The organism is Cytophagaceae bacterium ABcell3 (assembly GCA_030913385.1).
Classification (GTDB): domain Bacteria; phylum Bacteroidota; class Bacteroidia; order Cytophagales; family Cytophagaceae; genus ABcell3.
The window spans coordinates 4,944,730-5,002,400 of the sequence record CP133159.1 but is presented as its reverse complement, the minus strand read 5'-3'; the positions used below and the strand labels follow the sequence as shown (position 1 = coordinate 5,002,400).

50 protein-coding genes (2 of these 50 only partly in view) are annotated in these 57,671 nt (G+C 42.7%); 37 read left to right on the top strand and 13 right to left on the bottom strand.

What is annotated here, in order from left to right; translation table 11 throughout:
* The 3 genes from RCC89_20565 to RCC89_20555 form a co-directional block, all read left to right on the top strand.
* Positions 1-247: the 3' portion of a hypothetical protein gene (locus RCC89_20565; protein WMJ75532.1), read on the top strand. It extends 149 nt beyond the left edge of the window; only the last 247 of its 396 coding nucleotides appear in the window; the start codon falls outside the window, past its left edge; it ends in the stop codon at positions 245-247.
* A gap of 75 nt (positions 248-322) precedes the next feature.
* The gene (locus RCC89_20560; GenBank protein ID WMJ75531.1) at positions 323-1,852 is read left to right on the top strand and encodes a YARHG domain-containing protein; all 1,530 of its coding nucleotides are present in this window, start codon (positions 323-325) and stop codon (positions 1,850-1,852) included.
* Positions 1,836-2,090: a hypothetical protein gene (locus tag RCC89_20555; protein ID WMJ75530.1), complete on the top strand. Its 255-nt coding sequence runs from the start codon at positions 1,836-1,838 to the stop codon at positions 2,088-2,090. Before RCC89_20560 ends, RCC89_20555 begins: the two co-directional genes overlap by 17 nt.
* 324 nt (positions 2,091-2,414) lie before the next feature.
* Here the strand turns inward: RCC89_20555 and RCC89_20550 are convergent, their stop codons facing one another.
* Entirely contained in the window at positions 2,415-2,708 is a 294-nt protein-coding gene (locus RCC89_20550) for a type IX secretion system membrane protein PorP/SprF (protein WMJ75681.1), read from the bottom strand.
* A 595-nt stretch (positions 2,709-3,303) separates the two neighbouring features.
* Here RCC89_20550 and RCC89_20545 point away from each other — a divergent pair.
* Positions 3,304-14,625 carry a carboxypeptidase regulatory-like domain-containing protein gene (locus RCC89_20545; GenBank protein WMJ75529.1) on the top strand — a complete coding sequence of 3,774 codons (11,322 nt, stop codon included), beginning with the start codon at positions 3,304-3,306 and terminating at the stop codon, positions 14,623-14,625.
* Between the two features lie 388 nt (positions 14,626-15,013).
* On the opposite strand, the gene RCC89_20540 is transcribed toward RCC89_20545, so the two are convergent.
* On the bottom strand, positions 15,014-16,087 hold the full coding sequence (locus tag RCC89_20540; protein ID WMJ75528.1) for an ISAs1 family transposase: 1,074 nt from the start codon (positions 16,085-16,087) through the stop codon (positions 15,014-15,016).
* Between the two features lie 332 nt (positions 16,088-16,419).
* On the opposite strand from RCC89_20540, the gene RCC89_20535 reads away from it, so the two are divergent.
* The 4 genes from RCC89_20535 to RCC89_20520 all read left to right on the top strand — a co-directional run bounded on the left by RCC89_20535 (position 16,420) and on the right by RCC89_20520 (position 18,157).
* Positions 16,420-16,911 (top strand): cation transporter, encoded by a 492-nt coding sequence (locus tag RCC89_20535; protein WMJ75527.1) that lies wholly within the window; start codon positions 16,420-16,422, stop codon positions 16,909-16,911.
* Positions 16,912-17,075: 164 nt separating this feature from the next.
* A complete protein-coding gene (locus tag RCC89_20530) occupies positions 17,076-17,447 on the top strand; it encodes a hypothetical protein (protein WMJ75526.1) in 372 nt (123 codons plus the stop codon).
* Positions 17,425-17,700 carry a hypothetical protein gene (locus tag RCC89_20525; protein WMJ75525.1) on the top strand — a complete coding sequence of 92 codons (276 nt, stop codon included), beginning with the start codon at positions 17,425-17,427 and terminating at the stop codon, positions 17,698-17,700. Before RCC89_20530 ends, RCC89_20525 begins: the two co-directional genes overlap by 23 nt.
* A gap of 112 nt (positions 17,701-17,812) precedes the next feature.
* A complete protein-coding gene (locus RCC89_20520) occupies positions 17,813-18,157 on the top strand; it encodes a hypothetical protein (protein WMJ75524.1) in 345 nt (114 codons plus the stop codon).
* A gap of 8 nt (positions 18,158-18,165) precedes the next feature.
* On the opposite strand, the gene RCC89_20515 is transcribed toward RCC89_20520, so the two are convergent.
* Positions 18,166-18,462 (bottom strand): type II toxin-antitoxin system RelE/ParE family toxin, encoded by a 297-nt coding sequence (locus tag RCC89_20515; protein WMJ75523.1) that lies wholly within the window; start codon positions 18,460-18,462, stop codon positions 18,166-18,168.
* Positions 18,459-18,698, bottom strand: a complete 240-nt coding sequence (locus tag RCC89_20510) for an addiction module protein (protein ID WMJ75522.1) — start codon at positions 18,696-18,698, stop codon at positions 18,459-18,461. The genes RCC89_20515 and RCC89_20510 overlap by 4 nt, the downstream gene beginning before the upstream one ends.
* Before the next feature lie 236 nt (positions 18,699-18,934).
* Here RCC89_20510 and RCC89_20505 point away from each other — a divergent pair, with 236 nt between their 5' ends.
* The 3 genes from RCC89_20505 to RCC89_20495 are packed head-to-tail and all read left to right on the top strand — an operon-like array spanning position 18,935 to position 21,027.
* Positions 18,935-19,303 carry a hypothetical protein gene (locus RCC89_20505; protein ID WMJ75521.1) on the top strand — a complete coding sequence of 123 codons (369 nt, stop codon included), beginning with the start codon at positions 18,935-18,937 and terminating at the stop codon, positions 19,301-19,303.
* Positions 19,304-19,326: 23 nt separating this feature from the next.
* Complete coding sequence (locus tag RCC89_20500) at positions 19,327-20,220, top strand: alpha/beta fold hydrolase (GenBank protein WMJ75520.1); 894 nt, start codon at positions 19,327-19,329, stop codon at positions 20,218-20,220.
* A 24-nt stretch (positions 20,221-20,244) separates the two neighbouring features.
* Positions 20,245-21,027 carry an alpha/beta hydrolase gene (locus RCC89_20495; protein WMJ75519.1) on the top strand — a complete coding sequence of 261 codons (783 nt, stop codon included), beginning with the start codon at positions 20,245-20,247 and terminating at the stop codon, positions 21,025-21,027.
* A 108-nt stretch (positions 21,028-21,135) separates the two neighbouring features.
* Here RCC89_20495 and RCC89_20490 read toward each other — a convergent pair whose 3' ends face one another.
* The gene (locus RCC89_20490; GenBank protein ID WMJ75518.1) at positions 21,136-21,936 is read right to left on the bottom strand and encodes an alpha/beta hydrolase; all 801 of its coding nucleotides are present in this window, start codon (positions 21,934-21,936) and stop codon (positions 21,136-21,138) included.
* 385 nt (positions 21,937-22,321) lie between these two features.
* On the opposite strand from RCC89_20490, the gene RCC89_20485 reads away from it, so the two are divergent.
* Complete coding sequence (locus RCC89_20485) at positions 22,322-22,645, top strand: hypothetical protein (GenBank protein WMJ75517.1); 324 nt, start codon at positions 22,322-22,324, stop codon at positions 22,643-22,645.
* A gap of 216 nt (positions 22,646-22,861) precedes the next feature.
* Complete coding sequence (locus RCC89_20480; protein ID WMJ75516.1) at positions 22,862-23,854, top strand: 2-hydroxyacid dehydrogenase; 993 nt, start codon at positions 22,862-22,864, stop codon at positions 23,852-23,854.
* 638 nt (positions 23,855-24,492) lie between these two features.
* On the opposite strand, the gene RCC89_20475 is transcribed toward RCC89_20480, so the two are convergent.
* A complete protein-coding gene (locus tag RCC89_20475; protein ID WMJ75515.1) occupies positions 24,493-25,134 on the bottom strand; it encodes a hypothetical protein in 642 nt (213 codons plus the stop codon).
* A 262-nt stretch (positions 25,135-25,396) separates the two neighbouring features.
* Between RCC89_20475 and RCC89_20470 the strand changes: the two genes are divergently transcribed.
* The 5 genes from RCC89_20470 to RCC89_20450 all read left to right on the top strand — a co-directional run bounded on the left by RCC89_20470 (position 25,397) and on the right by RCC89_20450 (position 30,757).
* Positions 25,397-26,551 (top strand): zinc-dependent alcohol dehydrogenase, encoded by a 1,155-nt coding sequence (locus RCC89_20470; protein ID WMJ75680.1) that lies wholly within the window; start codon positions 25,397-25,399, stop codon positions 26,549-26,551.
* 10 nt (positions 26,552-26,561) lie between these two features.
* Positions 26,562-27,038, top strand: coding sequence for a hypothetical protein (locus tag RCC89_20465; protein ID WMJ75514.1), 477 nt, complete (start codon positions 26,562-26,564; stop codon positions 27,036-27,038).
* A gap of 555 nt (positions 27,039-27,593) precedes the next feature.
* Positions 27,594-28,262, top strand: coding sequence for a MarC family NAAT transporter (locus tag RCC89_20460; GenBank protein ID WMJ75513.1), 669 nt, complete (start codon positions 27,594-27,596; stop codon positions 28,260-28,262).
* Positions 28,263-28,566: 304 nt separating this feature from the next.
* Positions 28,567-29,169 (top strand): hypothetical protein, encoded by a 603-nt coding sequence (locus tag RCC89_20455; GenBank protein ID WMJ75512.1) that lies wholly within the window; start codon positions 28,567-28,569, stop codon positions 29,167-29,169.
* Between the two features lie 19 nt (positions 29,170-29,188).
* Positions 29,189-30,757 carry a hypothetical protein gene (locus tag RCC89_20450; protein WMJ75511.1) on the top strand — a complete coding sequence of 523 codons (1,569 nt, stop codon included), beginning with the start codon at positions 29,189-29,191 and terminating at the stop codon, positions 30,755-30,757.
* 228 nt (positions 30,758-30,985) lie between these two features.
* Here RCC89_20450 and RCC89_20445 read toward each other — a convergent pair whose 3' ends face one another.
* A complete protein-coding gene (locus RCC89_20445) occupies positions 30,986-31,831 on the bottom strand; it encodes a class I SAM-dependent methyltransferase (protein WMJ75510.1) in 846 nt (281 codons plus the stop codon).
* Positions 31,832-31,968: 137 nt separating this feature from the next.
* Between RCC89_20445 and RCC89_20440 the strand changes: the two genes are divergently transcribed.
* From RCC89_20440 to ftsZ, 15 genes are all read left to right on the top strand, one after another.
* Positions 31,969-32,976, top strand: a complete 1,008-nt coding sequence (locus tag RCC89_20440) for a glycosyltransferase (GenBank protein ID WMJ75509.1) — start codon at positions 31,969-31,971, stop codon at positions 32,974-32,976.
* A 382-nt stretch (positions 32,977-33,358) separates the two neighbouring features.
* Complete coding sequence (gene mraZ / locus RCC89_20435; protein WMJ75508.1) at positions 33,359-33,820, top strand: division/cell wall cluster transcriptional repressor MraZ; 462 nt, start codon at positions 33,359-33,361, stop codon at positions 33,818-33,820.
* Complete coding sequence (rsmH, locus tag RCC89_20430) at positions 33,817-34,719, top strand: 16S rRNA (cytosine(1402)-N(4))-methyltransferase RsmH (GenBank protein ID WMJ75507.1); 903 nt, start codon at positions 33,817-33,819, stop codon at positions 34,717-34,719. The genes mraZ and rsmH overlap by 4 nt, the downstream gene beginning before the upstream one ends.
* Before the next feature lie 38 nt (positions 34,720-34,757).
* Positions 34,758-35,123, top strand: coding sequence for an FtsL-like putative cell division protein (locus RCC89_20425; protein ID WMJ75506.1), 366 nt, complete (start codon positions 34,758-34,760; stop codon positions 35,121-35,123).
* Positions 35,113-37,209, top strand: coding sequence for a penicillin-binding protein (locus RCC89_20420; GenBank protein ID WMJ75505.1), 2,097 nt, complete (start codon positions 35,113-35,115; stop codon positions 37,207-37,209). Before RCC89_20425 ends, RCC89_20420 begins: the two co-directional genes overlap by 11 nt.
* Positions 37,210-37,214: 5 nt before the next feature.
* Positions 37,215-38,678, top strand: a complete 1,464-nt coding sequence (locus tag RCC89_20415) for a UDP-N-acetylmuramoyl-L-alanyl-D-glutamate--2,6-diaminopimelate ligase (protein ID WMJ75504.1) — start codon at positions 37,215-37,217, stop codon at positions 38,676-38,678.
* A gap of 1 nt (position 38,679) precedes the next feature.
* Complete coding sequence (locus RCC89_20410) at positions 38,680-39,135, top strand: four helix bundle protein (GenBank protein WMJ75503.1); 456 nt, start codon at positions 38,680-38,682, stop codon at positions 39,133-39,135.
* Positions 39,135-40,349 (top strand): phospho-N-acetylmuramoyl-pentapeptide-transferase, encoded by a 1,215-nt coding sequence (gene mraY / locus RCC89_20405; GenBank protein ID WMJ75502.1) that lies wholly within the window; start codon positions 39,135-39,137, stop codon positions 40,347-40,349. The genes RCC89_20410 and mraY overlap by 1 nt, the downstream gene beginning before the upstream one ends.
* A gap of 7 nt (positions 40,350-40,356) precedes the next feature.
* Complete coding sequence (murD, locus tag RCC89_20400) at positions 40,357-41,715, top strand: UDP-N-acetylmuramoyl-L-alanine--D-glutamate ligase (GenBank protein ID WMJ75501.1); 1,359 nt, start codon at positions 40,357-40,359, stop codon at positions 41,713-41,715.
* A gap of 76 nt (positions 41,716-41,791) precedes the next feature.
* Positions 41,792-42,931, top strand: coding sequence for an FtsW/RodA/SpoVE family cell cycle protein (locus RCC89_20395; protein ID WMJ75500.1), 1,140 nt, complete (start codon positions 41,792-41,794; stop codon positions 42,929-42,931).
* Complete coding sequence (murG, locus tag RCC89_20390; protein ID WMJ75499.1) at positions 42,918-44,054, top strand: undecaprenyldiphospho-muramoylpentapeptide beta-N-acetylglucosaminyltransferase; 1,137 nt, start codon at positions 42,918-42,920, stop codon at positions 44,052-44,054. Before RCC89_20395 ends, murG begins: the two co-directional genes overlap by 14 nt.
* 26 nt (positions 44,055-44,080) lie before the next feature.
* The gene (murC, locus tag RCC89_20385; GenBank protein ID WMJ75498.1) at positions 44,081-45,430 is read left to right on the top strand and encodes a UDP-N-acetylmuramate--L-alanine ligase; all 1,350 of its coding nucleotides are present in this window, start codon (positions 44,081-44,083) and stop codon (positions 45,428-45,430) included.
* Positions 45,420-46,184 carry a cell division protein FtsQ gene (locus RCC89_20380; GenBank protein WMJ75497.1) on the top strand — a complete coding sequence of 255 codons (765 nt, stop codon included), beginning with the start codon at positions 45,420-45,422 and terminating at the stop codon, positions 46,182-46,184. Before murC ends, RCC89_20380 begins: the two co-directional genes overlap by 11 nt.
* An 11-nt stretch (positions 46,185-46,195) precedes the next feature.
* The gene (gene ftsA / locus RCC89_20375) at positions 46,196-47,506 is read left to right on the top strand and encodes a cell division protein FtsA (GenBank protein WMJ75496.1); all 1,311 of its coding nucleotides are present in this window, start codon (positions 46,196-46,198) and stop codon (positions 47,504-47,506) included.
* 39 nt (positions 47,507-47,545) lie between these two features.
* A complete protein-coding gene (ftsZ, locus tag RCC89_20370; protein ID WMJ75495.1) occupies positions 47,546-49,066 on the top strand; it encodes a cell division protein FtsZ in 1,521 nt (506 codons plus the stop codon).
* A gap of 173 nt (positions 49,067-49,239) precedes the next feature.
* Here ftsZ and RCC89_20365 read toward each other — a convergent pair whose 3' ends face one another.
* From RCC89_20365 to RCC89_20355, 3 genes are all read right to left on the bottom strand, one after another.
* A complete protein-coding gene (locus RCC89_20365; GenBank protein WMJ75494.1) occupies positions 49,240-49,578 on the bottom strand; it encodes a hypothetical protein in 339 nt (112 codons plus the stop codon).
* Between the two features lie 212 nt (positions 49,579-49,790).
* Positions 49,791-51,128, bottom strand: coding sequence for a transposase (locus RCC89_20360; protein ID WMJ75493.1), 1,338 nt, complete (start codon positions 51,126-51,128; stop codon positions 49,791-49,793).
* A 111-nt stretch (positions 51,129-51,239) separates the two neighbouring features.
* Positions 51,240-51,608, bottom strand: coding sequence for a hypothetical protein (locus RCC89_20355; protein ID WMJ75492.1), 369 nt, complete (start codon positions 51,606-51,608; stop codon positions 51,240-51,242).
* 495 nt (positions 51,609-52,103) lie between these two features.
* Between RCC89_20355 and RCC89_20350 the strand changes: the two genes are divergently transcribed.
* Positions 52,104-53,138: a hypothetical protein gene (locus RCC89_20350; GenBank protein WMJ75491.1), complete on the top strand. Its 1,035-nt coding sequence runs from the start codon at positions 52,104-52,106 to the stop codon at positions 53,136-53,138.
* 242 nt (positions 53,139-53,380) lie between these two features.
* Here the strand turns inward: RCC89_20350 and RCC89_20345 are convergent, their stop codons facing one another.
* The 3 genes from RCC89_20345 to RCC89_20335 form a co-directional block, all read right to left on the bottom strand.
* Positions 53,381-53,812, bottom strand: coding sequence for an Rrf2 family transcriptional regulator (locus tag RCC89_20345; GenBank protein WMJ75490.1), 432 nt, complete (start codon positions 53,810-53,812; stop codon positions 53,381-53,383).
* Between the two features lie 10 nt (positions 53,813-53,822).
* Positions 53,823-55,028, bottom strand: coding sequence for an NO-inducible flavohemoprotein (hmpA, locus tag RCC89_20340; protein ID WMJ75489.1), 1,206 nt, complete (start codon positions 55,026-55,028; stop codon positions 53,823-53,825).
* Between the two features lie 235 nt (positions 55,029-55,263).
* Positions 55,264-56,337 carry a cytochrome-c peroxidase gene (locus RCC89_20335; protein WMJ75488.1) on the bottom strand — a complete coding sequence of 358 codons (1,074 nt, stop codon included), beginning with the start codon at positions 56,335-56,337 and terminating at the stop codon, positions 55,264-55,266.
* 166 nt (positions 56,338-56,503) lie between these two features.
* On the opposite strand from RCC89_20335, the gene RCC89_20330 reads away from it, so the two are divergent.
* The 3 genes from RCC89_20330 to RCC89_20320 all read left to right on the top strand — a co-directional run.
* Positions 56,504-56,917 (top strand): hypothetical protein, encoded by a 414-nt coding sequence (locus tag RCC89_20330; protein WMJ75487.1) that lies wholly within the window; start codon positions 56,504-56,506, stop codon positions 56,915-56,917.
* A gap of 8 nt (positions 56,918-56,925) precedes the next feature.
* Positions 56,926-57,441: an O-acetyl-ADP-ribose deacetylase gene (locus tag RCC89_20325; protein ID WMJ75486.1), complete on the top strand. Its 516-nt coding sequence runs from the start codon at positions 56,926-56,928 to the stop codon at positions 57,439-57,441.
* Positions 57,442-57,581: 140 nt separating this feature from the next.
* Positions 57,582-57,671, top strand: the 5' portion of a protein-coding gene (locus tag RCC89_20320; protein WMJ75485.1) for a TPM domain-containing protein. 402 nt of this gene lie beyond the right edge of the window; only the first 90 of its 492 coding nucleotides appear in the window; its start codon is at positions 57,582-57,584; its stop codon lies beyond the right edge, outside the window.

The following is a 57,671-nucleotide window of genomic DNA, read 5'->3' as shown; positions in this document are numbered from 1 at the left end:
CGAAGGGGCTTTTGTAGAACTTAAAGTCGGACAGACGAATGTTTTCTCATTGCTTCAATTAATTGTTGTTCTGAGTATTGTACTTTTTACTTTTATTAATAACATAAGCTATAGTAGCCTCATTAAGGTTGCTTTATTTATTATTGGGGTCGGTTTCAGTCAATACCTTATTTCTTTAGTTTGTATTGACTTTTTGAAGAGGAAGGTTGTGAAGTGCTTGCAATTATCATCTAGCAGTCTGCCATAAACTTTTTATCAGAAAGTGTCTGGCACGTTTCACTTTTCTTTACATTGATTTTATAGACATGTTAACCTTTAGATTATGAAAGCTTTATTTTGCCTTTTGTCCATTATAGTTCTTTTTTCAGGGTGTTCTGAAAGTCAAACTGAGCATATAGCCGAAGAGGCAGGACATGTTTCGGAACAAACAGAGGTTGTTCGTACCAATGAAGAACCGGAGGTGCAGGAACGGTATAGTGCATCCGTGAACTATGAGAATATTAACCCTGCCATTCGCCCCTACATTATAAAATTAGATTCTTTGTTTGACCAAACCCCTTACTATATAAATTCTGAAGGCGAATACTTCTTCTATGTGTGTAATGGGTGTTACTCTCGAAAGGAACAGGATGATAAACCCTTGATTCAAATGGGCATCATCAATGAGGCTTATGATACCATTTTGGCCCCTGATTACTCAAAAATATATAATCCGGATGCTACTGTTAAAGACTATATTGAAATTGAAATCAATGGAATGAAAGGGTTGTTTAACTATAAGACACATCATGTTATAGAGCCACAATATGAGGTGATATTTCCGTCTGACATTTCCGGGGTTTTAGCATTTGGGAAAATTGGAGATAAGCATTATGCTATTAAAGAAGAAGGAGCAGAGCTGATTGATGAAGATATTCCTTTATATAAAATGCATGGGGAGAAATGGGCATTTGACATCAGGGCTCCTCATATAAAATATCTTTATGACAGTTATCATATAATAGAAGGTAACGGGCCGAATACAGGGGAAAGGGTAGTAATTACTCCTTCCTACATTCATCAACTAGGCTATGCTCCAGAAGTTATAACAGGTATTAACCAAGCTCAGAATGAATTTGGTGTCGGATCTGCCGAAGGCAAAATTATAGAGTCTTTGTCAATTACCGATAAAATTGTTGCGTTAATTTCTTCATTTAAAGAAAGCGGTATTGACGGTAGGGATTACTGGAATAATAAGCATCATCTAATAACAGTAGATGATAAGAACAATGTATTGGGCAGTGAGTTGTTTAACGAAAATAGGGGGTATGGTCAATTTCTGTGCGAAGAAGGAGAGGGTGCTTTTAAATTTCTGGAAGATAATATGCTGGAAACCAGAAGTGCTGCCTATGTCAAGGAAGCATACCCACATTATGATTATATGTCTCAGTACCATTATTACCAAATTCTTCAAGATGGAGAAATCGTAAAGTTGGAGAGCAACAGGTTCTATGAGTTTACCAAGTATATCAAACTGGACGAGTCTTATTTCTTGGGGTGTTTCGCTAAAAAAAATTCTGACCAAGAAACTCAAGACGAAGGTAATTATTGGCTATACAATCACCTGACCATAGAGGATTTGGATATCATGAGGAATGAAATCTTTGCTGATTACGGGCTGAGGTTTCAAACAGAAAAGTGGCAACAGTATTTTAATAAGCAAGAGTGGTATGCTCCCGCCTATGATAATGTAGATCATTTACTTACAGAAATTGACAAGCACAATATTCAAACCATCCTTTCGGTCAAAGAAAAGATAAGCGGTAAAGAAGCTGAATTAAAAAAACTGATCTTTTATGTTGCGGCCGGTTAAGCTTGTTCTCCTTTTGATCATTTCAGGTATAGGTATTCTGATTTTTTTAAAATCGTTAGACTACTACAGTCCTGATTTTACGAGAGGGTACTTGCTTGGGAAAAAGGAAATTTTTGACGGGCTTTTCAAATATGGGCTATATGCTCATATAATTACTGCACCTTTTGTCCTTTTTATAGGCATTTTCAGGTATTCTTCAGGTATGAACTTAGCAAAAGAAAACTTCATAAAGCTCTAGGAAAGATTTATGCTTACCTTATCCTTTTTGTTTCCGCACCTGGAGCTTTGATAATGTCTTTTTATGCCATAGGAGGGTGGTGGTCTATCAGTGGCTTCCTTCTGTTGACCGTTTTATGGTTTGCCTTTACCTGCTATGGATTACATCATGGGCGTAAGGGAAGGTATTATCAACATAAAAATTTTATGATGAGAAGTTATGTGCTGACTTTATCGGCAGTGTTTCTTAGGGTCATTTCATTTGTGTTTGTACATTTTTTTGCTCTGGAAGGTTCGGGATATTATGCTCTCATTGTATGGATGAGCTGGTTACCATTTTTACTGATCACGGAAGGGGTGTTTCTGCATAACTGGAAGAGTCGGAAATTGGTGGGAACATCACCTTTTTAGCTTTTTTAACCTGAACTATGCGATAGATTTCGTCATGAGGAACAAAATAACAAAGAATCAGTCTTTTGGGTCGCAAAGTGGTATTGCTGAAATAAGAAGCTGCTAGTCCGTGCCATTGGTAGCGGGAAGCAAAGATGCTAGTGTAGTCTGCTCCTGCAAAAGCGGGGTTCGGGTAGAGCGCATTCGCATAGTACTGAGAAAACTGTGGTGATTGTGCTTTTGCCTGCAAAGTAAGCAAGCCAAAAACCAACCAATGCAACCCAGACCTGATATGTGCACGTCATACATGAGCTAAGAACGGTTAATCTAAGCATATAAATCATGTGGTATCGGATTGAGGTAACACTCCCTGTTTTTCGTTGATGTGTGACACCTCTTTCGGCATAGGGCAGCGTGTCAAATTCGATCACCGATCACCACTTTCAAAACACCTCAAACCACAGTCTCCCGACTTATTTCACAAATTACACTGAATTAATTAATTTGTTTAAACCCAATTAAATCCCCCTTTTAACTAGTTGTGTGAAAAAACACAAATTTTTTATCGAGTATTTGATGGGATTTGTGTAATTTAGTGCCGCTTTTCGTCATGCTTGTGCGAATGGTTATTGCCAGCTTGTTTTAGTACCTATGGAAATGTAATCAAACAGCGTAACACCAGGAATGATGTTATAGGTCTGTCACCGTAGGGAAAAAACCTTGCAGACTTCAATCAGGCAGGATTTGTTGTGTCCCAGGATACAACCGCCGGCGTGCATAAGATTATCGCGCCGTTAAAATTTTTTATTGTTTAACCGGGCATAGCCTGAAAACCAAACCGAGCCATGTTACGTCATGCCTTACACCTGTTCTGCGCATTGTTTTTATTTCCTGCGCTGCTAACTGCACAAAATGAATTTACCTTTGAAGTCACGGGCGAGCCCAGTGACGCCTGGGTTAAGCTGCACTGGGAGATTGGTACTTCCCACTTGCGGGCCAACGACGATCAACCCGTATACGTAAAGATCTTCGATGATGAAACGGGAGAAACCCTCCACGGCTATACCGTTGGAGATTTTTCTTGGGGGTTTGCCCCTCCGGAGGAAGCCGAAACAGGGAGCTTTACCCACTTTGCTGGGCCTGATGCCATGCACACTTACCGGCTCCAACTGTTGGCCGTAGGCGATGGCCAATTGATCGAAGAGGCTTTAGTCACGGGCAACACCGATCCCTTCCGGGCGCCGGAAAACCTTCAGGTATCCCAGCAGGCGTATGCCCACCGGGTCACCCTGACCTGGGAGACGGATACAGACCTAGCCTCCGAATTCCGGGTGTACCGTGATGACGTACGGCTGACCCGTGAGGTGGAGGAAACGGATCCGGGCGTATTTTCCTGGGTAGATTCCGATCGCTCCGACAATCCTGAGCACCTGGAAAACGGTGCGACCTATACGTATTGTGTGGTAGCATATAACCGTAACAGCCAGCAGGAGTACGCACCTGTATGCGGTGACGGAAGCACATACCCACTTAATTTTCAGGCTGCCGAAGTGGTATATGACGACCGGGTGGAACTGACCTGGAATGACCTGGCCGGACAGGCGGCGACATTGCGGCTCTTCCGGGATGGAACCCAACTCGCTTCGTTGCCTGCCGATGCACAGGGCCATACGGATGAAAACCCCATCCCGGGTCGTGACCATACCTACCGGCTGGAACTGCTGAATGCACAACAGGAACGGCTTGTCAGTGCATCCGAAACGGGTGGCACTCCTCCCGATGGCCGGGTCACCGGACGGGTATATACGGCTCGTGGAGGGATTGGTATTGCCGGAGCGACCGTGACTGCCGAATTGGAGGTGGATGAAGAAACCGTGACCCGAACAGTAACTACCGGGGCTGATGGGATGTATGAACTGGCAGGCATCTATTATGGCGAAGCCGCTGAGGTCACCCTGACCATTGCCAAAACCGGTTATGCCTTCCAGCAGGAAGCTCATGAAGTACTTCTGAAGATGGACAGTCCGCACAAAAGCGGAATCGATTTCCCGGCTAATACGGGATACGATCTGGAAGGGGAGGCCGACCTCACCCTGGAAGATTTTGTCGCCAATCCGGCAGCAGCTCCAGATCAGGTGGCCTTTTCCTGGGCATACACTTCTGACGCCCAGCCCGTGTTTTTTAAACTGTACCGCAATGATGCCCTGCAAACAGTTTTGCAGGATACAGATACCTGGGTAGACCAGACCGGTGTGCCCGGACAAAGTTATACCTACCGGCTGGTGGCTTATCGCGTAGATGCAGGGGAGGAGGTTACCCTTCGGGAAAGCACTTTGGAACTATCCTATCCGGAAGTTACTTCGGTGTCGGAACTGGAGGCAACTCCCACCGACGATGGAGCCATCGCCCTTCACTGGGAGCATGTTTCATACCACCATGCCGGCTTTTTGATCTATCGTGACGGGGATCAGATCGCTGACCTGGCACCTGAAACATTGACATTCACAGACACCCTGGGCCTTCCCGGTAGTACGTACACATATACTGTGGCACCCTACCTGCTCAGAGGGCTTACGTACATAGCCGAACCGGTGGCCGCCGACCCGGAAACATACCCGGAACCCGAAGGCCCTACCGATATAGCGGTAACCCCATTGCCCGAAGCCAATGCCATGCACATTACCTGGGACAGTCCGCTCAGCCCGGACTATTACTATGATGGCTACCGGATTGAACGGGACGGAGAGCTTATCGCCACCGTCGCGCGTCACGTTACGGAGCATGAACTGGAAGACCGGACCGGCCGGCCAGATGCGTCCCATACCTATAGCGTCTCCGCTTGGAAAGCGGTCGGAGAAGCGGTCTATACAACGGCGCCCGTGACAGCCACGGCGACACACCCGGCCGTACTTGTGCCGGTCATGACCGGTGCTTCCGATGCCGAACATGCCAACCGCATCACACTCACCTGGGAGCCGCACCCCACCGGGCGGCACGACGGATATGCCCTGCTGCGTGAAGGAGACACGGTAGCCGTATTGCCTGCCGGGCGACAGCAGCATACGGACGTACTGAACCTGCCTCCCGGAGCCGGTCCGACATTTGATTATGTACTTCACAGCTTTGTCAACCGTGACGGTGAACGCCACTATTCAGCGGCAGCCACTGTCACCGGCACCCGTGCCACGGATACCGGTACGCTGCCACAGCCGCAGGCTTTTACGGCTTCTACCGGCTATCCCGGGCAAGTCAACCTCGCCTGGGAATACCCGGCCTACCTGGTCTATGAGTTTGAATTGTACCGCGACGGGGATTTACTCACCACATTGGCGCCAGACCGCCGCAGCTGGGTGGATGAAACCGCTGCTCCGGGCGAGACACACCTGTACGAACTGCAGGCCACCCATGCCTCAGAAAATAGCCCCTTGGTCGTGGCGCAGGGAGGGCTACGTTCGCTTAAAGGACTAAGCGGGACGGTAACAGGCCGGGACGGAACCGGCATAGCAGGAGCTTATGTGACTGTCACCGCTGCTGAACCTGATGGCGCCGGTTTTCGGGAAGAAGTGACGACGGATTCCGCCGGTACCTACCGTATAACCGAATTGCCGGCAAAGGAAGGCCTGGAGCTGACCGTTACGGTGGAAGCAACCAACCACACCTTTGACCCGGATACCCGAACGATCACCATCACCGCCGAAGAAACCCGCTATACAGCCGGGTTTACCAGCATCCATCCGGCCGGCAGTGGCGTACCGGCTGCTCCCAAACTTACGGCCCAGCCAGACCCGCTGACCTTGGAAGTTACGCTGGCCTGGAGTGCTCCGCAGGGAGCAAATACCGGTTTTGAAGTCTACCGCGGGCTGACACACCTGGGCGATGTAGCCCCCGGACAGCCGCACCACTGGACCGACCGGGAAGGAGAGCCGGGCATGACCTACCTGTACCAGGTGGTCCCGTATACCAAAGCAGACGGCGAGCGCCACTATGGCGAAGTAGCGGAAGCGACAGCCGTTTTCCCGAAGCTGCAACCGGTCAGCAGTCTGGAAGCCACCCCTCGCACCGGGGAAGACTATGTGGACATCCGGTGGAGCCACCCGAAAAATCACGCCACCGGCTTTTACATCTACCGGGACGGCAAGCGCATAGGCGAAGTGGCCGCCAGTAGCTCGTTGGCATTTGCCGATACGGACGGTGCTCCCGGGCAAAGCTATAACTATAGTGTCCGGGGCTTCCTGCTTGGTGAGGACGGCCGTTTTTTCGAATCTGGCGCGAAGACAGCCAGAGCCGTATTCCCGGATGTAGCCCCGGTGCTGACTTTTGAAGCAGCCCAGGCTCCCAACGGGGTAGCGCTTGCGTGGGTACATCCTTCAGCCGATGCCGATGCCTTCCGGCTGTACCGGGATGGTCAGCTACTGACCACCCTGTCCGGGGAGACCGATGCGTATACTGACTACAGTGGGGTGCCCGGTACGGCGTATACTTATACGATCAGTGCCCGACGCACGGTAGATGGGCAGTCCTTCCTGAGCCGCGCGAACCAGGCCCAGGCTATCTTCCCTGAGCTGGAACCCGTGACGGGTCTCACTGTTACACCCATCGAGGCGGAAGACCATGTAACACTCAACTGGGTCTACCCGCATCTCGGGCACGATGGTTTCATCCTGTTTCGGGAAGGAAGTGAAGGCGAGCCTGAAGAACTGGTTCGCCTGTATGAACCCGAAGCGCAAAACTGGCTGGTGACGGACGGTGAACCCGAAGCGGAATATACCTACCGGGTGATTCCCTTTGCCTTCCGGGAAGGAGACGAATACCGGGCGGAAGAAGCGGTGTACCTGTATACGCACCCCGAACTGGCTGCGCCGTATGACCTGGCAGCCTCGCAGGGAGCGCATGTTAGCCACGTGGCCCTCACCTGGGCCCATGACTCGGAACGCAATCACGGCTTTGTGATCTACCGGGACGGGGACGTGCTGGATACCGTAGATGCCGGCCGCCGGCAGTACCGCGACATCATTGCTGAACCGAATCTTATTCAGTATACCTACCAGGTGCAGGCCTTTTTTACCACGGAAGGAGGCGGTATCCGCACCAGCACGCCCGGAGAAGAGGTGACGGGTTATGTACGAGCTTTTACTGGGGAAATAAAACTGGCAGAAGCACTGGGTGCCAGGGTTGTAGCAATGGATGGCAACCGTATGGTAGCGGTATCAGGGTATGAAAGTGAATTTATGTATTTTGTCTATCAGGAAGGAAGTGATGAGTTTGTGCTTCAAAATAAATATGGTTCCAGTACTGATATAGGGGGGGGGCGTACAATTGCAGTTACACTTCAGCAGGATAAGCTTATAAAAAATACATCCGATGGAGGAATGAATTCATGGCTGTTTGAATTAAATGAGGGTGTTTGGGAGTTTACGCTTAGCTTAGGCTCGGTGAATCGTAGTGTAGGACCTAATAATTATATGAGTAATATTGATGGCGATAGAATCTTATCTGAGGTTTCAGGCGGCGATCCGGGAGCGCGTGTTTTGGTCCATGAGAATGGTTCCTGGGGGGAAGAAGCCCGTTTTGGGGAGGATATTGAGATTATAACTAGCCTTGGGTTGTCTGGCCGTTATGCTTTCCTGGGAGCAAGCAGCATTGAAGATAATCGCCAGGGAACCGTGTACGTGTATCGCCGGGAGGGAACTACCTGGGAGCAGGTACAAGTATTGGAGGGTAGCCAGAGCCAGGCAGGTGACCACTTTGGAAATTACCTTAATGTGCATGGGGATAACCTGGTGGTGGGTGCTTTTTGGGAAAACAGGGCGTATGCCTACCGGTACCGGGAAGGCAACTGGGAAGAAGTCCAGCGCCTGGAACCGGAAATGGCCGGAGCCGATCGGTTTGCTCGCCAACTTGTGGTGCATGGCAACTGGCTGGCCATAGGTGAAAGGCATACATCGCCAACTACTGCACAAATTCATTTGTATCGGTGGGATGGAGAACGCTGGGAACGAAAGCAGACCATTGATGCATTGTCCGATGGTCGTGAGATAGAAGTGGTAAGTGATTTTGATTTGTCGGCTACCCACCTGGTGGCTTCGCTGATTGGTGGTGGGCAAACACAGGTAATTACAATGCGGCTAATGGAAAGTCGCATCAATAACATCACTGCCACTTCCGGTGACTTTCATGACCAGGTGCGGCTGACGTGGGAGGCTCCCGAATTACCGGGAGACGTCACCGGCTTCCGGATTTACCGGGATGATCAGCAGGTTGGAGAGGTCCGCCGCGAGGAGCGGGCTTATTTTGACTACAACGCCCTGCCCGGTCACGTGCACCGCTACCAGGTCGTGGCAGTGTATGCCAGCGGAGACGAAGCCGTCCCGGTGGCTGTCAAAGGCCACCGCCGGGCCAATGGGGTGCTGGAAGGCCACGTCATTGCCGCCCAGGGCGGACAGGGGGTGCCCGGCATGCAGATTACCGCCCGGGCCGTAATTGACGGGGATGTGTACCGCTATACGGCCGAAACCGATGCCTCCGGGGAGTTTCGCATCCCGGGCGTCTACTACGGGGAGGAGACGCGCTATACAGTGACGGCTTCTTTTCCCGGACATCAGTTTGTAGAGCCGGAAAAAGAGGTGCGCCTTTCGCTGGACCAGCCCACCCGGTTGGTGCCGGTGTTTGTGAACAATACCGCCTATGTGATTGCCGGTACCGTAGCCCGCAAGGGAGCTACCTGCGGCATGGAGGGGATCGAGGTGTCCCTGGCTACTTATCGCAGTGGCCAGGATGGGCCGCTGACTGAGCAGACAACTACCGATGAGGAAGGAAATTATGCCTTTACAGTCAACCCGCTGGATCCGAACCTGGAGCGGATTGAGGTGTGGGCTGAAAATACCCAGGCATACGGAGAACCCGAAGCGATGGATTCGTTGAAGCATGATTTTAAGGCCGGAGGTTTTGAGGGTCACCTAGCCGTATATACTGATTTTGAAAATTTCCCGCAGGTGACGGAGCTTAATTTTACCGATGAGCTGACCTACACGGTTACCCTGGTGGTGCGGAATGTCTGTGCGCCCATTGACGAAGAGTTTGCCATTCGCATCACTTCGGAAACGGGTTGCTATGACAAGCAGTTTTATACCTCACCGACTTTTCCGGGACGCCTGGTGGAAGACCTTCCGCCAGTGGATATGCAGATTGTCGTGGAGGGGGTGCGCAACGCCACGCCACAGAGCCTGGCCATGGTGGATTACCTGCGGGTGCGCCCCATTACCCTAGCGCTGGGGCAGGTGCATTTGGAGTATGGCTTGTCCGATCCGGAGGCCGTGGCGGCATATACGGAGCGTAGCTTGGTGTACCACAACCAGCCGGAGATTAGTCTGGATGGGGCCGGGGTGGACTACCTCTGTGATGATCCTGCACAAGCTTTGCTGGTGGAGCAGGGAGAGGCGTATGAGTATGAGTTTGTGGTGACGGAAACACACAACGGGCAGTCCTGTCCGGTAGATGAAGGGTATCTGGAGATCGTGAACCACGCATCCTCGGATCCGTCGGAGTTGCAATTAAATTATGAAGACGAAGCGGAGGCTTTTCCGGCATACCTGTTTACCGGAGGGACACCCAACCTGTCCGCGCCCCATCTGCAGAGCCTGACCGTTCGCTATATGTCAAATGAAGACCGCCTGCTCGGAGAAGAAACCTTCCAAGTGTTTGTAGACGGTACGGCCCCGGTTCCCGGCAGTGATGTCATTGTGGATGCTTCGGATGACGGTGTATTCCAGTTGCCTCTCTATATCCTGAGAGACCCCATGGGGGATAGGAGCTTCAGTGAGTTGAAAGAAGGTGTAACCGTAACCAACCGGTTAAAGATGCAATCAGAGCATATGTTTGCTCATGGAGCAGAGCTCTCTACCAAATTTACCGCAGCTGGGGTAGGAATGACGGCAAAAGTGGGTATGAAAGCCGGATATAAATCCCGCAGGTCGAGTATATATGAGGTGTCATTAACCACGGACCAGGCGATTCGTACATCAAGTGACCCCAAACACGTAGGTCGGCCCGCAGATGTGATCGTGGGGGCAGGTATCGCCATGCAGTATGGCCTGATGCAGGACGTGACCCTTGATGAAAACTGCCAACCGGTGATGCAAACAACCATCGGGTTCAGCCCGAATGAAATTACCACGACGTGGTTGTATACCGTGGAGCAGATCGAGGAGCTGATTGATCAGTATGATCACCAGATCGAACAGGTGATGGAAGGGACACTGCAACTGCGCGATGCGAATAACCAGACGATTGAACAGGGTGCCGCCGTAGCCAAGCTGCATTCTTTGCGCCACAACTGGATGCAGGTATTGTGGTACCACGATTGGGGGGCGCTCCCGCACTGGCTGATGTGTGCCAAAGACAGGGAAGAGCTGTTCCCGCATTATCATCGCTTTACCCGCCGGTATTCGTTGAACCCTTGGAGGTTTTTAAAGGATCACTTGCGGGCTCAGGAGACCTTATTGGATGAGTTTGATGCCTTGCGGGCGGAAATTTGTAGTCAGTTAACCGGAGAGTCCGGTATGTCGATTCCCCGCCCCGATTTCTCAGGGGGCTATGAGCCGGTTGAAGAAAGGCCGGTATGGACATCGGAAGACGTTGAACGCTATAATCGGTTGTATGCTGTGTACAACAGGCTTAACGCTATGGAAGAATTGCTTGGGCAGATTACCGGAGGGCAAAATTTCATGCTTGATCAGACGTTTAAAAACCAGCTTGTTAGCCAATTGGAAAACATGTCTGTCGAGGAAGCCCCGGGTGCTCGTAACTTCACCTTTGGAGGAGGAACGTCCCTTTCCCGGAGTACCACCTCCCGGACATCGTTTAACCGGTCCCTTAGCCAGTCGGCTTTTTTAAATACCTCAGCCAGTTATGGGATTCTACTCGACCACGAGGCGCATGCGGGGTTTGGTTTCATCCTCAAGGCAGCTGGATTAGAAGTTAAGCCACTGGCGACGCTTGAATTTAACTTCGGCGGTGAAGCCACACTGGAGGCTGGTAGCTCCGAAACGACCACCACATCCTATACCCTATCGGATCAGGATGTGGGAGACCAGTTCAGTGTCACCGTCATTGATGGCCCGGCGCGTAACCATACCCCATTTTTCCAACTGGTGGGCGGGCGCAGTTCCTGTCCCTATGAACCCGGTACCATTGCCCGGGATGTACCGGACCTGAACCCGGTCACTACGGATGGGGAGGTGGTGTCCCTGCAGCAAAGCCGGGTGCCTCCGGATGAAGCAGCTATTTTTCCGCTGCAGTTGACAAACCTGAATCCGTTTAACGAAACACGTACTTACGAACTGTTCCTAGACCCGATGAGTAACCCGCACGGAGCTATTGTCAGGATGGGTGGCCAACAGCTTGGGGTCTCCGACCCGCTGACTATCCCGGCCGGACAGCCTTTTTATACCAATATCAGCGTAGAGAAAGGTCCCGTCTCGTTTCAGTATGAAGACTTGCGCATCGGCATGCGCTCTACCTGTGGCAGCGAAACGGCCGACGTGTTGTTGAACGTCTATTTTGACCACCAATGTACGCCGGTGAGCATAGTCGCTCCGGGGGATAACTGGCTTATCAGTCGGGCCGCTCCGGGTAGTGAGGATGAGTCGTTGATCGTTACCCTCAGCGACTATAGTGTGCAAAACCCTAACCTGGAGGAAATATCACTCAATTACCGGCGGATCGGAAGTAACCAGTGGGAAAGAATCGGTTCCTATGGTAGGGATTATTTAGCAGATTACTTTGAGGATTACCGACATGTGTATCAGCACCCGACCTACCCGGTTAGCTGGAATATATATGGTAAAGACTTGCCGGATGGAAATTATGAGCTTCGGGCCACTGCCCATTGCGGGGCAGAGGGAGAAGTCCATTCCAATGTCGTCCGGGGACGGGTTGACCGCAGTCAGCTTCGCCTGCACGGTCGGCCTCAACCGGCTGATGGTATCTTGGGATTGGGTGATGAGCTTTCCATCAGCTTTAACGATAACCTGGATTGTGCAGTGTTTGATCCGGATAGTTTCACCCTGGTCACGCTGGCGGACGAACCTGTTCCCATTGAGTCGGTATCTTGCTTTGGCAACCGGATTACAGCAAGCCTGAATTCGGGCGACTTACAGGATTATAATGGTGTCATGGCCCGGGCGACGCTGGTTGGAGTGGCGAATACCGGAGGGAATGCCCTTGAAGAACCGGTAACGTGGGACTTCCGGATCGTCAACAACCCCGTTTACCTTCACCCGGAAACGGTGGACCTGACCTTGTACCAGGGCCGTACCGAAACCGTTATTGTGGAATTGCATAACACATCCGACGCAGGACAGACTTATGGGCTTTCTGTGGAAAATGATTCCTGGCTACAGGTAGACCAAACAGCCGGTTCCGTACCACCGGCGGGTCGCCAGGTAACGCTCTATGTGGATGCGTCAGACCTGGAGCTAGGTGGACATTCTAACGAGATTACCGTCACGGTTGACGGATTTTCCGATGTCACCTTACAGGTGGATTTAACCGTAATTCCCGAAGCGGCCGACTGGGAAGTGGACCCCGGTGACTATACGGAGCAACTGAATGTCATTGCTGCCTATGAGTTGGATGGGGTGCCGGGCAGCGATGAAATGGATAAAATTGCGGTGTTTATCGGTAATGAACTTCGTGGGGTAGCCAACCTGCAATCTACGGGAGCAGATGCAGTGTCACATGCGGCCTACATTACCGTAGGAGGGGGACCGGAAGATGCCGGCGAGCCGTTGCGTTTTCGCGTGTGGGAAGCAGCCACGGGAGTTGAATACGATGCCCACCCGGAAGAGGTGTATGCATTTGAAACGGACAAGGTACACGGCACTACGCCAAGGCCACTGAGGCTGACTATTGATCCGGAGCAGGATCGTGCCCGTTATATTCCGTTACGGGCCGGCTGGACCTGGATATCCCTGAATACGAGGATGGATTCTATGTCAGTTGCGGCTGTATTGCAGGACTTAACCCCGACAAACCAGGACATGATTAAAACGGATAACGAGACCTTCAGTCGCTACGAACACGGAGCCGGAGGTTGGGTCAGCCTCGACCTGGATGAGCTGACACCGGGCACCGGCTATCGGATATACTCCCGGAATGGTGATACTCTTCGGGTTACCGGTCAAGTAATTGAACCGGAAAATGTACCCTTGCAGGAAGGGTGGAACCTGATCGGCATGCCCCTGGATGAGCCGGTGACACTGGCGGCACTTGTCCATACCTTTAAGGATGGAGACATCATCCGCTCTCAGGATGCCTTTGCCACCTATACCGAAAATAATGGTTGGACGGGAACGCTCCGGCTTTTGAAACCGTATGCGGCTTACCAGATGCAGGTAGCGGAAGGCGGTTGGATGAGTTGGAACCCGGCAGCAGGCACGGTGTCTTCGGATATGACCATGAGTATGGATACGCCCGAAGAGGATATAGCAACAGATCCCGCGCAGGTGGCTGCCAGACTGGCTGATAGTGAAACGGATGACGGTCAGCCCCAGGACTGGGAGGTTTATGCACCGGACTACAGTGAGAACATGATCCTCACTGCGTATGTAAAGCTGGATGAGCGTGTTTCTGACCATGATTACAATCAGGTGGGGGCCTTTATCCAGGATGAACTGCGGGGTACGGGGCAACTGACTTACCTGCCGGAACTGAACCGGCACCTGGCCGTCTTTTTCATATACGGTAATGCCGGTGATCAGGGAGCACCTGTGCGTTTTACCATTTATGATGATGAACGGCAGGAACTGCGACCTGCCCACCAGGTACTTGAATTCCAGGTACATACTGCGCCGGGGACGTTTATGAACCCGTTCCGCCTGAGTGCGGGTGAAATTACCGGATTGGAAGAAGCAATTTCTGAAACGCTGGAATGCTATCCAAACCCAACCACGGACAGGACTTACCTGAAATTTCACAGCAAGACAGGCTTTGCTTCACAACTGACGGTGCATGATCAGGTAGGGAAGGTGCTGCTGGAACAGGAATACCAGGTGCAGTCTGGAGAAAACCGGCTAGTAGTGGATGTGAATCATTTGCCGACCGGTATGTACTTTGTGTCATTCCGGTGGCAGGGAAAACAGCAGACTTTTAAATTGATTAAACTATAGGGCTTCCGGTTACATCGCCAGCAAAAGAATGTTGTTCGCTTGCGCTCACATGATAGTTTCCGCAGATTCCGAGGATAGCGCAGATTGATACGCAGATATAGTGCTTTGCACTATATCTGCGGAATTTGCGATATCTGCGGGAGGCAAGAAACACAGGGGGCGCAAGCGACTTATTAAAGATTTGACAATAGAAGTTTTTGATGATACGAATTATGTTTCCCAGCGTGCCCTAAGTGAACACTTTGCCCAGCAAAGCTGTATCCACTACAACGGGACTTGATCTTTTAGTTATTTCTTTTTTTTATATGCGGTGGTTATGGATATTCGATGAAAGTTCTTTCCTGAATGAGTTACTACGTATTATATGTTGGAAGCAGGGCTAACGCATTTAGAAAACATCTAAAATTTCTTCCCTAAAAGCATCGTTGAATATTGCTTTATACCTTTTTTTTGGCTTTGTTTCCTTAGATTTATGTTTTTGTAGCAAGATCAGGGACACTTTATTCAAGATGTGGAAGTTTTGTGCTGTATACCCCTTTCTTCTTCTGGAACTATCTTCCCCAAAAACCACATCCAGGCTCCAGTGCAGCTTGTTTTCAATTGCCCAGTGGTTGCGTATTGTACCGTTAAGCCATTCAGCGGTCTTGTCATGGCTGCTTATATAATACCTCACCTGTTGCTCCTGCTTTCCTGTAAGCTTGTTATAGCGCTCTGACTCTAACCTTGCCACTGACTTTATGCCGCACCATTGATGTGCTGCATCTATGAACCTCAGGTCATTTATCAGTTTGCAGGTGCGGCTCTCCAACCTGCCATGTCCCGTGTCTATCTGTTTGTGCACATCTGCAACCCCCTGTTTTTCAAATACCCTATCTATTTGCTGGAATAGCTCTTTCTGGTTGTTCTTTACAGCAATTACATAGTCACCGTTTTTCCGGATTATTTTTTCCGTAATATCTTTTTGGCAGCCCATGGCATCTATTGTCACTGTTGTGTTTTCAACAGTTATCATATCCAGAAGCTTGGGGATGGCTGTGATCTCGTTGCTTTTGTCTGGCACGGCCAATTGACCGAGGGTAAGATGGTTAGCGGTGGCATAAGCCGATACCATGTGCAATGCATTGGCGCCCTTTCTGCTGTCATACGATCCACGGATTCGCTTCCCGTCAATATTGATTGTCTCGTTTTCGACTGGCCTGAACATGGTTGATGCCCACTCTACAAAACACTCGCCAAACTCATCCGGTACTATCTTTGCAAATACCCTTTCCAGGGTATCGTGCGAAGGGACACCGTTACGGTAAGGGAAAAATTTACGTAGCCATTCAATTTTTTCTTTGCCGAATGTAACAATCTCATGCCAGTCCCCCGCATTGCTGACAACGGCACTTACGCACAGAAACAGGATCTCCTGCAGCGGATATTTGAAATTGCCTTTGATGGTTCTTCTTGGTTCTGACACAGTGCCAAAGATACGAACAAATGAATCGGAAACTGAATTTTTTAATGGAGTTCTCTATATAGAAAAAAGTCAAGCCAAAAATAATAAAACACTGATTATCAATTAAAAAATTATTATATTTGTATCGTCAGTGCCCCGTAAGGCACCCATAAATTAAATAAACCCAATAAAGGTTATGAGACTTACGGAACGCCCTGTAAGGCAGTTCCTTACACCCTAAAGTCTAAATGCGTCAGCCCTGATGTGGGAAGATGGTAATGGTGTGTAGGTTTGCATATGGGCATATGTAGAAGTTCCCAATACCCCTATATTAGATTTAAGCAGACTGGTTTATGCAAGCGGAAGTTTTAAAAAATACCCTAACACGTGAGCAAATATTACTAAAGCGATCCATAGTTTTTGCTTCTATTTTGTCTTTAGCGGGCATAGGTTTCGGAATATGGCTGGATTCGCAGATTATCCTCTTTGATGGTTTTTTTTCAATAATAAGTGTAGGTCTTTCAGCGCTTACTTTTATTATGAGCATCTACATCCAAAGAAGGGATGATGCTAAGTTCCCTTTTGGGAAGAACATGATAGAGCCGGTGGTAATAGTATTTAAGTTTATCATGATTGGCCTATTGTGTATATTTTCCATTTTTACAGCCATCAGAGATTTGCTTGCCGGTGGACGTGCGCTAGACTTAGACCTTGCATCTCTATACTCTTTATTGGCTTTGGCAGGTTGCTATGGTTTTTATTTGTACCTGCGAAAACGGATGTATAAGCTTCAGTCGGACCTCCCCTCTTGTTGGTGTTTTCCACCAACAAGTAAAGGATGCTAACCTGAACACAAACGGTTCCATCCTTACAGCTACCGGGAGAGGGTTGTCCCTCTTTTATTTTCTCGTCAATAAGTAAAAAGTAATATCTTAATAGGATAGCTACATGAATTTAGAGTAACTTTATTGGGTGATCTGGTAAAGATGGTAATGGACTAGGAAAGAGTATGTTTGGTATATTTAAAAGAACATCAGGAGGAAAAAAAATTAGTAAGGAGGAGGCTTTTTGGAATTGGTTTTTGGAAAATAAAACAAAAATTGAGGAGTTTCTTGATTCAAACGAAAAAGACTTTTCCATTTACAATGAGCTAACGGACAGAATTCAAGAGTATAATGAACTGTTGTTTCCGGAACTGACTAAGACAAATGAAGGGAAGTATGTCTTGATAATAACCCCTGATGGTATAGAAGACGGTGTTTTGCCGACTCAGAAGTTAGGAGAATCTCATCCAAAAGTTAAAAATTGGATTGTTAAAAAGTTCAGGCAACCACGAGACGAAATATTTTTGAGCTTTAATGGGGTGGAATATTCTTTATGACATAATAATATATCCAGAAATAGATTCGAAAAAAGGAAAAGTAGATATTGAAGTATTTGTAAAAAATTTGGACAAGGATGTAGAGAATTTCAAAAGCCTAGCTTTTCTATACTTGGATCATATTTTGGGAGAGTACAACACAATAACAAAAGTAGGATTTATTGACTTTTATCACCTAGAGGAAGGTAAGACTGTTAAAAACGGCATTAGTGTGCTAGAGTTAAGAAAACTTATTGAAAGGGAATTACATTAAAAGTTGTACATTTAACAAATATAATGTCTTATGTAGCTCTTGATGTGGTAGACGTGTCGTCGGCTAACATCTTATAACTGATCTGTATGGATGGTGGAATCATTTTTTTTAAATGCTAGCCTATAAATTCATTATAATAATTGCTTTGCTCACTCTTTGGAAGCACGATCAGTCATTCGGTCAATCTCAAAATGAGAAAACAAGGAAGCAAGTTGTTTATTACACATATGGAATGCCTAGCTTCTTGTCGGGGGATCAGTGTCTTGAAGAATGTCAGGCGAAGTACGGGTTTAAAGAAGTGCCCATTGCAGGGTGTGTTGTTAACAATAGGATTGTAGTAAAAGCCAAAATTAGAGCATGGAGGTCAGACCTTATTCAGTTTTTCAGGTTCGGCCGTGGTTGGTATAAGGACTATGAGCAAGATCTGAAAGAATGCAGGCAGGATGCTAAAAGGTAATCGTTTTGCTATTTTCTTTTTTCCCAAATCTGAGGGTTTCGACTGGTGTGAAATACTGAATAAACTGTAATAGTTTTTACTTCTACCTCATAAATAACAACAAAAGGGTACTTTTTTACTACAAATATTCGCTTATTCTGATATTTTTCCGGGTAACGGTGGGGGTGTTCACGAATCTTTGAAAATACTGACTCAATAATTGACAAAAAGTCCTCTCCCAAACCTTCCATTTCTTCTTCATAAAATCGGTATGCCTTAGATAAATCTTCTAAAGCTTCTTCTTTAAGCTTCAGATTGTAACTCATAACCCTGACCTGATCTTTTGTTTGGCTTCTTCCCAGGTATAGGATTTGCTCTCTCCTTTTTTGTGCCGCTCAATACGTTTGTCTAGCTCGGTCTTCTGCTCTTCAGTCAGGTCAAAACCTACAGTCTCTTTTACCTCTTTTTCAAGTATGGTATGGACTGCCTGCAAAATCTTTTCATCTTCCACCTGCTCAATGATCTTATGAAGCTCTTCTCTGATTTTCTGTTTTAATGCCATATTTATTTTATTTGATACTACAATATAACGCTTTTTTTTCTCTTCAGTTACTTATTCTCCTCCCTCTTTCCCTCTTGTTGGTGTTTTCACCAACAAGTAAAGGATGCTATCCTGAACAAAAAAATACTTCTGTTAATTTCGACAAGGCAGGAAAAGTTTTAGAACAGTATTTCTTACTTTGAAAATAATCATAAAAAGCATTTCTGGGTTATCAGTTTTTGACAAAACCGTTTGCTATGGAAATACAAACTAAAACTGTTCCGAAAAGGGAGCGTATCCCTGTTTCGGAAGTGCCTAAATATAACAAGCCGCTTGTAGGCAGAATGAAGTTTTACTATAAAAACCCGATTGCTGATGCATACTTCTCATACTTATTGGCATTTGGCGCAAGGGGTGGCGCCGATGTCGGAGAGGCGTTTTATGCGGTTAGAAACGTTGGACAGTATGACGTGGAGGGTTGGGTGCGAGAATTCACCAAATTAGCAAACCTAGTAGAAAAAGATGCGGAAATAAGCCTTTCAAGAGAACATATAATTACAGCCAGAGAAAAGTTTCTTCGGGTATATTATCTCAACCGGGTTGCCTTGTTCAACCTTAGCCAATAAAATCACCAAATAGGTTTCAGGAAGTGCGCAATCATTCGGTAGAGATGTTTAGAAAAGCTGCGGCTTTACATAGTTACCCTATTGAAACCATTGAGGTAGAATATGAAGGGAAAAAACTGTTTGGATATTTCATAAAGCCTGACAACAGTAATGTCAAACGACCTACGCTTTATAATGTTGGTGGAGGGGAGTCCTATGCTGAGGATATGTGCCTCTTGTTTGGCATAGGAGACCAAGAACGTGGGTATAATGTGGTAACGGTAGACTTGCCAGGCATGGGAGACACTTCCATGAGGGGAATGAAAATGCTTCCTGATATGGAAAAGCCTCTCAGCAAGGTTATCGACTACCTGGATAACAGGTCTGACGTGGATATGAACAAACTGGCTGTTTTTGGCCCCAGTTTAGGAGGGTATACAGTGATAAGGACGGCGGCATATGACAAGCGAATCAAAGCTTTGATTGCTAATAGCCCCATCCTGAATATGTATGATTACCTGGTACAGGCCAAAGGAGCAAAGTTTTTGGCTAAGTATGAAAATTATCCTTTTTTTAAGGGGCTTGCCAGATTTTTTGGGTCATGGCTAGGCGGTCTGTTTAATGTAATGGATAGTTATAAATCGAGGTGGAAAGTTAATACAATGCAGGAATGGCTTGATGCTTGCAAGGAGTTTAAGGCAGAGCCTTCAGCCGTCCAGTGTCCCAGTCTTTTGATGGTAGGGGAAGATGAACTGGCTTATACCAATACCCACAGATTTGTGACAGACGCTATGGAGAAAATACAGCATCCTGAAGTTGATTTAGTAATTGGCAAAGCTGAACTTGGCGCCGGAGGCAAGATTATGTTGCCTCATCTTACGGAAATTCGCCATACTGTTTATGATTGGTTGGATGAGCTTTTTAATAAAACAAAATAAGTACAGTTCGCACAAAATGTAGGAATGCAATTAGAATATCATATTTCCGACACAGAGCATCCAGAAACGCTGTTATTTGTTCATGGTGCCGGAGCGAATGCTGATCAGTTCAGGAATCAATACGAATTTTTCGCTGAGTACTATCAGGTTGTTTCCATATCGTTACCCGGACATGGGAATTCTCCAAAGCCGGTAAAGAATATTACCGAGCAATATGCTCTTGAGCTTTTGGCTGATGATGTTCTGGAGTTTATAAATGATCGAAAGCTTAAAAATATTCACTATATAGGTAATTCTGCCGGGGGTGTTTTGGGGTATATTGTTGTGACTAAGTCCCCTGGTTTGTTTTTGAGCCTGACAACTTTTGGCACCACAGGACAATTAAACCTTCCTAAGTTTGTTGCTCCACTTGTAAGAGGGCTTGACTCATTCATGCTTCGGTTCTTTCAAAAGAAATATCTGAAATTTGTGGCCAACTATACAGGCTTAAATGACGATTCAAGGCAAATGGTTTATCAAATGTTTTTAAAAGCTACCGGTGCTATACCGCATATCAGATACCATTTGGCCCGCTACAATTATTTGGAATACATAGCAAATTTACCGGTTAGATATACCCTCATTCAGTGTGAACATGATAAAGACATTAACAAGGCCTTGAAAACAACCTTAGAAGCAATGGCAGTGAACCCAACTGCTAAACTTGTTACACTGCCAGAGGCAGGTCATTTAGCCAATTTAGATAACCCAGGAGCTTTTAATGAATTGCTGTTGAGTGTTTTGAAAAGCGGTGTTGACGGTACGTGAACATTATGCTTCTTGATTCTAGTACTTGGCTTGACACCAAAGTGGAAAGCTGAAATAGGTAGTTTTGCTAAGCTTTTTCATGTGGGAAAGTTGGATAGTTTATTGTCATTAAAACCCTACTATATCTTTCAAGAAAATACCCAGGTGCTTATTGAACGCTGCCGGATTGTCCTGATTGGCAATATGGTTGGCTTCCGGTATTTCAACACACAAGCCGGAAGGATATTTTTTATGCCAGTTGCGCGCCGCTTTTCTGATGAAAAACAAATCTTTTTGTCCATAAGTGATCAAAATGGACTTTTTTTCGGGTTCAGGGTTTCTCTCAATAAGGTCCAGTGTCATGTCTTTGGTAATCTTTAGCACGAGTTTTTTGCCTGTCTTTTCAATGGTTTTGGAAAGGTAGTTTTGCACTTCAGGTTTAACTGCCCTATGACGTCCGAAAGACCTGTGAAATAGCCCTGCAGGGATAAGGTTAATCATGCCCATGAACAATGGAATAAAGGCTTTAGCCCAGTTGCCTGCATGACTTTTCAGCTCTATGCCCGGTACATGCGCCGTAGCAATGACTTTTTTAGGGTATTTTAGGAGGAAATATTGGCTGATCATGCTGCCAAGTGACTGCCCTACCAATACTGCCTTGCTGATTTTGAGCTCAGTCAATAATTCATTAAGGCAATCTGCAGCCATTTCTGTATATCGGGATTTATAGTTTTGCAATGTACTATTGCCATGCCCTGGCAAGTCCCAAAGGATTACATGGTAGTTTTCCTTCAAGGACTCTATCTGCTCAGCAAAAGTCCTGTGGTCCATGCCTACACCGTGAATAAATACAACTGTTGGGTTATCTTTATTCCCATGTGATTGAAAATAAAGTATGCCATAACTGCTTGTGGTAGTTCCTTCCTTCATATTATTAAAACCTTTTTGCAAGTAATTCTTAATAAGCTATAGTGACTATGACAGAGATCAGAAGTTGGAGCAATTTCAATCACATAAATAATAATGTTATCATACTAAATTGTCCCTCAATTTAGACTATTAACTCTGCCGTAGCTTTTAAGTATAGAACACTATGGCAGAGTCGATTTGCTGTCTATAGACAGTTCTATTGCATATTTCAGGTTTGTTTTCAATGTAAGCAATTAATACTTCTTCAATGATATATCTAACATTTAGCCTTTTGTTTTTTGTAATACATTTTACATGTTATATAGTTGCTGGTGTAATTGACCTGCAATTGGCAAAGAAAATGTATAAGGGAAAGGACCGCTTGTATAAATCTTTCTTCAGAAATATGGAGAATAAGGAAGAGAGCGCTAGGGTCGCTAAACTTTTATTGCCGTCCCAATTTGTCAGAAGCATGTTGATGTCTGTTGTTTTGTACCCCATCTTGCCTTTTTTAGGAGAGTTGTCCTTTGGGTTGCGGTTTCTGTTTATGGGTGGCCTTATGTTTGTTTATGCTGACTTTTCCAGTGCAATTCCATTTTCTAATACCATAGAAGGGCTGGTGTATTTGAAAAAAGAGTTTGTAGCAAAAAATGTTTTTTGGACAATACAGTTTGAGGCAATTTTGTATAGTATGTTGTTTGGTATGTTATCAGCCTGGATTTTGTTTTGAGTTTAAAGCTGAATTATTCTATAGGTGTTTCGTTATGAGGAACATGGTTTTTGGGATGCAAAGCATAGCTGCGCTATGGTTAAGACTATTAGAAAGCTATAATGCATATTTCAGGTTTAACTGGAAGGCTGCTAAACAAGGATGCCTTAATTTGCTTATAATTTATCAGAACCTGATATTGGGCTAACATTAATTTCAAGAAAAATTTTAACAGTAATGAAAACAGCAGTTTTTAGTGCCAAACCATTCGAAGTTGATGCCATGGAAAAGGCTAACGTGAAGCAAACACACCAGTTAGTTTATCTTAAAGAGCAATTAAATGAAAATACTGTCACGCTAGCTGAAGGTTGTCAGGCAATCGCTGCTTTTTCCAATGACAACCTTTCTGCGCCGGTACTTGATAAATTGTCCGGTATAGGCATTAAGCATATTACACTTCGTTCTGCTGGCTATGACCATGTAGATTTAAAACATGCTACTAAGTTGGGTATGTTAGTAGCCAATGTTCCTGAATACTCCCCATATTCCATTGGCGAACATGCGGTGACCATGATGATGAACCTGAACCGTAAAATCAGGCTAGCAGACCGTCGCCTGCGCGCTTATAATTTTGAGCTTGACCCATTGGTAGGTTTTGATATGCATGGTAAAACTGTGGGAATAATAGGCACAGGGAAAATTGGTGCTGTTGTGGTTCGCATTTTACATGGGTTTGGATGCAAGTTGTTGGGGTACGATGTAAACAAAGACGAAAAACTGACAGAAAAGTATGGCTTACAATATGTGTCCATAGAAGAGCTTTTAGAAAACTCAGACATCATTTCTTTACACTGTCCCTTAAACGAAAGCACCAAATGTATGATTAATGCCGATGCTATATCGAAGATGAAGAAGGGGGTGATGTTAATCAATACTTCACGTGGGGCAATAGTCAGTACAGAAGATGCCATCAAGGGAGTGGAGTCTGGACATATTGGATATCTAGGGTTGGATGTTTATGAAAATGAAAAAGGGCTGTTCTTTTACGACCACTCCGACCAACCAGGGAAAGACCCTCTGCTGAATCGTCTACTTGAATTTGATAATGTTTTGGTTACAGGGCATCAAGCATTTCTTACGGAAACTGCATTAAGAAATATTGCAGAGACTAGCTTGTACAACCTGGGCTGTTTTGAAAAAGGGCAATCCTGTCCAAATTTATTGAGTTAAATGAGTGGGTGAATAATCTGGGAAATATACTTTAGGGTTGGGAAAGCAGCAAACTTGTAGTGTAGCCTTATGGTTTAAGAAATAAATGTGCGATTTAATTATTTTCCACTATAAAAGTTCCTATTGCATTTTTTCTGTTTCTGTAAAAGTTGTTGGAGATGAATTTTAAAAAGCTATTGCTTATACTTTTTATTATCGGTGTTATTGCTCGGATATTTATTTTTATCGCGGAACGGTGGGGGGATGTTTAGGAAGAGGAAGATGGTTCGGTTGATTGTTCTGTGCTTAGGATCAAGCTACGGTGGGGGCATAAATAGGGCGCGCTGAAAAACGCCTATTTATATTTGTGTAAAAATTATGAGGGATAGGAGCAAGGGTTTTTCGGTTATTTCTTAATTTACCGTGCACAGTAAATTGAGAGACTTTTAATTCAATAATTTTTTTGGGCTAGCCACAAGCGCACAATCTACTTTATGGCCTTACATTCGAAGTATTCCAATACGTCTTCATGTAAGGCCATGCGTTTCTTGCACACTTGTGACTTTTTCAGCAGGCCCTAAATAATTTCATGAAAAATAACTAAACAACTGTTGTTTTCATAGAAAAGGGGCATTATGCCCCTTTTCTAGAAAGAAAGTCTATCGTTCCCTAATAATATCTACTTTAGTATCTGGACTCATTAAGACATACGGCCAGGCAGATGGTTGATCTGTTCGTATATAAAGTAAACCTTTTTTTCCCGAACTTGTATTTTCAAATCCAAAGACCGCTCCAGTTGCTAGTGGAACTGTTGCTCCCTCTCCTGACTGTCTTCCACCTATACAACTACCTTCTGGAAAAATGCTATGTGGAGCTAAAGAAAAATCATTGTCAGCAAAATACTTGCTTATTAGCGCATCGTCTTTTTTTGTGGCATCAAATTGCTCTTTAGAGAGGTCGGTAACATAAAACCGAGTTTCAACGGCTACTTCTAGCCACGGTTGGTGGAAATTATCCCAATAATACTCCTCAGAACGTGCGACAGGGTCAAAAAAACCTGGTTGGCTGTAATCGTAATCATAAATAAAAGTAATGTCTATTTTTTCAGCAATTTCTTTTGCCTTTTCAGCGTCAACAGGTGCAGACATGCTTCCGTCTGTAGAGAAGTATGCATTGGTTGAATTAAAGGCTAAGTTTTCAAAGAAATTATTTGGTTGGGTATCTTCTGGTTCTTCTTCTTCTTTTTTGCAAGAGAAAAACAAGAGGCAGGAAAGCGGTAAAATCAGTAAAAGCTTGTTCATTTTTTTGACTTAAAAATTAGGATGTAAATTCGGTATATAAGTGTTTTGAATCGGTAAAGATAAGCAGTTTTGTAATTTATGGGTAATCTTTACATATAAAATAGTGAAAAATTATAGCTTTTCGCTCCCTTAATGGCCTATGTACTCATGTTTTTACCTCTAAATTTACCTTGTTAAACTTTTGTAGTAAGTAGCCAGTTTTTTTGAAAAGGTATGATACCATGCCTGGGTGGAAAGAATGTTGAACGATAAGGTTTATATAATGCTGGCGATGAATTACAGGGGCCCTCAGCGGGTTCGACTTGATAAGAATAAACCAATGCCCGAAATACTACATCCTGAGGATGCAATAGTAAAGGTTACCCGTTCTTGTGTGTGCGGATCTGATTTGCATTTATACAATGGGAATGTTCCAGATACACGTGTGGGTATGACTTTTGGGCATGAGTTTACGGGGGTTGTGGAAGAAGTGGGAGCTGATGTGAAGAAGCTTAAAGTTGGAGATCATGTACTTGTGCCTTTTAACATTGCCTGCGGAAAATGCACTTTCTGTCAGCAAGGGCTATATGGAAACTGCCATGAGGCGAACCCTATGGCTACAGCACTAGGTGGTGCGTTTGGTTACTCGCACAGTGCTGGTGGCTATGACGGAGGACAGGCAGAGTATGTTAGAGTGCCTTATGCAGACGTAGGGCCAACGGTGATTCCTGAAGGTATGGATCCGGAGGATGCGGTAATGCTTACGGATGTGGTGCCAACGGGGTATCAAGCAGCCGAAATGGGTGGAATTCAAAAAGGTGATACGGTGGTCGTGTTCGGTGCAGGACCGGTTGGGATTATGGCTGCCAAATGTTCTTGGCTGTTTGGCGCCTCAAGGGTCATTGTCATTGACTGTTTAGACTATCGCCTAGAATTTGCCAAAAATTATGCTAACTGTGAAGTTTATAACTTCAAGTCGCTTGAAGATCCGGTGGTTTTTATAAAGAAAACAACCGAATCGTTAGGTGCTGATGTGTGCATTGATGCTGTTGGTGCCGAGGCTGCCGGAAGTGCCATGCAAACAGTAACTGGGAGAAAGCTTTTATTGCAGGCAGGGTCTGCTACTGCATTGCAGTGGGCCATAAATTCTGTGAAAAAAGGAGGTGTGGTATCTGTAGTAGGTGTTTACGGCCCAACAGGGAACCTAGTGCCTATGGGCAATGTGCTTAACAAAGGAATAACAATACGTGCAAATCAAGCGGCGGTGAAACGTGTGTTGCCGAAGCTTATAGAGCATGTTCAAAATGGCACGATTAACCCTAAAGAGTTAATTACGCACCGCCTACCTCTCGAAGAGGTGTCGGATGCATATCGGATATTTTCTGATAAACTGGATGAATGTATTAAGCCGGTACTTGTTCCACCATCAGTTAGATAATTAGTAGGTTATGGAGATACAGAAAGATGTTAAAGGTTGGGGGGTAGATGCAGACATTAAGATTGACCCAACCTATCCAATGAGAAAGCATGTGGAAGGGGAGCATGAGGGGTATAACTGGGAACGGCCTCCTCTGCAAAAGGTAGATATAGAAGTTTTGAGAACCAATGAACGTATCAATATGCCCGCTGTTTTTGGTACTTCGGTTCCACCCTCAGGGCTAAGTGGATACATTCGCAGATTGGCCTTTAAGTATGGAGAAGGCAGTTTTGCACACTGGATACCTCTGTTGGTTGCCGATCGGGTAAATGTGGTAGAAGGTATTATTGACGACCTGAAACAAGGTTATGTGCCCAATATATTTGTCGAAAGAGGTATAAAGGCTGAGTGGAAATACAATAAGCTGGGGCTGTTGCGTAAGTTTGTGACAGGTGGAGCGGTTGCCTTTGTGGCTTTCTCCTTTGTGTATAATCGATTTAAAGAGTAAATGATAGACAGTCACTCTCTATGGCAGAGGGTGCTGTTTTTTGTTTTATATTAGTTGTTCATAATATTTTAGGATTACCCATTTAAGTCTCTAGGAAGTAATAAGTTTTTTTGTACGATAAAATGCTTTAAATTGCTTTTTAATGGCGATATGTGCTATTGTTAGGAAATAAGGCGGCCATTGATGAAATTGCGTTAAGAACTTTATAAACATGGAGCGGCCAAAAAATTTGCTGTTTGAGCCCGACGCAAGGAGGGTGAGTTTCATCCCGATAGCTATCGGGATAGCGTAATGGTTATAAAGTTTAGCAAATTTCATCACAGGCCTTGACTTTTTTGCTTACTTTTTTTGTCTAAGAAAAAAAGTAAGGCCCTGCCGGCGAGGCAAAAGTAACTAAGCGAGCCTAGGTAAGCTAATAACACATAAGATATCTAAATGGGTAAACCCTTATATACTATTAGCGATTTATAATATTTTAGCCTTCCTATTAGAGAGCACTTCTTTTAAGTTCTTTTATTTGGTAATTTTGGTGTCTAATTGTTGATCTTATTATTTATGGAGTTAATACTGGCTACCATTGCCGCCCTTTTACCAATAATCAACCCTTTTAGTACAGCCCCTATGTTTTTGTCTATAACACCGGACTATACCGAAGAAGAGAGAAGTGTCCAAGCCTGGCAAGGGGTGGTATACATGACCTTTATATTGGTGACTTTTTTAATAGGTGGGACTTTTATTATAAACTTCTTTGGTCTATCTGTTCCTGGAATGCGTATTGCCGGTGGAATCATAGTATTTGGTGTTGGGATGGGAATGCTTAAGCCCAAGGATGAGCTTGGCCCTTCGAAAGCGGAAGTAAAAGAAGCTTCTAAAAAGAAAGACATTTCTTTTACGCCACTGGCCATGCCTAGTTTAAGTGGCCCCGGATCTATTTCAGTAATTATAGGTCTTAGTTCCTTGACTGTCAACATTATTGACTACATTTTTATAACTGTAGGGATCTTGGTTGTGTCTTTGATCGTATTTATTACTCTTCGTTCTTCTTCTAAACTTGTAAAGTTTTTGGGTGTAAACGGACTTAATGCCATGACTAAAATTATGGGCTTTATCATTTTATGTGTGGGTGTACAATTTATTGTCAATGGCGTATTGGATATTTTGACTGGAAGAGAAATGGCTGATTTTTTACAAAGGGTCCAAGTAGGTAGTACACCTGAACAATAGCTTTTTAATCGTTTTTTTATGTTTTCAGCTATATTTAGAAGCTGCAGGAAAACAGTTTATACAAACTCCTTTCATCTGTGGCAGTCAGAGGCTGTATTTGCATTCGATAAATGTAATAATTACTGCAATATTCTCCCTGCATTGGCACTAATTACCGCTGAATTATTGGTCTAATTCATTTTTCAATAAAACCCTCTCTGACCTCGCTAATAGTGCCTTTTTTATAGGTATTTGGATCTTATCTTTAATTTTTACTTAGTTTTTTGTAATTTTGATCTTTCTAAGTTTAGAATTAATCGGGCGTATGAGAGTTTTTATTTGTTTTCTTTTGTTTAAGTGTTACTTTTTTGCAGCTCCTGTTGCTTATGCGCAAGAGGACTCTGAAGATGTTTCCGCTTTGTTTGATGATGGTGGTTTTTCTAATTCTAAAAATGTCATAAAGTTTAATATTCTTTCTGTCTATGTGGGAGATATCGCATTTTTCTATGAAAGAGCGTTTGGTGATAAATTTTCAATAGAGATAGGCGGTGGGCCTTTAATGAATTATTACAACCCAGAGTTTTTTGGACTATACGCTGGTATGGATGCTCCGGAAATTGTTGATCCCTCTGGTGGTTATAGTATATGGGTTAACCCTCGTATTTATTTTCATGGTGCGCCTTTAAACTTATATACAGGCATTCAATATAGAAGACGGCATTATTTCCAAACTAGTGCAAATGATATAATTTTTAATGATATAGCTTATAATGCTGGTGTTCAATTAGATATATGGGGTAGGGTGATTTTGGACTATAATGTTGGTGTTGGTGTTAGGTTGTTCGAGCCAGAAAACCAATTTTCTGCAAGATCTTTAGGCAGCCATTTTATTTTGCCGATCACTTTAAAACTTGGATATCTTTTTTAAACCATAACTTTCTTTTTCAATGAAAAAAATTGTACTGACTTTATTGATTGTCGCTTTTAGCGCTTTAGGCTTTGCCCAAAATGCCAACAATGTGAACATTCTAATGGGTAATGAGACTAAGGCTAAAAGGAAAACTACTTTATCCGATATAATTGGTTTTGACGATTCTGGTATTTATGCCGTAAGAACCAAATTTAACGCCAAAAAGGTGAGCCTTGAGTACTATGACAATAGTATGAACTTGAAATTATCCCAGCCTCTCCAATTGAAAACTGAGGGAAAAAACAGAGACTACGAGTTTGCTGTTCACCTGAATGATAAACTTTACCTTTTTAGTTCTTTTCATAATCAAAAGCTTAAGAAAAATTTCTTGTTCGTAGAAACTGTGAACAAGAAGACGCTCCTTCCGAACAATGATTTAAAGAAAGTTGCTGAAATTGAATACAAGCGTAGATGGAATCGTGGAGATTTTAACCATGAGTTTTCTCGTGATGAAAATATGTTAATGGTTTTCTACAACCTCCCTTATAGAAAAGGAGAGGCTGAAACCTTTGGATTTCATGTATTTGATAATGAAATGAATCAGGTTTGGCATAAAGATATCACCCTGCCTTATGACGATGATCTGTTCGATGTTATGAGTTACAAGGTTGATAATGATGGAAATGCTTATGTGCTTGGTAGGGTTTTTAAAGAGAAATCTAAAACTAAAGTTAGAGGTAAGGTTAATTACCACTATACAATTTTGAGTTATGGAATAGATGGGCAAAAAGCTGAGTATAAGGTGGCACTAGGTGACCGGTTCTTAACAGATATGCAAATTGCTATTGCTGACAATTCTGATATCATTTGTGGCGGCTTTTACTCAGATATGGGAACCTCAAGTATCAAAGGGACTTATTTCTTGACGGTTGATAACAAGTCCAAAGCCATTAAAAGAAAGAACTTTAAGGAGTTCAGTATGGACTTTATCACCCAAAACTATACTGAAAGACAACAGAAAAAGGCTAAAAAGAAAGCTGCAAAAGGTAAAGATATTGAAATGTATCAGTATGACCTTGATGATATCATTCTTCGTAGTGACGGTGGAGCCATTTTGGTTGGAGAACAGTATTTTGTACGAGTGGTAACTCGTACAAGTACCGACAGTCAAGGGAATGTTCGAACTACTACCACATATCATTATAACTATAATGATATTATTATAGTAAATATGAGCCCTGACGGTTCTATAGAATGGGCCTCTAAAATCCCTAAAAAGCAAGTTACGGTAAATGATGGAGGTTTTTATTCCTCTTATGTTAAAGCTGTTAGGAAAGACAAGCTGTACTTTGTATTCAATGACAATCCACGTAACCTGAATGACCTTAAGCAAGGGCAGATTTATAACTTTGTTCCAAAGAAAGCTGTGGTCGTTTTAGCAGAGGTTGATATGTCGGGCAATGTTTCTAAGCAAGCCTTGTTTGATAACAAAAGCGCTTCTACCATTACCCGTCCAAAAGTATGTGAGCAAATTTCTGACGATGAAATTGTGATCTTTGGACAAAGGGGAAGGAAAAACCGCTTTGCTTCGGTGACTTTTAAATAAGTATAGCAATATCTGTTTTTCAGCTACAAGTGTACAAGTTACGCCATAGATTTGCATTGAATTGAATTTTCAATGCGAGGCTTGCGTAGTTTGTACACTTGTGTTCAATCAGTTTGAACTGTGGTTTTTTTTTTAATGATTCCTATCTCTTTTGAGGAAGGCGCAGTCTCAGCCTTGAAGGGGCGCAATAAAAGTTTAAAACCCATTTATTGACCAAACCTTTCGAACTTACTTAATTTGTAGCCAAAATGATCCACCATGTTTTTCAGCACTGTTGAGGTTGCTGTGTTTGTAAAGTGGCGCAATTATTTGCTTCAATTCTTCATCTTCGCTTATAAAGTAGTTTGGAAGTATGGGGTTATATTTTTTCGGGTTGCTTAATATAAATGCTGCCAGCATATATTGTTCGTTATAAAAGCGTTGGCACATGAACTGCGGATAATCGTAAGGAAGGTAGATGTCGTGAAACTGAACTATGACTCCTTCCTTCAGATATGGTAAAAGCTCAAGAAAGCAAACGGTCACATCTGAATTGGGAAATGCGCGATGTGAGTTATCAATAAATAGAATGTCGTCCTTTTGCAGTGATTCTATAATTGGCGTGAGGTTTGTTAGCTCCTCAAAGGGCTGGCGTATTACCTTGTCTGCCAAATGATCTATATTGGCCCTTGGGCAAGGGTCTATTGAAGTAATTCTTGTTGCTAGCCCTTGTTCCTTAATGGCTTTCTTAACGACCTTTGTTGAGTTTCCGGAACCTATCTCAATATATTGTTTAGGTTTATGTTTGGCAACCATCCCATACAGTCCTATGATGTCAAGTCCGGGCAAATAACCATTTTCCCATGAAACATTATTTTCGTCCTCATCAATGGCTTTTATTTTTTGCAATTGCTCAGAATAATTTAAGAATTGCTTTAAGTATTCTCGATAAAGCATACGGTTTTCATTAATGACCTTATGGAGCAGTTGGTGTCCTGGTGCTCCATGTCCATACCTGGGCTTGGCGTCCACTTTATAGTCCAAGTTTACTGTTTGGAACTTTGGCGAAAGAGTTCTATATAATTCTTTTAGCATTGATGTTTCATGTTGGTGGGGTCAACATAAAACTTATAATTCAGTAAATTGTTTGTTGACAATTTTTGTATTGTTAGTATATTGACTGTCCTTACTTGAAATGTTTTACCCCTAAACATAAGTTTTTTACTAGAACTATGGAAGTACCCTCAATTTCAATCTTACTGCCATTTTACCAAGCGGAAGAGGTATTGCCTGGTGCTGTGGACAGCATATTGAGGCAAACTTGTCAAGACTGGGAGCTATTGCTTATTGACAATAATTCTTCTGATAATGGTGTGGAGGTTGCAATGGCTTATGGACGGAAAGATAAGCGCATTAAAGTGCTTCATGAGCCTCGCCAAGGTATTGCCTACGCGCTCAATACTGGCCTTAAGCATGCCAAGGCTCCTATAATCGCCAGAATGGATGCGGATGATTTTTCTTTGCCTGAGCGGTTGGAGAAACAGTATGCTTTTCTGGTACAAAACCCAAGTGTAGACGTTGTTTCTTGTTGTTGTGATTTTCATTCAGAGCTTTCTGAATCGAATGGATATCAGTGCTATGTACAATGGCAGAATAGTATTCTTTTCCCTTATGACCATGCCCGAAACTTCTTTGCAGAGTCTCCACTGGCACACCCTTCTGTGATGTTTCGTATGGCTTTGGTGGAGCGGTATGGTGTATATGCTACTGAAGCTGTGCCCGAAGATTATGAACTGTGGCTGCGGTGGCATGTCAATGGCGTACGTTTTGAAAAGCTCCAGGAAACCTTGCTTGTTTGGAACGATCATAGGTCAAGGCTTTCCAGAAACCATGACAATTATACGGATGAAGCATTTGATTTGGTAAGGATAAAGTACCTTTCTGCGTGGTTGAAAAAACACATTAACCCCGAAAGAAAAGTGGTTGTTTGCGGCACAGGTAAACGTCCGCGGGCAAGGGCTGGGCTTCTTCTAAAGGCGGGTGTCCCAATATATGCTTTTACTGATTTAAAGCAGAAGTCCCAGTGCGGTGCGATTTTTTTGCCGCCTTCGGATATTACAGTTAAGGATAACTATTTTATAATCAGTTTTATCTCTAAAAGAGGTGTTGGGGAAAGTATTCGTAAGTTTCTAACAGGTAAAGGTTTAAGTGAGTTGGACGATTTTGTTATCGCGGGATAGATGTTCTGGCCTTTTTACATTTCTTCTTTTGTGTATCCTTATAATATTCCTCTTTTATTGTTTGGGAAGTTGTTGTTTCTAATTTGAATTTTTTCTGCTTTCTCCCACTCTGTCCCCTTTCTCCCACTTTTTACCACTTTCGTGAAAAATCGGCTCTGCTTAGGGTGAAAAATGCCCAAATTTTAAAGTTTTGTTGCCATTTCAGTATTTGGCGCCAACAGTGTTTGTGCTGCAAAAATCTTTGTTTTTTTAGGAAAACAATTCTTTTTTCTGTAAGTTATCCACAAAGTGGGAGAAAGTGGCAGGAAGTGGTTGAAAAATCACAATTCTTTGCTATATTTGTTTAAACTAGTTAGGATCAGTATATAAACCCGGGTTTCAGATGGCCAATTTTTCCGGCGAATATGAGTGTAAGCTGGATGCCAAAGGAAGGCTTGTTCTTCCTTCGAGGCTGAAAGCAAGCCTGCCACAGGCTTCCGGGAATTCTATTGTCGTTACCCGCGGTTTTGAAACTTGCCTTCTTCTTTTCTCTCTTACTGCTTGGAATGAAATCTTCTCAAGTATGACTACACAGGCAAGTTATTTTAACGCTGAGGCCAGAAGGGCGCAGCGAAGTATATTTAGAGGAAATACCGAAGTAGATCTTGATAATAATGGCAGGTTTGTGATCCCAAAAAGACTTCAGGAGTATGCTAAGCTTGAAAAGGAGGTTTTGCTGGTTGGCTTGAACGATAAGATTGAGATTTGGAACCCTGAAATTTATGATGCTATGCTGATCCAAGATCAGGACGAGGTGGCTAAGTTGGCTGAGAAATATTTAGGCGGAAAGGAGGGTGAAGCATGAGTTACCATGTACCGGTCCTTTTGAAGGAATGTATAGATGGGCTGCATATCAATCCTGAAGGTTTGTATGTAGATTTAACATTTGGTGGTGGCGGGCATTCTGGGGAGATCGTAAAAAAGTTGGACGGAGGGCATTTGTATGCTTTTGACCAAGATGCAGATGCTCAGGTGAATGTTCAAAAGTTTGAGCAAAGTTCTTTTACGTTTATTGCTGCCAATTTCAGGCATATGAAGCGATACCTTAAGTTGCACAGGGTTACTCAGGTCGATGGTATCCTTGCTGATTTAGGGATTTCTTCGCACCAGATTGACGTGCCAGAGCGAGGTTTTTCGACCCGGTTCAATGCTGACTTGGATATGAGGATGGACAGGAATATGGAGAAAACGGCCAAAGAGGTCTTGAATACCTATTCTGAAGCGCAGCTGCACAAGATTTTTGGTATGTACGGCGAAGTAAGAAATGCCAAAACACTGGCAAATGCAGTGGTATATAACAGGCTGAACCGCACCATTGAAACGGTAGATGACCTTAAGGAGATATTAAAGAAGCTCGCTCCCAGAGGAAGGGAGTTTAAATATTATGCCCAGGTTTTTCAGGCGTTACGGATAGAGGTAAATGAGGAACTGAAAGCTTTGGAGGAAATGCTGCAACAGGCAGCGGAGGTGCTTAAGCCAGGGGGGCGATTGGTAGTATTGTCGTACCACTCTCTGGAAGACCGTTTGGTCAAAAATTTTATCGCAAAAGGAGTGTTTCACGGCGATCCGGAGAAAGATGTTTATGGAAACTTCTATAAGCCTTTTGAGGCTGTGACAAGAAAACCTGTGGAAGCCTCTGAAGAAGAGATTGCCGCAAATAGCCGCGCGCGCAGTGCCAGACTACGGATTGCTGAAAAAAAATAATCCGATTTTCTAAGTTTTAATTTATTAAGGGATATACAATGACTGTAAATACTTACAGGCAAAAGAAAACTAAAAAGAAGTCAGGGAAGCCTTTTCTTTCAATCTTTTCTTTGGAAAAGCTTTTTGAGGAAGGTGTGCCGGTGCAGTACTTGCCGAAGGTGCTATATGTGGCTTTTTTTCTGGTATTGTATATCGGTAATACGCACTATGCGGCGCGGACTGTAAGGGAAACGGACAAACTGAAAGTGGAAGTCGATGATCTTCGTGCGGACTATACCACGCTGAAGGCCGACTTGATGTTTGCGAGCAAGCAATCTGAAGTAGCAAAAAAAACAATGCCTTATGGCATAGGGGAGACGTTAAGGCCTCCTTATATAATAAAAGTAGAAAAGGGTGAATATTAAAAAGTCCATAGTATTAAGAGTAAGAATCGCATTTTTGCTGATTTTTCTATTTTCTGTGGCTGTTGTTTTCCGCCTTGTGAAGATTCAGGTAGTAGAGGGTGAAAAGTGGAGGACCATGGCCAGGGAGAATTTGATACAGTATAGGACTGTCAAAGCCACAAGGGGAAATATATACTCTGACAATGGGAGTCTCTTAGCTACCTCTTTGCCTTTTTATAAGGTGGCTTTTGATCCTACCATTGCTAATGACGAGCTGTTTTACTCAGGTATAGACTCTTTGGCTTATCACCTTTCTTCTTTTTTTAGGGACAGGTCGGTGCAGGAGTATAAGCGGATGATGATCAATGCCAGGAGGTCTGACAGGCGTTATCTGATATTGAATGCGCGCACTATTAACTATCAGGCCAGAAAAGAGCTTTCTTCATGGCCGATTTTCCGTGAAGGCAGAATGAAGGGTGGGATTATTTTTGAAAAGGAAAATGTCCGTTTCAAACCTTTTTCTACTTTGGCTAAGCGTACGGTTGGGTTCATGAAAGAAGATCGTGGTGCTGGTTTGGAATATAGTTTCAATGAGATTTTAGCAGGTCGGGATGGCGAAGCACTGTTTAGGAAAATGGCAGGTGGCAATTGGATGCCGTTGCAGGGTGAGGCTGAAGCGGCTCCTCAACAAGGTTTAGACATTGTTACTACCATTGATATTAACCTTCAGGATGTGGCAGAGTCTGCATTGATGAGACATTTACAGGAACACGATGCTGATTATGGCTGTGCTGTTCTAATGGAGGTGAAGACGGGCGAGATTAAGGCCATGGCCAACCTGACCAAGCGGAATAATGGTGCTTATATTGAAGATATTAATTATGCAGTAGGAAATCAGGGGCTTACAGAGCCAGGGTCTACTTTTAAGCTGGCTTCTATGATTGCCTTGCTTGAAGACGCTAAGCTGGATCCTACTGATTCGGTAGATACTGGTGAGGGTGTATATGAGTTTTATGACAAGAAAATGACGGACTCCAAACCTGGGGGGTATGGAAAAATTACCTTGAACCATGCTTTTGAGAAGTCGTCCAATATTGCGGTTTCCCGTTTGGTTGACGAGCATTTTGGTCATCAGCCTCAAAAGTTCTTGGACTATATCCATAAGTTTGGGCTTGATGAGCCAACAGGTTTTCATATGGTAGGGGAGGCCGTTCCTTATATTAAGAAAATTAACGATAAATCCTGGAGCGGGATTTCGCTTCCTTGGATGTCAATAGGATATGAGCTTAAACTTTCTCCGCTTCACACGCTTACTTTTTATAACGGGGTGGCGAATAACGGAAGAATGATTAGGCCTGTGATTGTGAAGAAAGTAAAGTCTGCAGATGATATTATACGTGAATATAAAACGGAGGTGATCAGGGATAGAATCTGTTCTGATGAAACGCTGAAAAAAGTTCGTATGATGCTTGAAGGGGTTGTGCAAAGGGGAACGGCAAATAATATCAATGATGCTGACTACAGGATTGCCGGAAAGACTGGTACGGCATTGAAAATTAAAGATGGTAAATATATCAGAAGCTATTATACCTCTTTTGTGGGCTTTTTTCCTGCGGAGAAACCCAAGTATAGCTGTATAGTGGTCATTGACAATCCAAAAGGCTTTAAGCAATACGGAAGTGACGTGGCAGCGCCAGTGTTTAAGGAGATTGCAGATAAAGTGTATTCTGGTGATTTGGACCTTCACTTGCCTATGGCAAGAAAGGGTAGGGCAAATGAAGGTGTTTTCCCTAGAATTCGGTCAGGGTATATCGAAGACTTATCGCTGATTTGTAATGAAATGGGGATTGCCAACCATACCAAAGCGCCTTCTGCAGAATTTGTGTCTGCTAAAATTGTAGATAATTCTATCCATTGGCAACCAGGTACGAGGTTTCAGGATATGGTGCCTAATGTAAAAGGCATGCGGCTTAGAGATGCTTTGTACCTCTTGGAAAACAGTGGGCTAAAAGTAAAATATTCCGGTGCTGGCCGGGTGGCGGAGCAATCACTTGAGCCAGGAGCCAGAGTTGTTAAAGGTGGAGTAATATATATTAGATTGAGTTAATGTAAATGGCGGTATTAAAAGACATATTGTACAAAGTGCCTCTTCAATCTGTATCAGGAGATACTGATATAGAAATAAAGTCTGTGCAGTTTGACTCCAGGCAGGTGTCGGAACGCAGTCTTTTTGTTGCTGTGCGCGGTACGGTGTCTGATGGCCATAACTTTATTGATAAAGCGATTGAATCAGGGGCCGATGCTATCATCTGCGAAGAGATGCCTGAAGAACGTAAAGAGGAAATTACGTATGTGCAGGTGGCTGATGCAGGATTGGCACTGGGCATTATAGCAGGTAATTTCTATGGCAACCCTTCTTCTAAATTGAAATTGGTAGGAGTGACTGGCACAAATGGCAAGACTACCTCTGTGACTTTGCTTTACAACCTTTTTAGGAAGATGGGCTACAATGTGGGTATGCTCTCAACTGTGGAGAATAAGATCAATGATGAGGTGCTTGCGGCAACACATACAACCCCGGACTCGGTGGCCATTAATAAGCTGCTTTTGCAGATGCTCCAGGCTGGGTGCACACATTGTTTTATGGAGGTGAGTTCGCATGCCGTGGTACAGCACAGGGTTTCGGGTCTTCAATTTGCGGGAGGGGTATTTACGAACATATCTCATGATCACTTAGATTACCACAAAACCTTTGATGAATACATCAGGGCTAAGAAGATGTTCTTTGATTATTTACCTTCTTCTGCTTTTGCTTTGGTAAATTCCGATGATAAGCGTGGCACGGTAATGCTTCAAAATACAAAGGCTGCTAAACATACTTTTGCCTTACATGGGTTGGCGGATTTTAAAGCAAAGATCCAGTCAAATACTTTTCAAGGACTTGAGCTTGACATAGACGGAAAAGATGTCTGGTTCAAGCTTATCGGTTCTTTTAACGCCTACAACCTTTTGGGGGTTTATGGCGCTTCTGTGCTCCTTGGAGAAGACCCGGAAGAGGTGTTGACTGCCCTTTCTGCCTTAGATCCTGCTAAAGGGCGCTTTGAACAGGTGGTTTCTGCAACAGGTATTACCGCTATTATTGATTATGCCCATACGCCTGATGCTTTGCGCAATGTACTTGAAACTGTGCAAGATGTAAGACAGGGCAATGAACGGGTAATTACAGTAGTAGGATGTGGTGGAAACCGGGATAAGGAGAAAAGACCGGTGATGGCTGATATTGCCTGCAGGTTTAGTGATAAAGTTCTGTTGACATCTGATAATCCCAGAAATGAAGACCCAGCAGAAATTTTGGAGGATATGCAGAAGGGGATCAGTATTAAGGATATTAAAAAGTCTTTGACAATACAAGATAGAAAAGAAGCCATTAAAACGGCATGCATGCTTGCAGAGCAAAATGACATTGTTCTGATCGCAGGCAAAGGACATGAAACGTATCAGGAAATTAAAGGCGTTAAGCATCCTTTTGACGATAAAGTTATTGTAATAGAGATGTTTAAGCTGTTAAATAAATAGTATGATTTTTAGTAAAAGCAAATATCAGCAGAAGAAACTGGTTGAACTGGACCAGCTTATTTTTCCGGAATTGAAGATGAAAAAAGATATGCAGATAGTGCCAAAAGCTTTTGACTTCTCTTTGAGGGTACTTGAGCTATACATAGAACTTTTGAAGGTCAACGAATTTGACTTGTCAGAAAAATTGCTGAAAAGCGGTACTGGTATTAGAACCACCATTGAAGACTCTTTGGCAACCGTCGACAGGCAAGAACGGTTTAACAGCATAGCACTTGCTTCTCGTGAAGCGGTGGAAGTACGCTATTGGCTGAAGCTTATTCAAATGAAGTACTTTATTTCAGGTTCTGTACTGGATGACTGTGTTGAAAAAATTAATGAGATCATAAATCTCCTGAACATAATGTCGGGGGAAGGTAGTAAGAATAAAGAATTGATTAACAGCATAAACTTTAACTGATGTTTTATTATCTGTTTGACTTTCTTGACCAAGAATATGACTTTATAGGTGCTGGGGTGTTTCGCTTTATCACCTTTAGGGCGGGTATGGCCATGATGTTTTCCCTTCTGGTGTCTCTTATCTTTGGTAAAAGACTTATTACTTGGTTGAGGGTAAAGCAGATTGGGGAAAGTGTACGGGATTTGGGCTTGCAGGGCCAAATGGCTAAAAAAGGGACTCCAACCATGGGTGGGGTGCTCATAATTGCCAGTATCGTTATTCCTGCGCTTTTGTTTGCGAGATTAGAGAGTATTTACATCATATTGCTTCTAATAGCTACTTTGTGGCTAGGAGCAATAGGGTTTTTGGATGATTACATAAAGATTTTCAAGAAGAATAAAGAAGGTCTGGCCGGAAGATTCAAAATTGTTGGGCAGGTCGTGTTGGGGCTGATTGTAGGTTTGGTTTTGGTATTTAATGACGATGTGGTTGTGCGAAAGTATTTGGCTCCTCCGGTGGAAACGGAAACAACCATTGGGGTGTCCCATCGCTATGAGGATATCAAAGCAATGGTTTCTACCATACCGTTCTTTAAAGACAATGAACTTAACTACAATGAGATCTTCGGATTCCTTGGCGATGAGTTCACTTGGATATTTTATGTATTGGTAGTGATTGTGGTCATTACCGCAGTGTCTAATGGGGCTAATTTGACAGATGGTATCGATGGACTGGCAGCGGGTACATGTGCCATTATTGGGGTTACACTTGGTATTTTTGCGTATGTGTCGGGTAATGCCATTTTTGCCAATTATCTAAATATCATGTATATACCTGGGAGTGGGGAGTTGCTGGTTTTTTGTGGTGCCTTCGTAGGGGCATGTATAGGTTTTCTCTGGTTTAATTCTTTCCCTGCTCAGGTCTTTATGGGCGATACTGGAAGTTTAACACTTGGTGGGGTCATTGCTGTGCTGGCTTTGACTGTCAGAAAAGAGCTTTTACTGCCTATTGTCTGTGGTATTTTCTTAATTGAAAACCTGTCGGTAATGATTCAGGTAGGGTATTTTAAATATACCAAAAAGAAATATGGTGAAGGGCGGAGGATTTTTAAGATGTCTCCTTTGCACCATCATTATCAGAAAATTGGATATCATGAATCTAAAATAGTCGCAAGGTTCTGGATCGTAGGGATTTTGTTGGCGATTTTAAGTGTGGCTACTTTAAAACTGAGGTAAATATAGGTTGAAAAACAGGATAACCATATTAGGAGCCGGTGAAAGCGGTACAGGTGCAGCCCTTTTGGCAAAAGCTAAAGGGTTTGATGTATTTGTGTCCGACATGGGGAGTATTCAGGAAAAGTATATGTATATGCTTTTCCATAATGATATACTCTTTGAGTCAGGCAAGCATACCGAGGAACAAATTCTCGATGCTGAACTGGTTGTGAAAAGTCCTGGAATCCCTGAAAAGGCAGATATCGTAAAAAAGATCAGACAAAAAGGGATACCTATTATTTCTGAAATTGAATTTGCTGCCAAATATACCCAAGCCAAGTTTGTGGCTATTACCGGTAGCAATGGCAAGACTACTACGACCTTACTTGCCTATCATATGCTGAAGGATCTAGGGCTTAATGTAGGTTTGGCAGGAAACATAGGTGATAGTTTGGCGGCACAGGTGATTGAAGACCGTCATGAATGGTATGTGTTGGAATTGAGCAGCTTTCAGCTAGATGACATGTATGAGTTTAAGGCAGATGTGGCTGTCTTGCTCAATATTACCAAAGATCACCTAGATAGGTATGAATATAATTTTGATAATTATATAAATTCCAAGTTTCGGATTATTCAGAATATGAAGGCAGGAGATCATTTTATATTTTTCGCAGATGATCCTGTCGTAAATGAGGAAGTTCAGAAAAGAGAAGTAAAGCCTAGTTCGTGGGGTATTTCTCTTAAGGAGCCTTTGTCTGGTGGTGCCTGGATGGAATTGAACCGCTTGTTCTTTGATGTGAATGCTGGAAAAGGGAAGTTTTATTTGAATACAGATGAACTCCCGCTGAAGGGAAAGCATAACATGATAAATGTCATGGCTGCTTCTTTGATTGCAGCAGTGTTAGGCATGAACCCAAGCAAATTCCAACAAGCGATTAATGGATTTAGCAGTGTCAGCCATCGCTTGGAAGAGGTAGGGGAGGTTAACGGTGTGACATTTGTCAACGACTCCAAAGCCACCAATGTGGATGCTGTGTGGTATGCATTGGATAGTTTCCCTGGCAATATTGTCTGGATTGCAGGTGGTGTAGATAAAGGAAATGAGTATGAGCAACTTCATACGTTGGTGCGCAAGAGGGTGAAGGCGCTGGTGTGTATGGGCAAAGATAATAGCCAGCTTAAAAAAGCTTTTGATGGCATTGTCAAAACTATTAAAGAAACGGATAATATAAACGCTGCTGTTGAAACCGCTTTTCAATTGGCAAATGAAGGTGATGTGGTATTGTTATCTCCGGCATGTGCCAGTTTTGATCTTTTTAAGAATTATGAAGATCGTGGTGAACGGTTTAAAAAAGCAGTTCATGATTTAGCCCGTAGTGTTTCATAGCAACTTTTTGAGAGTGGTTATATGTGCTATGGGCAAAATTGCATAATGAAATAGGTAAGAAGTACAGAAAAACTATATGATAAAACTCTGGCTACAACGGAATCTTAAAGGTGACCCAGTTATTTGGGGCATTATATTTTCGCTGTCTTTGATAAGCATAGCGGTGGTGTATAGTGCCATAGGTTCACTGGCTTATAAGAGAATGGCCGGAGATACCGAATATTACTTGATTAAGCATACCTTGATCGTCTTTTTGAGCTTGGCATCTATGTATGTCGCACATAAAATCGATTATAGGTACTATGCACGAATTGGTCGCTTGGGGCTGATTTTGTCTATTCCTCTGCTCATTATTACTTATGTAATGGGGGATAATATTAACGAGGCTTCCCGCTGGATTACCATACCAATTATCGGACAGTCTTTCCAGCCGTCGGATTTTGCTAAGCTTATGCTTATCGTCAATCTGGCAGCTATGTTGGCCAGGAAGCAGACAAATATTGAGGACATTAAGGAGTCTTTTATTCCTATAATCCTTTGGTGTGTTACTATTTGCTGTCTAATAGCGCTGACTAATTTGTCAACGGCTATTATTTTATTTGCTACCTGTCTGTTGGTAATGTTTATAGGAAGGGTGCCTGTAAGGTATCTGGTGGGGCTAATTGTATTCGGAATTATAAGTGGTAGCGCTGCTTTAATGGCAGGACAGCGGTTAGGTACTGCCATTAGTAGGTTTCAAGGCTTTTTCTTGTCTGACGAAATACCTTTTCAGGCAGAACAGGCATTTAAAGCCATTGCTACTGGAAGTATAATCGGACAGGGCCCTGGGCAAAGTATTCAAAGTGATTTTTTGCCTCACTCTTACTCTGACTTTATATATGCCATTATCATTGAAGAGTATGGTATGATAGGAGGGATTATTGTCTTGTTTTTATACTTGGCGCTGCTTTATAGGGCTATGAGTGCTGTCGTGAAAAGTGAGAGGGCTTTTGGTGGCTTGCTGTCTGCAGGGCTTGGGTTCAGTCTGGTTATTCAGGCTATGATCAATATGGGAGTGGCTGTAGGCTTGGGGCCTGTTACAGGTCAGCCGTTGCCACTGTTGAGTATGGGAGGTACCTCCTTATTGTTTACCGGAATTTCACTGGGTATAATTCTTAGTGTTAGCCGGGGAGATTTATCTGAAAACCGAAACGAGTTAAAGAATGCACCGGCATAACAGACCATATAGAATAATTATAAGCGGAGGCGGTACCGGAGGTCATATTTATCCGGCCATTGCAATTGCCAATGCACTTAAGGACAAAGATCCTGATAGGGAGATATTGTTTGTGGGTGCCGAAGGGCGTATGGAAATGCAAAAGGTGCCTGCTGCTGGCTATTCGATTGAAGGGTTATGGATCAGTGGCATCCAAAGGAGGCTTACTGCAGACAATTTGCTGTTTCCGGTAAAAGTGGTATCAAGCCTTTTTAAGGCCAGAAAAATAATTAAAGATTTCCAGCCAGACATTGCTATTGGTGTGGGCGGGTACGCAAGTTTTCCCTTGTTGTTTACCGCTGGACTGATGAAAGTCCCGACCATGATACAAGAGCAAAATGGGTATGCTGGCGTAGCTAATAAAGTATTAGCAAAGAAAGCTGAAAAGATTTGTGTGGCTTATGAAGGAATGGACAAGTTCTTTCCTGCAGAAAAGCTTCAGATTACCGGCAACCCTGTACGAAAGGATATTTTAAATGTAGATTCTAAAAGGGAAGAGGCTTTTAAGTTTTTTGGACTGGATCCAGATAAGAAAACCATTCTTGCTATAGGGGGAAGCCTTGGTGCCAGGACAATCAATGAAAGTTTGCAGGATGGCTTGCAGAAGTTTGTGGACAATGATGTTCAGCTGTTGTGGCAGACGGGAAAATTTTATTACGAAAAAGCAGCTGAAGCGGGGGCACCTTTTCAAGACAAAGGGATAAGTGTCAATGAATTTATATATAAAATGGATTTGGCCTATGCAGTTGCCGATATCGTCATATCCAGGGCAGGGGCTTTGTCCATTTCCGAACTATGCTTGGCCGAAAAACCGGTAATTTTGGTGCCTTCTCCTAATGTGGCAGAAGACCATCAGACTAAGAATGCGGTGGCTTTGACTGAAAGGAATGCCGCAAGATTGGTAAAGGACAACGGAGCCAGAGAAAAGCTGGTTGATGAAGCGCTTGAACTGCTGGCTGATGAAAAAGCGCAAAAAGAGTTAAAAATTAACATAAAGAAAATGGGAAGGCCTTCAGCGGCGGATGATATAGCTGCTGTGGTCGAAAAGGTCATCTCTGAACATAAAAGTAAATTGAAAAGATAGTGGTAATTAAAGCGAAAAATATTTTTATGGCCGGAATTGGCGGCATCGGCATGAGTGCTCTTGCCCGGTGGTTCCATGCCTATGGATATAAAGTGGCTGGTTATGACAAGACCGCTACTGCGCTTACCCGTGAGTTAGAGGAAGAGGGGATTCTTATACACTATCAGGATAATGTCGACCTTATCCCTAAAGACTATTTAGATAAGGAAAATACGCAGGTTGTTTATACGCCTGCATTGCCACAAGACCATGCGGAACTGGCTTGGTTCAGAGCGCAAGGTTTTGATATCAAAAAGAGGTCTGAGGTTCTTGGGCTCATTACACGGGGTTTACCTTCTGTTGCCGTAGCAGGAACACATGGTAAAACTACTACGACTTCTATGGTAGCTCATGTGCTGCATGCGTCGGGAGTTCCATGTACTGCATTTATGGGAGGCGTTTCGCAGAATTACCAATCAAACCTGTTGTTGAATACCAGCCCTGATGCCTGGGTGGTCATTGAGGCAGACGAATATGACCGTTCTTTTTTGAGGCTGGAGCCCAAAGTGGCTATAGTCACGACTATGGACCCTGACCACTTAGATATTTATGGTGATGAAGGTGAGTTTGTCCGGACGTTTAATGAATTTGCAAAAAAAGTTCCTGCAGGCGGGGCATTGATATACCGGGAAGGGCTTCCTCTTGGTGATAGCCCGGAAGTGTCAGCGGTGACTTTTGGGACAGGAACGGCTGATATAAAAGCCTACGATATTAAGGCTGACAATGGCTGGTTTGTCTTTAATGTAAATATCCAAGGCAAAGAAATTAATAATGTACGGTTGCAGGTGCCAGGTATGCATAATGTAATGAATGCTTTAGCCGCTTTTGCCGCAGGTAGGGCGGTAGGTATCTCTGACGAAAAAATCGTAGAAGCTATAGCTACCTATAAGGGAGTGAAGAGACGTTTTGAATATTTCTTTAGAAATGAAAAATGTATAGCTATTGACGACTACGCCCATCACCCTGCAGAAGTGGAAGCTTGCCTGAGTGCGGTAAGGGCATTGTATCCTGAAAAGCATATTACGGCTGTTTTTCAGCCACATTTATATAGTAGGACAAGAGATTTTATGGGAGGCTTTGCCGATAGCTTGGCTATAGCTGACCATATTGTTTTATTGGATATTTACCCAGCAAGAGAAAAGCCTATCGCGGGGGTAAGCTCAGAAAGGCTGCTTGGCATGATTCAGAAGGATGCCAAAACTTTGTGTAGCAAAGAAAAGCTCGCCGATGCCTTGGTTGAGATCGGGACTGATGTGATTGTGACTATGGGGGCAGGGGATATCGATAGAATGGTTGAGCCTATTCAAACTAAATTGAAGGAGGTATATGAAAGTTAATTTTAAAATATTCAAAAAGGGCTTTTGGTATATACTTTTTTCAGTAGGTATTTTCTCTCTGATTGGTTTTGCAGAAAAAACCTATGAAACCAAGGAGTGTAAAAGGGTTGCTGTTAAAATTGATTATCAATTTGATAACTTTTTCGTATCAGAACAGGAAGTGTTGGATTTGATTACCAACAATAATACAGAGCTTTTGATCGGGAAAAGGCTTTCAGAAATTGACCTTGAGAAAATAGAAAAGCGGATTTATGCGCATAAATTTGTGAAAGAAGCGCAAGTGTATAAAAGCCATAACGGGGAACTGATTGCAGAGATCGTGCAAACCAGGCCAGTTGCCAGAATCGTTCAGCAGCATGGTCCTCATGCCTACATTAGCAGTGAAGGCAACCTGCTTCCATTTTCTCCCAACTTTTCTGCAAGGGTGATGCTGGTTGATGGTGATTTTATTGGTCAATTTATGAAAGCGAATTTCCTAGCGGAAGAAGGGCAGGCTTATATGGACTTTTTTAACCGTATTGATTCAGATAGATTCTGGAAGGCCCAGGTTGCACAGGTAACTATTGCTGACAATGGGGAAATCAATATCACGCCTCAGGTAGGTGATGAAATAATTGAATTTGGAAAACCTGAAGATATAGATGAAAAACTGAACAAGCTGAAGGTTTTTTATAAAAAGATTTTACCATTAAAAGGATATAATAAATACGAAAGAGTAAAGCTGAAATTTAAGAATCAGATTATTTGTGAATAATATTTTTAGTTATGCAAAAAGATAAGATTGTCGCAGGTCTTGATATCGGTACCACAAAAATCTGTGCTATCGTAGGCCGGTTAAACGAATTTGGTAAACTGGAGATACTGGGTATGGGCAAAGCTGTCTCCGAAGGAGTAGTGCAAGGAGTGGTGACCAACATCAATTCAACGGTTGCTGCAATCAAAACAGCTATTAAGGAAGCTGAGGAGCAGTCTGGTATTGATATCAGGGTTGTGAATGTAGGCATAGCTGGACAGCATATCAGAAGCTCTATACACCATGGTAGCATTACTAGAAACTCAAGTGAAGATGAAATCACCTTGGACGATATCAAGCGCTTGACCAATGATATGTACAGGACCGTTATGCCTTTTGGGCATGAGATCATTCATGTAATGCCTCAAATCTACACGGTCGATTACCAAGAAGGGATCAAAGATCCGGTGGGTATGATCGGTATTAGGTTAGAGGCAGATTTTCATGTGATTACCGCCATGGCCAATGCTATTTACAATATAAATAAATGTGTATATAGAGCAGGGCTGGAAATAGAAAATCTTATACTAGAACCACTGGCGTCTAGCATTGCAGTCCTTTCTGAAGAAGAGAAGGAGGAGGGTATTGTACTGGTAGACATTGGAGGAGGTACTACCGATGTAGCGGTGTTTTACGATGGGATTATCAGGCATACAGCAGTTATCCCATTCGGCGGTAATATCATCACTTCTGATATCAAGCAGGGCTTGATGGTGATGCAAAAACAAGCTGAGCGACTAAAAGTAAGATTTGGCAGGGCGCTTTCTGATAAAGCAGACCCTCGCGAAGTAATTTCTATTCCAGGGTTTAAAAATAGGCCGCCAAAGGAAATATCTGTTCTGAATCTGTCTAACATCGTTCAGGCAAGAATGGAGGAAATCATAGACCTGGTACATTCGGAGATTATCTGTTCAGGGTATGAAAACCGTTTGGCAGGTGGTATTGTGATTACCGGTGGCGGTTCACAGTTGCAGAACGTAAAGCAACTTTTTGAGTATATGACCGGCATGGATACTAGGATTGGATACCCGAATGAGCATTTGGGCAAGAGCCGTTTTGAAGAGGTGAAAAGTCCTATGTATGCAACTTCTGTCGGATTGGTCCTTTCGGGCTTTAAAGCTGTGGACGAAAGGGAAAATAAGTATTTAGAAATGAAAGATATACTTGACCCAACTCCTAAAAATGATAAGAAAGAGGGAAGTCAAGGAGAAAGTTTCTTTCAAAATGTAATTAAAAAAACAAAAGATTTTCTGATTAAAGACGTCGACGACACTGATTATTAAATCTGAATTTTTAGTTGAACTTTTAAAAAGTCAATAGCCATGATAGATTCTTCTTTTCAATTTGAAATGCCTCCTCACCATAAGTCTATTATTAAGGTGATCGGTGTAGGCGGTGGTGGCAGCAATGCTGTAAACCACATGTACAGTCTTGGAATTAAAGATGTAGATTTTGCGGTAAGCAATACAGACAAACAAGCTTTAAAAATAAGCCCCGTTCCTGTAAAATTGCAATTAGGCAATAATGAACTTGGAGCAGGGGGTAAGCCTGACAAAGGCCGGGAAGCTGCGATGGAAAGTCGCGAAGAAATAAGGGACTACCTTAGTGATAATACCAAAATGCTTTTTATCACTGCCGGAATGGGCGGTGGTACTGGTACTGGGGCAGCTCCTATAATTGCTAAAATCGCTCGTGAACTTGATATACTAACGGTAGGCATTGTTACTGCTCCTTTTGGTTTTGAAGGCAAAAGAAAAAAAATGTCTGCCGAGGAAGGTATTTCTGTGCTTAAAGAGCACTGCGATACTGTACTGGTCATTCTCAACGACAAGCTTAGAGAGCTTTTTAATAACCTGACCATTACACAGGCATTTGCAGAAGCTGATAACGTGTTAGCCACTGCAGCTAAAAGTATTGCTGAGATTATAACAGAAACAAGATATGTTAATGTTGACTTTGAGGATGTTAAAACCGTTTTAACTTCCTCTGGTGCAGCTGTAATGGGTTCTGCTGTGGCAGAAGGTGAAGGCCGTGCCCTTAAAGCAGCTGAAGAAGCTTTGTCTTCTCCTTTGTTGGACAATACCGACATTCGCGGAGCACGGAAAATTCTCCTTAGTATCACTTTTGGTGACAAGGAAGAATTGAGAATGGATGAGCTGGCTGAAATCACTGACTACATAGAAGAAAAAGCCGGTGATGATGCTGATGTTATCTGGGGCCAGGGGTGTGAACCGGCACTTGGTGGTGGAATACGTGTTACCGTTATTGCTACTGGCTTTGATGGTACGCCTGAACAGGTAAATGCCAGAAGGATTTATGACTTGGACTCTGAGAAAGAGGTAAGTCAGGAAAAGCCTCAGCTTTCGCGTCCTCAGGCTATGCCTACGTTCCATAGACCGGATGCTTCATTCAACAAATCTAATGAACACCGTAGAGAAGATGCGGCTCAGGAGCGCCCTTCTAAACCTGTGCCTCCGCAGCAGTCTCTTTTCGAAGAAGGTAAGGCAGATACACACGCTGATAATCAGTTTGTATCTAATAATGTCAACAATTCTTCTGTACCTGCTAATGACCAGCAAAATGAAGCAGAAAACGAAGAACTTAAGCGCAAACTTTACTTGCAGGCAAAGCAAAGAAGGGAAACGCTTAAGAATATGAATACAATGAACTTGCTGGATAAAGATGAATATAGAAACCGTCTTGAAGTTCCGGCTTATCAGAGAAAGAATGTTGAGTTAAAAGACATTCCTCATTCTTCTGAACGCCAGGTTTCTCGATTTACTTTAAATGATGATAATGAAATCTTAGGGAACAATAAATTTCTGCACGATAACGCAGATTAAGTTTAGAATATACAACAGGCGCATTGTAGCATGCTAAAAGCAATAGTTGAGTATAGTATTTTACATAGGTTCATTAAATTATTTTTTTATTTAGCAGCTTATGGTGCTTCCTTTTGTATACCTCCAAGGTTGTCATGGCTATAAAAAAGCCCGGAGTATTTCCGGGCTTTTTGTCAATACAGGTAACCAACCGTTATAGCAAAATAGTTATTATAAGCATTTCTGCCGTTTATGATCCCTAAAGGGGTTAGCCCGATATGGTTTCGTATGCTGAAAGAAAGGATTCGGTTGTCTGGTCGTTGGAAATCTATACCTGTTCCAAAAACAGCACCTAATTCAAGTAAATTGCGCCCTTCAATAGCGCCTCTCCTAAAACCTTCATCAGCATCTGCTATAGGATCTTGAAATTGTCTGGTTTGATAAGCCCTTACATTCAAGCCAATACTTGGGCCACCGAAAAAATTCATATATAATAAATGTGAGCCCATACTATATTTTGCCATTACCGGCATTTCTACATAGGGCTTCTTGGAAAATTAATCATTAAAAAATAAAAATTGTACTTTTCTAATAACATATAACTTCGTTTCTTTTTGTTATCGCTCTTTAACTCGTCTGAAATTTCCAATTTTGATGTTTATAGAGGGCAGGGACTAGGATAAATTTATATTTTTTGAGGATTGGACGCACCTATCCCTTGTAACTTTAATACTTTGTTATCAGTCTAAGCCACTTGTTGTAGATGTGGTGAGTCTTGGACGGATTTTCTTTTGGCTATTCTGGCAGCATTGGCGGTCATAATTCCAAAGAAAATCCAGACTCTTTCCGTTTTTTCCTGCCTTGCCTTTATCTTTCTTAATCCATAGTGTTCTTTCTCAACACCAAAACTCCCCTCCATAACCGTGGCCCGTTTTGCCCCTATTGCTGATTGAAGTACAGATTCAGCCTTGCCGTGTTTTTTAGGGCCTTTTTTGGGGAAGCAGGTAAATATTTTATTTTCTGTAAGAAAGTTGCGGTTGGCATTGGTAGCGTATATTTTGTCCGCACCTAATTGATGGCACTCTTTAAATATTCCTTTGTGCTTTGTTACACAGGTTTTTAACCTTGTCCCTTCATTAAATGCATCAAAACTGATGTGGTCTATTATATTGATTCCGTCAACCTGCATCATGTGTACCTTGGCTCCAAATTCAACAGGCTTGGTTTCCTTTCCCCTTATTATCGGCCTAAGGTAAGGCTTTGACAAACTTACTATTCTGTTTTTTAGTTCTTTGGCAGGGTTGCTTAGTAAAAAAGTTTGTTGCTCAAGTATCTTTTTTGAAGTTGACAAGTAATTTGCTTGCAGAGGGTTTAATGTGATTGATGGGTATGTTTCCAGTAATTCATCTAACTGCTTAAGCCCTTTTTCTAATAAATAAACCAATGACTTTCTTCGCTTTAGCCCTTTGTTATAAGTCTTTCGCCTTATACGGTCATAACCCAACTGAAGCTTCTTCTGGACAAAGTATTTGCTCCTGGGCCGGGCTATCTTTAATACCTTGCAATACTTATATAGCTGCTTTTCAAAAACAAACTTACAGCACTCCCAAAGAAGTTTTACGTCAGTTGGAAAGCGAACGTAGCTTTCATAACATGTAGCATCCATCAAAAGTACATGGGTATTGCCCATATCCTTTTTCCAGGCATTGACCAGGGCTCCTTGTACTTTATCCATATCGGCATGATCTGCTATATAGGTTCTAATCCGACTTACAATAGTCTTGTCTTTAACAATCTCATTGTTAAGATTTTTACCGCAAAAGAATTGGAGGCTAAAGTCGGTATTGAACCTCTCAATCAGCTTTTCATCGCTTAGGTTTAAATAGGCCTTTAAAAACATCAGGGCAAACATTCCCTTGTTGCTAAACCATCGTGGCGCCCCTACAGGACTATTTTGAGTAGGCAAACATTCTTCCAGGTCATCCCAAGGAATCGTATCATATATCTTCCCTAAGTCAGTTCCCTTAAAAATATGCCACTTGTAAGAATATTGGTACGGGTCTTGAAAAATAGATATCTGCATTGTACTTTTAAGAGTTGTTTTTTTTCTGATAAATCAAAAATAACAAAAGAAAAACCCCGAAAAAAGCCTTTTTGGCCTATTTTCGGGGTTTCTTTTTATTTTTTGACCGGTTCAGAATACTAATAGACAATCAGTTAACAATTTTCCAGTATCCCCTACATAGTCTAAGGTGTAAGTGTCTCTGAAGTGTTGTATACTTTGCCCTTCGTCTGTTTCCCATAAAGCCACTCCTACGGCACTGGTTCCTTTTCTTGTGTACAACAAGTCTGTCACTAACCCAAAATTTTCTGAAAATTGGTGGTTTATGGTGATACCTCCTGATAAAGCTGACGTACCCCGTGCATCGGCAAAGCCCGCATCGCTTATGCTGGCATTTCCAGCGCCAAACCTTAATCCGAATTTTGTCCCTTTTTTTTGTGCGCAAACATCACCTGCCAGTGCAATGAAAAGTAACAATGTAAGCCCTAAAATTTTTCTCATCCCGCATGTCTCTTTATTATAAAAACCGGAATGTAACCCTAGGGTTATAATGTTATGTTATAAATACATTTTTTGTATCTGCTTTTAACTAGGGAAGCTGAAAGAAGTATAGCCACAAGGCTCCTTTGTGATATAAAGATGTATAGGAACACATCGGATGTAAGGCTAAAAAGTAGGTTGTGTATTTTTGGCTAGCCTAACAGTTAATTATTACTCCAAACTTTCTCATTACTTGTGCACAAAAAAAGAAGTTATCGAAAAAACCCTTTTACCTATACCTCGTAAAGATTTTTAAGTATTAATGATTCAATATTTTTGGTGTTTTTCAACACGCACTAATAGCAGGTAAAGGTAATGTTATATTATTTACCCTGTTCAGGCAATTATTTTAAAGAAAAATATAATATAAGTCATATTTTATTCGGTCTCCATTGCAGAAGACATTCGCATTTTATATCTTTCAATCTTAAATAAATATATTTAGCTGGTAATCTCATGGAAGACAACAAAAATAATATGGGACAAGAAAGTACACCTTCTCAAGATAAAGGCTCTTCGCTAGCCTCAGAAAAGCAAGCTGGCTCTCCTAAAAGTGCTAAAGGGAAAGCTGACCAGAAAAAGGAAAAATCTTCAGGTATTGACGCTATGAAAGTTATTTTAATAGTGTTAGTACTTGGCCTAATGGGAGGTTTGGGGTATCTTGTTATGGTGCAGCAAGAACAAACTGAAGTCATTTCTACTCAAGAACAAACCATAGAACAAGAAGTAGCTGCGAAGAAAGCGGCTTTAAAAGAACTAGAGGAAAGGGTTGATGAACTGGAAGAGCTTCAGGAGAAGTATATAGCGCTTGGGGAAAAAAATGAGGAGCTGGAACTTGAAATAGAAGGCTTGAAAGCTGACTTGGAAAAATCTCGCCAGACCGCTAGCCTTGTGCCTGGTCTTAGAGGTAGATTGAACAGGTTAAACGGTGAATTGGCAACTTGGAAGAAGAAGTATGAAGAGATGAAGGCTGACCGTGATTCTTTGCATACATATAGCGAACAATTAGAAGGAGATAAAAGAGCTATGGGTGATACCCTTAGTAGCTTAAAAGAAGTAAAAACAGGGTTGGAAGAGAAGGTAGCTATCGCTTCTGTTCTACGTGCGGAGCCTGCTAAAATCAACGTGTTCAATGCACGAGGCAAAGAAGTGACTAAGACTCCATATAAAGCAAAGGCTATTGAGAATATTAAATTTAGCTTTAAGCTTATCGACAATCCTGTAGCGGAAAAAGGAAATAAGTTTTTTGCTTTAAGAGTTATTGAGCCTGACGGTTCTGTACTTTTTGACACTGGTACCGGAGGCGGAACCTTTAAATCTGGCGACAAGGAAATGTTCTATACATTGTCACAAGAAAAAATGTTTGACAACACCAGGCAAACAATCACTTTTGTTTACAAAAAAGGATCTTCTTATAAGTCAGGAAAACATACTGTAGAGCTTTTCTGTGACGGTGAGAAAATCGGAGAAGGTAACTTTAGGGTTAGGTAAGCTTGAAAACATTATAAAAATAGAAGCGGCAGTTCTCTTAGAGTTGCCGCTTTTTTTTTGGGGAAAACCATTTGCCCTGATTATGAACTAGGTCGCATCATGAGGAGTAAAATAACAATAAGTCAGCATTTTTTGTCGCAAGGACCGCAGCGTAGTTAAAACACAAATGTTAAGCGAAGCTACTGATTTGATTTATTTTGCCACGCAATAGAAAGTTCTCTTGAATACTTCAGGTTTATCCCTTACTCGTTCTTAATTAGCTCATGGATCAGTAAGCCTGTTTTTCCTCCTGTTACATCTTTAATTGAATAATTGTCCAAGATTTTTATAAATTCCTGATAGGCATGATCTGTGACCCATTTGAGCATACAATTGCCTTCCAAAAAACAAGCGGGTTCTTGACAGGAAATGAGCGGTTCGTTTTTTTCTAGCAAATTTATTAAGGTCCCAATCCTGATTTGGTCTGCAGGCTTGCTTAGATACAAACCACCGCCGGGTCCTCTTTTGGTTGTAAGCACCTTTTGAGCTGATAAAAACTGAACCACTTTTACCAAGTGGTTCCTTGAAATATTAAATTTCTCTGATAGTTCGGTTATGGTCGGGGCATTTTGCTCTTTTGTGGCTATGTACATAAGCACACGAAGACCATAATCGGTAAAGCGGTTCAGTTTCATAATCAGTTGTTTAGTTTAAAAAGAGATTGGCAGGGCCAAACTCTTCATAATGTATGGCTTCTTTGTTTACTCCTATAGAGGTTAAGTCGCCATGTACTTTTTCTATAAATGGAGCAGGACCACAAATATAGTAGTTTGCACCATCCTTTACGATTTCTTCTTTTAACTCACTAATGTTGATTAGGCCATGGTTGCAATTTTTTCCAGCTTGGTCTAAGTTTTCATAAAAATACTTTGTATTGAGTTCGATCTCTTCTGTGTACTTGTCTGTTAACTCCTTAAAAGCATGAACAGATGAATTTCTGCATCCATGTATCCAAGTGATGTCTTTTTTAGAATTATTTTTTGCAATATGCTCTAACATACTTATGAAAGGAGTTTGGCCTACGCCACCACTGATAAACACCAAAGGTGTATCCTTCTGGATATCTAGTACAAAATCTCCTGCTGGAGATGATACTTCAAGGATATCGCCTTCTTTAACTTTATTGTGAAGTTCGTTACTTACCATTCCTTCAGGGCAAATTTCTTTTGCTGGTTCTTTCTTTACCGATATACGGTAATACTCCCCGTTTGGTGCACTGGAAATGCTATATTGTCTCGGTTGAAACAAGTTAAGCTCTGGAAGGTATAATCTTATACTTAAATACTGGCCAGGAGTGAAGTCTGCCACTTTTCCGCCGTCTGATGGATATAAGTAAAAGGATGTAATCTCATCTGACTCCTTGACTTTCTTTTTGACATTGAACGGCCGCCAGCCAGTCCAGCCCCCTTCTTTGCTTACAGCTTCTTTATATAAACCATCTTCTAACCCTATTAGTATATCTGCTAACTGATTGTAGGCTACACCCCAAGCTTCTAGCAGCTCGGCACTTGCTCCATCTCCTAAAACTTCTTTGATAGAGGAAAGTAAGTGGTTGCCTACTATGGCATAGTGTTCTGGACGAATATCCAAGCTTTTATGCTTATGACCTATTTTAGTGACAGCATTTATTAAAACAGATGGGTCTTCTATATTTTCTGCATATGCTAAAACAGCCATAGCTAAAGACATTTGTTGCTTGCCACTTTGTTGATTGCCCATGTTAAAAACATTTTTTAACTCTGGATTGTGGCTAAACATCCTTTTGTAAAAATGGGAGGTCAAGGCTACTCCGTGTTCTTTTAGGATTGGTACAGTTGCTTTGATTAGTTCTTTTTGCTGTTTTGTAATCATAGGTTTTTCTCTTTTATTAATAGTTGCATCAAAAATGCAACTATTATAAATTTTTCGAAAATGATATAGGGTGTTTTTTTAGATGATGTATATCATTTTTTCATGCAAGATGGTGTACTATAGAAACTTGCACAGCTTTTGGGCTTGCTGCTCCTTGATTTTTTACCCCAAAAGGCATAAAAAAAGCCCTGAAACATATCGCTTCAGGGCTTTGGTATGATTTGAAATAGTGGATTTATTCTTTTAGCTCTATTGGCTCTTGAGTAACCTCTTCGGGTAATTCACTGGTCAATGTAGCAATAAACAGTTCAATTTTGGCTACATCATCGTCACTTAGTTCTTTGTTTAGGTTTAGTTGGGCCATGATTTTGATAGCATCACCCAAACTCTCTACGCTTCCATCGTGGAAATATGGGGCTGTTTTTTCGCAGTTTCTTAAAGAAGGAACTTTAAACATGAATTTATCTGCTTCATTATTGGTAACCAAGTAGCGGCCTTTGTCTATGTTTTTGCTGTTGGTCAAAGTCCAGTAATCCCCGAACAGGCCAAATTTTTGAAGCATGTTTCCTCCGAGCAATGCCCCAGAGTGGCAGGAAGTACAACCGGATTCCATATATACTTTCAGGCCTTGCTTCTCCTCAAAAGTCAATGCTTCCACATCACCTTCTAAATATTCGTCAAACCTGGAAGGGGTAACAAGGGTTCTTTCGAAAGCTCCTATCGCATTTTCGATGTTTCTGTATGTTAAAGGTTGCTCCTCGTCAGGAAAAGCTTTGGCAAACAAATTCTGATATAGTTCAATTTTAGAAAGTTTGTTTTCTAGGTAAGCTTCATCAGGAATGGCCATTTCTACAGGATTTAGAATAGGCATTCCCGCTTGTTCTTCTATAGTTTCTGCCCTTCCGTCCCAAAATTGGCTGGTGTGGAAGGCTGCGTTAAGTACAGTCGGGGAGTTTCTGTCTCCTGTCTGGCCTTTATGTCCTGGGGAAACTGAAAGGTTGTCTACCCCAAAAGTTGTTAGGTCATGGCAAGAGTTGCAACTTATATCATTATTTTTCGAAAGCCTTTTGTCGAAATATAACACTTTTCCGAGATGGACTTTTTCTTCTGTTAGCTTATTGTCTGGACTTTCGGCTACTTTCGGCAGTGGCTTAAAGAAGTTTCTCGCCTGTTCTCCTATTTCAGCTTCTAATTTTTCAGCCTCTTGTTGTTTTTTAAGCGCCTCTTGCTGTGCAATTTTTTCTTCTGAATCCCCACATCCTGCTATGAGAAATGTCAGAAGCATCAATGATAAAGCGGTCTTTTTCATCTTTTATATTATTCGAGAATAAATGTTGGTGTATTCAGCTTGTGTATACGTCAAAAGTACGATAAGTTTTCACCTTATCTTATGATATATATCAGCAAAACGGATAATAAATGTTGGTACATGTAATATGTTTTTATCTTTCAGCTAGAAAGGCTAAATTGCTTTTATGAAAGAAAAGATTTTTATAACTACATATGATGAAGAAAGCAAACGTAGTGTAGTTATAGACGAAGATGATCACGCTATTTGGGCATACTTGACATTGCCTGATGCCATGGAAGTGGACTTTCCTGGTTTTATATGTTCTGTAAAACAACCTGTAAGTGAAGTAGAAGACCCTTCCATCTATTTTAAACAAGGAGTTGCGCCACCCATCACAAAAAGTTTCTCAAATGAATTTACTTTCTTACCTGAAGTAAAGGCAAGTCAGTTTTCTGTCGAATGGGATGAACAAGCAAGCCATGTAAAGGTTTTGGTTAATGCTCAGGTTTTCCTGGTTATGGATTATGTAAACCGGTGTTCTTATAGTAAAGGTCTTAGTAGTGAGAGCCCCTATGGGCTTCCTCTTGATGAAAAGTAAACTAGTATATGGAAAAAATAGAAGTTATAAAAGGAGATATTACCAAAATACCTGTGGACGCTATTGTCAATGCAGCAAACTCTTCTTTAATGGGTGGAGGTGGAGTAGATGGGGCTATACATAGGGCAGGAGGACCTGAAATATTAGAAGAATGTAGGAAGATAGTAGCACGGCAGGGCGGGTGTGATACTGGAGAGGCTGTTATAACTACAGCAGGTAAATTACCTGCCAAATATGTTGTTCATACAGTAGGTCCAGTTTGGAATGGAGGTTCTAAAGGAGAGCCAGAAAAGCTTAGAAAGTGTTATGTCAACTCTTTACGCCTTGCGGAAGAAAATGGGTGTAAAACTGTGGCTTTCCCAAACATCAGTACAGGGGTGTATCGTTACCCTAAGCATGAGGCTGCCCAAATAGCAGTGGAGGAAGTAACTGGTTATCTACAGTCTTCTGATATCGAAAAGGTACTCTTTGTATGTTTTGATGAAGAAAACTTTCAGCATATAACTAATTGCTTGAAAAAATAGATTGGATGAATGCGGACTTAACCTTAAATAAGTTTTATACTTGCTTAAAATTGCAATCCCCAATGGCACCTCTGCTTGAGGTGTTTACGGCTTTTTGTCCTATCTTTATAATTTACAATATGATAAAAGACCTGTTTTATATGAATAATAAGATTTTAGCACCCTTTATTTTTTTATTTTATTTTAGTTGCAGTGCCCCTAATAAGAAAGCCTTGGACTCTTTCGTGTTT

Bases quoted from the DNA above. Each gene is read 5' to 3' on its own strand.
- RCC89_20560 (WMJ75531.1), top strand. From the start codon at position 323: ATGAAAGCTTTATTTTGCCTTTTGTCCATTATAGTTCTTTTTTCAGGG.
- RCC89_20555 (WMJ75530.1), top strand. From the start codon at position 1,836: ATGTTGCGGCCGGTTAAGCTTGTTCTCCTTTTGATCATTTCAGGTATA.
- RCC89_20545 (WMJ75529.1), top strand. From the start codon at position 3,304: ATGTTACGTCATGCCTTACACCTGTTCTGCGCATTGTTTTTATTTCCT.
- RCC89_20535 (WMJ75527.1), top strand. From the start codon at position 16,420: ATGCAAGCGGAAGTTTTAAAAAATACCCTAACACGTGAGCAAATATTA.
- RCC89_20530 (WMJ75526.1), top strand. From the start codon at position 17,076: ATGTTTGGTATATTTAAAAGAACATCAGGAGGAAAAAAAATTAGTAAG.
- RCC89_20525 (WMJ75525.1), top strand. From the start codon at position 17,425: ATGGGGTGGAATATTCTTTATGACATAATAATATATCCAGAAATAGAT.
- RCC89_20520 (WMJ75524.1), top strand. From the start codon at position 17,813: ATGCTAGCCTATAAATTCATTATAATAATTGCTTTGCTCACTCTTTGG.
- RCC89_20515 (WMJ75523.1), bottom strand. From the start codon at position 18,462: ATGAGTTACAATCTGAAGCTTAAAGAAGAAGCTTTAGAAGATTTATCT.
- RCC89_20510 (WMJ75522.1), bottom strand. From the start codon at position 18,698: ATGGCATTAAAACAGAAAATCAGAGAAGAGCTTCATAAGATCATTGAG.
- RCC89_20505 (WMJ75521.1), top strand. From the start codon at position 18,935: ATGGAAATACAAACTAAAACTGTTCCGAAAAGGGAGCGTATCCCTGTT.
- RCC89_20495 (WMJ75519.1), top strand. From the start codon at position 20,245: ATGCAATTAGAATATCATATTTCCGACACAGAGCATCCAGAAACGCTG.
- RCC89_20490 (WMJ75518.1), bottom strand. From the start codon at position 21,936: ATGAAGGAAGGAACTACCACAAGCAGTTATGGCATACTTTATTTTCAA.
- RCC89_20485 (WMJ75517.1), top strand. From the start codon at position 22,322: ATGGAGAATAAGGAAGAGAGCGCTAGGGTCGCTAAACTTTTATTGCCG.
- RCC89_20480 (WMJ75516.1), top strand. From the start codon at position 22,862: ATGAAAACAGCAGTTTTTAGTGCCAAACCATTCGAAGTTGATGCCATG.
- RCC89_20475 (WMJ75515.1), bottom strand. From the start codon at position 25,134: ATGAACAAGCTTTTACTGATTTTACCGCTTTCCTGCCTCTTGTTTTTC.
- RCC89_20470 (WMJ75680.1), top strand. From the start codon at position 25,397: ATGCTGGCGATGAATTACAGGGGCCCTCAGCGGGTTCGACTTGATAAG.
- RCC89_20465 (WMJ75514.1), top strand. From the start codon at position 26,562: ATGGAGATACAGAAAGATGTTAAAGGTTGGGGGGTAGATGCAGACATT.
- RCC89_20460 (WMJ75513.1), top strand. From the start codon at position 27,594: ATGGAGTTAATACTGGCTACCATTGCCGCCCTTTTACCAATAATCAAC.
- RCC89_20455 (WMJ75512.1), top strand. From the start codon at position 28,567: ATGAGAGTTTTTATTTGTTTTCTTTTGTTTAAGTGTTACTTTTTTGCA.
- RCC89_20450 (WMJ75511.1), top strand. From the start codon at position 29,189: ATGAAAAAAATTGTACTGACTTTATTGATTGTCGCTTTTAGCGCTTTA.
- RCC89_20445 (WMJ75510.1), bottom strand. From the start codon at position 31,831: ATGCTAAAAGAATTATATAGAACTCTTTCGCCAAAGTTCCAAACAGTA.
- RCC89_20440 (WMJ75509.1), top strand. From the start codon at position 31,969: ATGGAAGTACCCTCAATTTCAATCTTACTGCCATTTTACCAAGCGGAA.
- mraZ (WMJ75508.1), top strand. From the start codon at position 33,359: ATGGCCAATTTTTCCGGCGAATATGAGTGTAAGCTGGATGCCAAAGGA.
- rsmH (WMJ75507.1), top strand. From the start codon at position 33,817: ATGAGTTACCATGTACCGGTCCTTTTGAAGGAATGTATAGATGGGCTG.
- RCC89_20425 (WMJ75506.1), top strand. From the start codon at position 34,758: ATGACTGTAAATACTTACAGGCAAAAGAAAACTAAAAAGAAGTCAGGG.
- RCC89_20415 (WMJ75504.1), top strand. From the start codon at position 37,215: ATGGCGGTATTAAAAGACATATTGTACAAAGTGCCTCTTCAATCTGTA.
- RCC89_20410 (WMJ75503.1), top strand. From the start codon at position 38,680: ATGATTTTTAGTAAAAGCAAATATCAGCAGAAGAAACTGGTTGAACTG.
- mraY (WMJ75502.1), top strand. From the start codon at position 39,135: ATGTTTTATTATCTGTTTGACTTTCTTGACCAAGAATATGACTTTATA.
- RCC89_20395 (WMJ75500.1), top strand. From the start codon at position 41,792: ATGATAAAACTCTGGCTACAACGGAATCTTAAAGGTGACCCAGTTATT.
- murG (WMJ75499.1), top strand. From the start codon at position 42,918: ATGCACCGGCATAACAGACCATATAGAATAATTATAAGCGGAGGCGGT.
- murC (WMJ75498.1), top strand. From the start codon at position 44,081: ATGGCCGGAATTGGCGGCATCGGCATGAGTGCTCTTGCCCGGTGGTTC.
- RCC89_20380 (WMJ75497.1), top strand. From the start codon at position 45,420: ATGAAAGTTAATTTTAAAATATTCAAAAAGGGCTTTTGGTATATACTT.
- ftsA (WMJ75496.1), top strand. From the start codon at position 46,196: ATGCAAAAAGATAAGATTGTCGCAGGTCTTGATATCGGTACCACAAAA.
- ftsZ (WMJ75495.1), top strand. From the start codon at position 47,546: ATGATAGATTCTTCTTTTCAATTTGAAATGCCTCCTCACCATAAGTCT.
- RCC89_20365 (WMJ75494.1), bottom strand. From the start codon at position 49,578: ATGCCGGTAATGGCAAAATATAGTATGGGCTCACATTTATTATATATG.
- RCC89_20360 (WMJ75493.1), bottom strand. From the start codon at position 51,128: ATGCAGATATCTATTTTTCAAGACCCGTACCAATATTCTTACAAGTGG.
- RCC89_20355 (WMJ75492.1), bottom strand. From the start codon at position 51,608: ATGAGAAAAATTTTAGGGCTTACATTGTTACTTTTCATTGCACTGGCA.
- RCC89_20350 (WMJ75491.1), top strand. From the start codon at position 52,104: ATGGAAGACAACAAAAATAATATGGGACAAGAAAGTACACCTTCTCAA.
- RCC89_20345 (WMJ75490.1), bottom strand. From the start codon at position 53,812: ATGAAACTGAACCGCTTTACCGATTATGGTCTTCGTGTGCTTATGTAC.
- hmpA (WMJ75489.1), bottom strand. From the start codon at position 55,028: ATGATTACAAAACAGCAAAAAGAACTAATCAAAGCAACTGTACCAATC.
- RCC89_20335 (WMJ75488.1), bottom strand. From the start codon at position 56,337: ATGAAAAAGACCGCTTTATCATTGATGCTTCTGACATTTCTCATAGCA.
- RCC89_20330 (WMJ75487.1), top strand. From the start codon at position 56,504: ATGAAAGAAAAGATTTTTATAACTACATATGATGAAGAAAGCAAACGT.
- RCC89_20325 (WMJ75486.1), top strand. From the start codon at position 56,926: ATGGAAAAAATAGAAGTTATAAAAGGAGATATTACCAAAATACCTGTG.